The sequence below is a fragment of the Acinetobacter sp. 1566109 genome (assembly GCF_000582255.1).
GTDB classification, from domain to species: Bacteria; Pseudomonadota; Gammaproteobacteria; order Pseudomonadales; family Moraxellaceae; genus Acinetobacter; species Acinetobacter nosocomialis.
The window spans coordinates 1-54,588 of sequence record NZ_JEYB01000023.1; the positions used below are offsets into that span (position 1 = coordinate 1).

Genomic DNA, 54,588 nt, shown 5'->3' on the forward strand with positions numbered 1-54,588 from the left:
CAATTTTGGGATACTGGTGATTCCATTGATCACAGAAGATGTCTAGGGACTTTAAAGCATTTTCCTCTGTACTTGCCTGATAAATCGCTTTCAGACCCGACGTAACAGCCTTGTAGTCTTTCCAGCTTACAAATCTCAGGCTATTGCGTACAACATGCACAATACACAGTTGAATATCAGTATGAGGGTAAACAGAGGCTATCGCGTCAGGAAAGCCTTTTAATCCATCTACACAGGCAACAAGAATGTCCTGTACTCCTCGATTTTTTAGCTCTGTCATGACTGACAGCCAGAATTTGGCACCTTCTGTCTGAGCAATCCACATACCCAGTAATTCTTTTTGCCCATCCATATTGATGCCTAAAGCAAGGTATACGGACTTGTTAATCACATTGGAGTGCTGACGGACTTTGACAACAATACAGTCAAGATAGACAACAGGATAAAGGCTATCTAAGGCTCTATTTTGCCACTCAGTCACTTGCTCAATCACAGCATCGGTAACTTTGCTGATGAGAGATGCTGACACATCGGCATCGTACATTTCTTTGAAGAAGGCTACAATTTCCCTATTAGTCATTCCTTTTGCATACAGTGAGAGGATTTGGTCATCCATACTGGTGATGCGTGTTTGGTGCTTTTTGATAATTTGTGGCTCAAATGAACCTTCTCGATCACGGGGAATATCTAAAGCCAGTTGTCCATCTTGAGTTGTAATGGTTTTAGAACTAAACCCATTACGGCTATTTGAGCCTTTCTTGGGCTGATGCTTTTCATAACCGAGATGGTCTGAAAGTTCAGTATTGAGTGCAGTTTCAATCATGAATTTTTTAAAGACTGCTGTCATTTGGTTTAAGTCTTCTGGTGTTTTTAGACCTTTAGCCAATTCGGCAGCCATACTTTTGATTGTTGCTTCATCCATGTGAAGTACCTTTTGTAATTATCCTCTGAAGGATAAATGAAAATTAAGTACTTACACAAAATTTAGAACAGTCCCGCGATTGTCGATGCAGCCAACCAATATTTAAATGTACAAGCCTATGTTTATGAAGGTGTTGATCATGCCTTTGCACGACCAAAAAGCAACCATTACCACAAACCTTCAGCACGCTTTGCTCACGAGCGTACAGTAACAGCTCTACATGAAACGATTGGGCCGAAATATGACCTGGTCGCACTATGGGAAGAGCATATTCGTCATGAGTTCGATACGCGTGACGTGCCTGCAACCATGGCAACGATGGTCGCGGAGCCTTATGTCAACCATATCCCAACCTTGACTGGTGGTGTAGGTCAAAGCCAGCTTGCTCGTTTTTATCAATATCACTTTGTTCATCAAAACCCAAAAGATATGAAGATCACTTCGATCTCTCGTACGGTTGGCTCAACGCAAGTGGTAGACGAGTTCATTATGAGCTTTACCCACGATGCTGAAATTGACTGGTTATTACCGGGTGTAAAACCGACTGGTAAATATGTCGAAATTCCAATGTTAGGTGTAATTCAGTTCAGAGGTTCAAAGCTGTGCCATGAGCATATTTACTGGGACCAAGCGTCGGTACTCGTTCAAATTGGTTTATTAGACCCAACAGGTTTACCCGTTGCAGGTGTTGAGACCGCGCGAAAACTTCTTGATGAAGATCTTCCTTCCAATACTTTGATGCCATCTTGGTCAAATAGTGAAGGCAAGCCAGTTAGTTAAGGAGTATTTGCAATGAATATAAATTTAAAAGGAAAAGTCGCTGTGGTGAGCGGCGGTGCAACACTGATTGGTAAAGCTGTTGTACAAGCCTTAGTCAGTGCAGGTGCTCATGTCGCTATCTTAGATATTGATACCAAAGGCAAGGCAATTGCAGAAAGCTTTAACCATGACGTGATGTTTATTCAAACCGATTTAACCAGTGATGCCGCTATTCAACAAGCTGTGGCAGATATTCGTCAACATTTAGGTGAAGTGAGTTACTTGGTGAATTTGGCATGTACCTACTTAGATGATGGTTTTAAATCTTCACGTCAGGACTGGTTACAAGCACTCGATCTTAATTTGGTCTCTACCGTTGAGCTGAGCCGTGCTTTATACAATGACTTAAAAAAGCAGCAAGGTTCAATTGTCAATTTTACTTCAATCTCTGCCAAAGTAGCACAAACAGGACGCTGGTTATATCCAGTTTCTAAAGCCGCGATACGTCAACTCACACAAAGCATGGCAATGGATTTTGCTGTCGACGGTATTCGTGTCAATTCAATTTCTCCGGGTTGGACATGGTCACGAGTCATTGCAGAAGTCAGCGGCAATAACCGTGAAAAAGCCGATAGCGTTGCAGCCGATTATCACTTGCTAGGCCGATTGGGTCATCCAGAAGAAGTCGCCAATGTTGTTTTGTTTTTATTGTCACCCGCTGCGAGCTTTGTGACCGGAGCAGATTACGCAGTCGACGGTGGCTATTCAGTAATGGGCCCTGAAGGATCACAGCCCGCTATTCCGCGTTTAGCCGAATAGCACAGCGTTTTAAAAGCACATTTAGAAAATTATGGAGAAGATTATGCGCCGTATTGCAATTGTTGGAGCAGGACAGTCTGGTTTACAGCTTGGTTTGGGGTTATTAGATACAGGTTACGACGTAACCATGATCACCAACCGAACTGCCGATGAAATCCGCCAAGGTAAAGTTATGTCAAGCCAGTGTATGTTTCATACCGCTTTACAAACTGAACGTGACTTGGGACTAAATTTCTGGGAAGAACAATGTCCAGCCGTAGAAGGTATTGGGCTAGCTTTAGTTAATCCTGAAAATGGTGGTAAAGCATTTGAATGGAGCGCTCGTCTTGAGCGCTACGCTCAATCGGTCGATCAACGCGTCAAAATGCCATATTGGATGGAAGAATTTGAACGCCGTGGCGGTCGATTGGTGATTCAGGATGTTGGTATAGAAGAGTTAGAACAACTCGCAAACGACTACGAGCTTGTATTACTCGCGGCTGGTAAAGGTGAAGTTGTTAAACAGTTTGAACGTGATGATGTACGTAGTGTTTTTGATAAACCGCAGCGCGCTTTGGCTTTGACATATGTCAAAAATATGAAGCCAATTTCACCTTATTCACGTGTGACTTTTAACATTATTCCTGAAGTTGGCGAATACTTTTCATTTCCCGCACTTACCATTAATGGTCCTTGCGACATTATGGTGTTTGAAGGTATTCCAAATGGACCAATGGACTGCTGGCAAGATGTCAAAACACCTGAACAACACCTGCAATGCAGTCTGGATTTACTCAAGAAATTTGTGCCTTGGGAATATGAACGCTGCGTAAATGTTGAATTAACTGATGCTGGCGGTTATTTGGCAGGGCGCTTCCCGCCGACCGTACGCAAACCCGTTTTAACCTTACCGTCTGGCAAGAAGATTTTTGGTATGGCAGATGCCTTGGTGGTGAATGACCCGATTACTGGTCAAGGCTCAAACAACGCTGCTAAGTGTAGCAAAATCTATTTCGATGCCATTTTAGCCAATGATAATCAAAGCTTTAGTGAACAATGGATGGTTCAAACTTTTGAACGTTATTGGTCTTATGCAGAAAAAGTCGTGGCTTGGACCAATAGCCTATTAGTACCACCGCAGCCACATGTTATTGAGCTATTAGCAGCCGCAAGCCAGAACCAAAGCATTGCTTCAATTATGGCCAATAACTTTGATGACCCGCGCTCTTTTGCTCCGTGGTGGTTTGACGCAAATCAAGCTCAAGCATTCTTAGCTTCAAAAACCACAGCAAAAGTGGCCTAAGGTCAAAATATCAAAGGAAGATTAAAAATGGACACAATTGAAACTTTAGCTTTACAAGCGATTAATGCTGAAAACCCAAGAGAAATTCGTAATTTGCTTGGTCAGTTTGCAACTGGCGTTACCGTGATTACAACTCGTGGCAAAGATGGCCGGAAAATAGGAATGACCGCCAATTCATTTTCATCTTTGTCTTTAGATCCGCCATTAATTTTGTGGAGCCTTTCAAAAACGGCGCCAAGTTTGCCTGATTTTGTAGAAGCTGAATATTTTGCAATTCACATGTTGGCACAAGAGCATCATCAGCTTTCAGGACATTTTGCTCGGGGTGCTGAAGATAAATTTGCAGGTATTGCCCATCAGCAATGCGATGCAGGCGTTCCAATTTTGTCCGATGCACTCGCAACCTTGGTTTGCCGAAATGTAAATCAGTATGAGGGCGGAGATCACCTGATTTTTATTGGTCAAATTGAACAATACCAACAACGCCAAGGTGAACCATTGGTATTCCATGCAGGAAAGTATCGGATTGCCGCTGAGCATCCAGAATTAGCACATTAATTCACCACAATCACGATCAATCCGGTCGTGATTTTTTTATAGGAAATAAAAAGATGAAAAGCACTTTAATTAAACATGGCTTTTTAGCAGGGGCATTGTTGGGTGTGCCTTTGGTTGCACATGCCTATGATTTACCGACCGTAAACTTAGGTATGACCAGCTTTCTCGATGGTGGATTACCCGCAGGGCCCGGTTGGTATGCTCAAACCTATTTTCAAAATTACGATAGTAATAAACTGGTCGATGTTAATGGACAAAAACTCGGTTTACCTAAAACAGATTTAAATTATCAAGTATTGGTTGAGCAGATTAGTTATTTATCGAATGTCCGAGTAAAAGATAAAGCCAGTCTAGGCATGAATTTTCTGATTCCTTTTGTCAGTAAAATGGACATGGATGATGGCTTGAATAATGCGGCAATTAAAGCCCAAAGTGGCTTTGGGGACATTATGATTGGGCCTTTCATTCAGTTCGATCCAGTCATGGGCGCACAAGGACCGAAGTTTATACATCGTTTTGAGTTTCAGGTGAATTTACCTACTGGCGAATACGACCAGCAAAAAGATATTAACCCAGGTAATAACGCCGTTTCATTTGACCCGTATTGGGCTGCCACATATTGGTTTAATCCAAAATGGACAGCTTCAACACGTATCCATTATCTCTATAACTTTAAGAATAATGACCCAAGCTATGCGTTTGCTGGAGCAAATGATATACAGGCAGGGCAAGCAATTCATGCAAACTTTGCAACGGACTATGCTATTACCGAACAGTTCCGTTTAGGGCTCAATGGCTATTGGCTAAAACAAGTTACAGATACCGAAGTCGATGGTGAAAAAGTCAAAGGTCGACGTGAACAAGTTTGGGCAATTGGTCCCGGTGCGATGTATAGTTTTTCTAAAAATGATCACTTGGTTGCAAATGCATATTTTGAGCAAGATGCTGAAAACCGCCCAGAAGGTACGCGACTACAAGTTCGTTATGTTCATCATTTCTAAGTCATAAAAAAAGCCTTTTATATCAAAAAATATAAAAGGCTTTTATCTATTTGTTTTAAGAAAAAATTGAAGTAATTAAGCCTGAGCCTTCATTTTGACCAGATCGGCGAGTAGACGAAGGTAACTCACCATAACGGCGTTTGTACTCTTGTGAAAAACGGCCTAAATGGGTAAATCCCCATTTAAATGCAACGTCAGTGACAGATAGATTTTCATTGTGCATGAGCTCTAAATGGGCTTGTTCAAAACGTAATTCTTTTAAATAAGACATTGGGGTTGTCCCCAAATAATTTTTAAAACCAGTAAATAGGGTTCTTACGCTCACGCCTGCATGTTCAGCTAAAATCTCGACATTGAGCGGCTCATGCAAATGTTCTTTAATATAGGCTTCTGTACGCTTCACGAAATAAGGAGATACCGTTTTTTCTTTATAATGATCAAGCTTATGTAATGCATTGTTGGGTTGACCATAAATCAGTGCATTAAATAGATTTGACTCAAATTGTTTAAAGGCTAATGGATGATGGAGCGGGTGCTGATCACATGCTAAAGCATCCATTAAGGTTCTAACGAGCTGTAAAAAATAGGCTCCACCTTGGGTAGAAAAATCTAATTTAGGGTCAAAAACGAGTAAGTTATTCTCTGAATCCGCAATGTGTTGACGGCAATGGTAAGTAAAATCATCCTTTGACACTTTTAGAATAAGCTGGGGTGAGTTCGCATGCCAGCGCATACGTAAAGATTGCTGAGGTGAAATAAGAGAGGCAACTTGATAATAAGAAATAAACTTTTGCGAACCAAACTCGATTTCTGCATAGCCTTGAGTTGGAATCTGAATTAAGTAAAAGTTATCCAGATGATCTGGTTCAATAATGACATCCGCGCCATATTCCAAGCGGCTAATAGACAAGGCGCCTGTTTTAACATGGTGCATAGTTGCACTGAAATCTCGCTTCTGATGAGAGATTTTAAGATCATGCGGTTTAAAAATTTGGCCTACATTGCGGCAGGTTTCGCTTAAATCGTGGTGATCGAACACCAAATTATGATTGGTAAAGATAGACTCATTTTGAAAATGACGTCCATTGAGTTCGTGGGAGTTGGCTTGGTTCATATTTATCCCTTTTGGCTCACTCCTGTATTTACCTATGTTGCAAAAGTTTTAAACTTTCACTGTGCAATAAGTAAATACGGCACTTAAAAATTAAGTTAAGCGTAAAATACAATGAGATATAAGCAAGATATAGACCAATCTAACCGCTAGTTATTGTGATTTTCTCAAACTTTTACGTCGGATTTTGTCCATCAATTTAATACATTCGAGAAATAGAATAGGGGGATATAAAAGGTGCTATAACTTAATCTCATCATGATCTTATTCCTTAAGATCTATCAAAATTTATAACAAATCCGTGCGAACTGGTCAATTTATTTTGTCGGAATTCATTATTTTATATTATTGATATATAAAAGCTTTTAATTTAAATGCAAAAATTCAATATACCCCTTATAAGAGTATATTGAATCATTTCAGGTTTAGTAGTTTTTAAGCTATTTATACTTTTAACGTGAGGTATTGCTCTGTAAAAATTTCTCGCTGTAGATACGGTAGTTTTGCAGAGCTTGCTCATCTAACCAATTTTTAACGGCTTCAATCATTGGCGGTGGGCCACATAAATACATATCAAAAGCTTGCTCGGCCAGTTGATCTTTATTTAAGTGCTCATGGATATAGCCTGCTTTACCTTGCCAAGTTTCCGTTGCCTTAGTCACAATCGGGTGATAGCTAAAGTTTGGTAACTGTTCAGCATAAGCATGTAAACGCTGTTGTTCACACAAGTCGGTTTCACTATTTACGCCGTAGTACAACTGAACTGTAGGTGAATTAGGCTGCTCAACCAAGTTATCAAGCATTCCCAAGAAAGCTGATAAACCAGTTCCACCCGCCACAAAAACCAGTGGTCGCTCTACTTCACGTAAATAGAAACTACCAAGCGGTGCTTCAATAAGTAAGCTTTGTCCGACCTGACAACGGTCACGCAGGTAATTACTCATCACACCGTCTGGTAAGAGACGAATTAAAAATTGTAATTGATTGGTCGCATTTGGTCTATTTGCAAAAGAATAAGAACGCCAGTCTTCAGTATCTGGTATTTGCAAACGAGCGTATTGACCTGGCAAAAACTGAAGTTGTTCAGCATGACTGCTCGCATCAAGATGTAAAATTGCTGTTGTTTCTGAAACCAGCTCAACCGCAGTCACTTGGGTTTCAATTTTTAAGGTATCACCAGCATTGCAAATAGCAGAATCATGATCGAAATAAAAAGCTGCATCGGATTTCACTCTTGTTTGGCAAGCTAACATTTTTCGCTCGGCCAAATCACGTTCACTTAATGCATCTTCATCGACATATTCTTGCTCATAAATGCCGGTTTCACACTGTCCCTGACAGGTACCACAAACACCTTCGCGGCAGTCTAACGGCAAGTTAATTCCTTGACGAACTGCTGCATCAAGCAGCAATTCATCTTTATTTACCGAAATGAAAAAGGTTTTGCCATCGGCAAAGTTAAGTGCAACTGAATGTCCCATTTTCATTCCCCTTAAACGTGATAGAAGTCTAAAACGGAATCAATTTTGTCATTCAGCAAAATGCTGTGCTGACGACGAATACGGAAACCATCTGCGGTTTGACGTAAAAGATAAGTGGCATGTCCGTAAAAACAACCTTCTAAACCTTGACGGTTATAAAGCGTTTGCCATGCAACTTTTGCTTCGATAAAACCATCTTCCAGTGTTTTAACTCGGATGTTGTTTATGCTGTGCAAAGTACGTGGTAACGGTGTTGCAGACGCTGCTTTACCTGTACGAATACGAAATACACGGTCTTCAAGGCCTGTACGGTCCGCATAATAAATATAAGATAAGCCCTGATTTGGATCTTGAACATAGTTATGGTCATCAATCCACTGTGGAATATGATATTCACTATCTTCATCGTAAAGCTCTAAGTAGGCATCCCAGTCATAAGCATCACAAAGCTCTGCCTTTTTGTACAAAAACTGAGATACAGCAAAATGTAGTTCTTGTGACATGGTTACACCTCATCCATTACGGCATTGTTTTCAAAAGTAATATCCTGCATTTTCAGCGCTTTTTTATTTAAGCCGTCGAGCATGAGACGTTGCCAGTGTCCATGCTGGTTTACATAGAGTCCTTCATGGGTAAATTCACGGCCAGTAATAACGGGTTGAATGCCTAAATCTTGGGAGTTTTTGGTCGCGCCATATTCCCACGACTGACAACCACGTGAAATATCGCTCCAACGTTCAAGTCGTGCCTGAAAACCTTTTTGCTGTTCACGGAATTCAACTAAATCGTCTGGTGTACCAAGGCCTGATACGTTAAAGAAATCTTCAAACTGGCGAATACGATTACGGCGTGCTTCAGTAGATTCACCTTTAACACCAATACATTGGCTAATGACTTCAGTTTTATTCCATGCCACAGGGCGAACAATACGAAGCTGTGAGCTAATTTGATCCATAAAAAATAGGCTAGGGTACAAGTTCAAATTTCTTAAACGATGCATTGCCCATTCAGCATATTTTTCGCCATATTTTTCAACCATATATGGCATAACCGTGCTGTAACCCGGACGAACTGTTGGATTTGGCATGTCACTAAATAAAACACTATGGCCATTTTTAAAACTAAACCAGCCATCGTCAGTTTCTGAGTCACCTGCACCTAACTTACTGTAGTCAAGTGTGTCGAGTTCGGCACCTTTTGATGCATTGACTTGCTGACGGTGTTGAACTGTAGAGACATAGTTATAGTGAACAGTGCTGACATGGTAGCCATCTAAGCCATTTTCATTTTGTAACTTCCAGTTACCTGCAAAGGTATAAGATGACTTACCTTGTAATACTTCGAGTTCACCTGTTGGCGACTGGTTAACCATTAAATCAAGGAACAGTTTTGCATCGCCTAAAAAGTCTTCTAGGGAATCTGTTGCTTGAGTATCAAGACTTACAAATACAAATCCACGATAGCTGGCAATACGGCCTTGTTTTAAACCACGGCTTGATTTATCAAAATCTTCACAATATTCGCTAGGCGCTTTGACTTTAACCAAACGGCCATCTGACTTATAGCACCATGCGTGGAACGGACAGGTAAATGTAGATTGATTGCCTTTAGCAACACGTGTTAAGGTCGCACCGCGGTGTTCACAAGCATTCACCATGGCATGTAGTTCGCCTTTACCATCACGGCTTACAATAATCGGTTGGCGGCCAATTTGAACGGTTAGGAAATCATGATTGTTTGGAATTTCACTTTCGTGACATGCGTAAATCCAAACCTTTTCAAAAATAAATTCCATTTCCAAGTCAAATAGTTCTGGCTCGGTAAACATGTCGCGTGCAATACGGAACACGCCATCGTTAGGACGGAAGTCGATACATCCATCTATAAAATCATTCCATTGTTTTAAATTAGATGAGGTCATTTACTCAATCCTCCAATCAATCAGCTTTTAACTGATTGAACCGCGATTAAGCATTGCTCTCTATCCGTTTTTTCCAGATCTTTATCCACTTTGTGCAGTTTTGATTTTTTAATTGAACTCTTTTGAAGAAAGAGTAGAGATTTAAATTTGTATGTGTTTTAAGCTATTAAAGTTTCCTATAATGTTAAGCAGCATAAAAATGAAACTTTGTGAACTAAGTCTATGAAAGAAAAAAACTTAAAATTACAAATTAGAATTCTTTTAGAGCAAAATATTGCATTTGGTCCGGGTAAGGCGGATTTACTTGAAGCAATTGCGAGAACTGGTTCAATCTCACAAGCTGCAAAATCTATGAATATGAGCTATCGCCGTGCATGGCAGTTAGTCGACACCATGAATCAATGCTTTGAAACAGCTTTAGTGGAAACACAAACGGGTGGAACACATGGTGGTGGGGCAGCCGTCACAGCTTTGGGCCACAAAGTCTTAGAACATTACCGCCAAATGGAAATCAATGCTCGACAAGCCTTAGAACATGATTATCAAATTATGAGTAGCTATTTAAAGAAATAAGATTAGGAATGCTTTATAAATCAAAGAATTTAAGCGCGAATCAGTTTTATCTACTAATAGTTTTCAATTGCTCAGAAAAAATATCCATCTTTATAAATAATTTCTACTTTTCATCGTCTATGCTTATCGCTATATTCTTGGGTATATATCGCTGCAAAAAACGACAAAAAAGGTAAAACATAATGGTAAGTAATACAAAGATAAAAAAATTAGCTTTAGCTTGTTCAATCCTCAGCATAGGAGGGATCTTTAATATTTCAGCCAAGGCTGAATCAGTTACCGTTTATGCAGCAGCGAGCTTAACGAATGCGATTAACGATTTAGAAAAAATTTACGAAAAACAGAATAAAGTAGAAATTAAGACTTCATATGCAGGCTCATCGACCTTAGCTAAGCAAATTGAAGCAGGTGCGCCCGCAGATATTTTTATTTCAGCAGATACACAGTGGATGGATTATCTACAAAACAAAAAACAAGTTGCAGCAAATGACCGTATAAATTTATTAGGTAACCGTTTGGTTTTAATTACACCTAAAGGAAGACCATTAAATATAAAATTAGATAAAACCACTGATCCCAATAAAGTCTTTACTGGAAAGATTTGTACAGGAGATACCAAAAGTGTGCCTGTAGGCAAATACGCTAAACAAGCTTTTATCAATTTAGGTTGGTGGAACCGTATTGAGCCTAAGTTAGTTGAAACAGAAGATGTTCGAGCGGCATTAAATTTTGTTGCGCGTGGTGAATGTCAGGTTGGGATTGTCTATGCAACCGATGCAGCGATTAGCAAAGATGTGAGTGTAGCTGGCGTATTTCCAGAAAATACGCATTCGCCAATTACTTACCCTATAGGGATAGTTAAAAAGACTCCAAATTCAACAAAGTTCTATCAATTTTTACAAAGCAACCAAGCCAAAGCTGTCTTTAAAAAATATGGCTTTAGTATGCTCACCCCAGATAAACCATGATGTTTTCTTTAACTCCAGAAGAACTCAGCGTTCTGCAACTTTCTTGTAAGGTTGCAGCAAGTTGTCTTGTGGTCAGTATTATTCCTGCAATTTGTGTGGGATGGTTTTTGGCGCGTAAAGAGTTTTGGGGTAAGTCATTCATTGAAACATTGGTGTTTTTACCTTTAGTACTTCCGCCAGTGGTTCCTGGTTATTTGCTTTTACAAGTTTTTGGAAGTCGCGGCGTTGTTGGGCAATATTTAGCTCCACTCGGAATTCATTTTGCATTTAACTGGAAAGGCGCCGTTCTTGCTTCCGCAGTAATGGGTTTTCCGCTGTTGGTACAATCGATTCGACTAGCAATTGAGCTGGTCGATCAGCGTTTAGAAATGGCAGCAAAGACATTAGGTGCCTCATCTTTAGGGGCATTTTTCCATGTCACATTGCCACTTGCCAGCAGTGGTATTTTAATTGGTGCCATTTTGTGTTTTTGCCGGAGTCTAGGTGAGTTTGGAGCCACTATTACTTTTGTTGGTAATATTTCAAATGAAACACGTACTTTGCCTTTGGCCATGTATAGCTTAATGCAACAACCCGATACCGAGGCCGCTATTCAACGACTTATTGTTTTATCGTTAAGCGTGGCTTTTTTAGCGCTATGGTTTGCGCAGTGGTTTCATCGTTATCAAAAGAAGCGCTTAGGGCGGTAAGATTATGTTGATTGATTGCCGTTTCCAGCTACACATGGGTCAATTTCATATTGAGCCTAGTTTCCAGTCCGATGCTTCTGTTATTGGGCTATTTGGTGCCTCTGGGTCAGGTAAAACGTCCATTTTACATGCCATTGCAGGGCTGAACACTCCGCGTAGTGGGCTCATTAAAATACAGGATCAAACGTGGTTTGATTCAAATCAAAACATTAATTTGAGTACGCAAAAGCGACATGTTGGATTGGTCTTTCAAGATGCTCAGCTTTTTCCGCATAAAACGGTAAAGCAAAATTTATTATTTGGTCTTAAGCATCTTTCCCAACAAGAACGTCACTTTGAAGCAGATTATATTATTGAATTATTAAAGTTAGACCACTTATTACAACGTATGCCTATCAAACTCTCAGGAGGGGAAAAACAGCGTGTGGCACTGGGTCGAGCATTGTTATATTCACCTAAGCTGTTACTACTTGATGAACCTTTATCCGCACTAGATGCGAATCATAAAGCTGAAATTATTCCTTTTTTTCAGAAGGTAAAAGAGGAAATAAAAATTCCGATGATTTATGTGAGTCATGATATTCAAGAAATTAAACAACTGACCGAAACAATGTGGATTTTATAATTTTTCATATTTCACACATTATTTCAGTCATTGATTTACAGTGTTAACTAGCCCATAAACTACCTGTTGGAGCAGATTTTCGGCGATCTTGGGCTTGTTGATAAAAACGCCAGAAAGCGAAAGCAAAAATGACAGCTAATAAATCAACCACTAAGATTTCTCCGCCATGTACCCATAAGCCACTTTGAGGAATAAAGTAGGCTAAAAGAGATGTAAGAGGAATCGCAAATAACACAAAAACCAAGGTTAACAGCAGTTGTGGTAAAGCTTTTGCGTAGCCAATCACAAAGGTATAAATCAAAGTCAGTAGGAAAATCGCATAATAACCATACATGAAGAGGTGATTTATACTTTCAATGTTGAGTGTAGCGAAAAGCCAACGACTAGCTAACATTGTGCCTACGACAGCTAGAACACACCCTAAACATGCACCTATAGTTAAGTTCGCGAGGAACACCACATCTTTACGTTGAACAGGAACAGAATCTTCAGCACGCTTTTGTTTACGTGCACGAGTTTCAACCCAAAGAATGTTCCCTGTGTAAAACAAGAAAGCGCCACCGACACCTAACACAAAATAAATCCAACGTACGCCCGTACCCCCAAAACTTCCAAAATGTAGGCTAAACATGGCGTTGATTAACTTATTACCTCCATCAGTCTGAGTATTAATACCTTTATGGTTAAAGTGCTCAACTGCATAGGGGTTCATGCGCATAAAGTCTTGATTTGCGCCACGTAACATCTGATCGGGGCTATACAAGGCTATACGTGCATTGGCTTTTTCAGGTTTATCGAGGTTACTGAACTGGATATAGTCAACTGAATATTCAGGTGCTACTTTTTTTGTTTGAGCTAATATTTGCTGCACATCTATTTGTGTTTGTTTAGGTTGAATAAGCGCAGGGGGAGAACGCTGAAAAACTGGCTGTCCTTTGAGTGCCAGCTGACCAATCGCATCGTAAAAAAAGTCATGAAAAGCAAAGACAATAACGCTAATGCTAATAATGATGTGAAAAGGTAAGCTCGTAATTCCAATCACGTTATGCGCATCTAACCAAAAACGCTTTTTATTTTTACCAGGACGGATGACAAAATAATCCTTTACCAAAGTTGGTAAAAGAATAATCACTCCTGAAAGTAAAGCAAGAAAATATAAAATCGAAACCACGCCCATCACGTAAAGTCCTAATCCGTGATGACCTGCCATGCCGGGTATGCCTGCTGTTTCATGCAACTGTTCGATTAGCCAACCTGCTTTAGATAAGTTTTCCTGAGCAACGATTAACTGACCTTTATCGTCTAAGCTTGCCATCCACGTAGACTGAGCAGCATTAAAGCCATCTCCACGTTCATGCTCACTCCACGTAATAGGCGCGTAGTGAAATTCATTAGACGATAAATTTAGTGTGAAGTTCTTTTGTGCAGCAGGATAGGTAGCCTGAACTTTTTGAATAAGCTCATTATATTGGTTGGGTGAAACTTTAGGTAAAACTTGCTGCGTTGGCGTAGCCCACTTACTAATGTGGTGCTGAAACATGCTAAGCCCACCAGCAAAGAAACAGATAAAAAGCAAAATCCCTGCACATACACCCACCCAAGTATGCATGCTTTTTGCTAATTTCATAATGTCTGAACGTACTTTCATGTTTAACCCCGCAATACGAAAATACAGCTATACGCTAGGGCATTCGCAATGGATAAATAGATCAGTGCTTTTTGTCCGGTCGTAAAAAAATAACTGGCAAACATAATAGGCATCCAAACCCAAGGCACACTCCACATTCCCAATTGCACCAATAAATCCATGGCAACATAAGGACGCCCTAATAGAACTACTAAATTGCCAATCGCGATAGAAAGACTTAGTCCTAAAACCCCGCCAGCAAAAGTTTTACTCCACCAGTCTGGCTGGATAGGAGACTGAATTTTAGCTTTCATGAAACCAATTTCCGTTTAAAAAGCGCTATAAAGGGAAGAAACGACCATGCAAAAATGATGAGCATGAACCAGCAGAAAGCAGCAACAACTTTTGGTAAGCTCGCAAAGAGTGCAATCAATCCAACACTCAACAGTACTAGACCCAGATACTTAAATAGAGCTGGAAGATGGTGAGACAACAGATTTTGATTGCTATGACTACAATAGATACTGACCGCTCCTAACAGGGTCAAAAAAAGTCCTATAAGTTTCATAATCGATGTTTATAAGTAAATTAAAGTCAAAATTTACCCAACAGTATAAGTAAATAATAATTATTATCAAATGATAAGTATAATTATTTATTAAATTGCGACTCGTAAGTTAAAATAAGAGAGAACATATTAAAAGTATTTATTTTGAAGCCAAATACAGTGAGTCATTATCTATATATTCCTGAACAACTCAGCAAATCAATTTATGAAATTTCGAGCTCTATTTTTCTCACATCGGGGCTATTCTGTTATGGGGTAGACTTATCAAAAACACAGCATTTGCATATAGATAAACATTTAGAGCATCCCCTAAAAATTGCTCAAGCGCGTATCGAGCGTAAAAATGAGTACTTATGTGGGAGGGTCTTAGCACAGGCTGTTTTAAATCATCATTTCGGTTTGAATCAGCCAATAACTTCTATACATGAACATTTGCCCATTTGGCCATCTCATGTTTTGGGTAGTATTAGCCATTCACAAAATAAGTTAATTGTTGGGCTATCAAATAACGCGATTTATTTGGGAATTGATGTTGAGCACTGGGTGACCTCAGAATTTGCTAAAGAGAGCGCACATCTTGTTTTAACGCCATCTGAGTTTGATTTATGGAAAAATAAAGCGGCTGAGTTTTTTGATTTTGCTCACTATGTGAGCTTAATTTTTTCTATAAAAGAAAGTCTATATAAAGCGATTTATCCCACTGCAAAGCAGTATATCGATTTCTTAGAAGCATCTATAGTCGATATTAATTTTGAAAATCAAACATTAACGCTAACTTTCTTGCCAGAAATTCAACATCGCTATCAACTCTTAGAACAATATCAAGGTGGTTGGACTGTAGAACAAGACTATATTATGACTTGGGTTTTTCAAGCACATCATTCTGCTTAAAACAAAAGAAGGCAACGAATTGCCTTCTTTTTATTTAGGGTCTAATTTTCTTGTAATTTAGGATCTTGGAATCCTGTTTCACGCATATCTTGAGAGTTGAATAGGAACATAAATCCTACTGCAAAGCTTAGTATGCCAAAGAAGAGGATACTTCCTGATATTGGTAAAAAACGAGTTAAAAGACCTAAAGTTGTAGTGGCAATGGAGTCACCTAATGCATCTTGTGCGAGCCAAATTGCGTTTATACGCCCTAGATATTCATCAGGTGTATGTCCTTGTACAATGCTGTATTGAAGCAAATTGGCAATCGACATCAAATATCCGAAAACACATAAAATTGGTAAAGTCACGATGAGCCACGGTGAAAGTCCAATCATAATCATGCAACTAAAAACACCTAAGCACGTATAGAGCATGACTAAGCCAGGTCGAAGTAACCTTGTTGTCCATCCACTTACTAAGGCACCTAAAGTCGAGCCTAAAGGCACAGCTGAATACATAAGTCCGAGTTCAAATGCGCCGCCGTGAAAAATTTCATCTGCCATTTGCGGAAAAATAATGCGAATAGCACTGCTAAAACTAAGCAATGTGCCAATTAAAATCGTGCTACCGACTACTTTATTTTTAAAAACAAATTTAAACCCTTGAGCTAATTGGCGAAGAGGACTTTCGCCATTTGATGCATGTTGTGGTTTAAGCGCAGGTAGTCCCATCAATAAAAATACAGTAAGTAAAGTACCCACCGTTGAGACCCAATACACAGTTGCAACACCGCTAGCAGCAATTAAAATACCGCCGATTGCTGGTGAAATAACGGTTGCAAGACGTACGGATACCATACTGATCGCACGGGCTTGTACGATATTTTCGCGCCCTACAATCACAGGCATGATCGCCATCATTGCTGTTACACCCAGTGCACCAAAGAAACCATCCCATGCCGATAAAAAATAAATGGCATAGAGCGAAGGGTGCTCAAACATGGCGTTGATGGCGAGACCTGCAAAGCCTAAACCACACACACCACGTGCCAATAAAATCAGCCATTTCCGATCTTTGCGATCTGACAGCAAACCACCAAGTAACAAGCCAATAAACATGGCAATGCCTTCAAAAGCCATTGCGACAGCAACATTTAACGAACTACCCGTAATGTCGTAGACCTGTTTTGGAATAGCTACGACCAGCATACCAATCGTTAACAATGACAATGTGCGGGCAATAAATACATGTCGGAAATGAGCATTACGTTTTAAAAGACTAAAATCGGTCAATATAGATTTAAAGCTCATGGCATACGCTCCTCTAAACCGCGTGCCTGACAAATCATGCTGTTTAACATTGGTCCAAGTATTTGAAGTTGTTCGGGTGACAACACAGTGGTATGGTCTGCTTCGCTTAGTCGAACAATATTGAGTTTTTTAACTAAGGGTGACCATTGTTGTTCTGGTTGGATATAGGGTAGCAAGTCTTTTTCAGCGACAACTAAATGTAGTTCACCATTAAACTGCGGCATCTTATAAGGTTTTAATAAACGTACGGCATCGCGATAGTTTGCGAAAATATCCTCTTGTAAACGGCGGGTTTCTTCACTTAATGCCGTATCTGCATCGGCTAGAATATCATTGAAGAATTGAAGCTGTTCTTGTTCGGCTTCTGCATTCATTTCCTCTACCGACAAATCTAACCACTGATGAATTTCAGCAGGGTAAGTGTCTAATAAGCCGAGATAATCAACTTTTTCACCTTGTTCAGTGAGCTTCGCTGCAACTGCATAAGCCACAGTGCCGCCAAGTGAATAACCTAGTAATGTATAAGGTCCAGTTGGTTGTTGCTTGCGAATAATCTCAAGTTGTTTTTCAACCAGTTCGTCCATGTCATTGCTATTTGCCAATAGGCCATCTGGTCGAGGAGACTGCAAACCGATAATAGGCAAATCAGAATGCAGATAACGATTCAGAACCGTATATTGCCATGCTGAACCAGAACCTGGGTAGAAACAGAACAATGGATGCCCAGAACCAGAACGGATGGGTAAAATTGGTTGCATGCCAGTTTGTTCAACTTCTGCCAAACGTTCTTGTGTAAGAAGTAAAGCCGCTAAACGTTGAATTGTGACATGACTCATCAATTGGCCAATTGGAATGGTCCGCTTAAATACTTTTCGGATTTCAATTGCAAGCTTCATCACCAAAATGGAATGTCCACCAATCGCAAAGAAATCTTCGTTAACACCAATATTTTGATCTGTATTTAAAACTTGCTGGAAAATACGTGTCAGTTCATGTTCAAAAGCAGTGGTGGCGTACTGTTTTTCTGTATTTGAAGGAGTAAGGTGTGGTTGCGGCAGTGCTTTACGGTCCAGCTTACCATTATGACTTAATGGAAATTGCTCGACCAACATATAGTGTGTCGGCACCATATATGTAGGAAGCTGTTTCGCCAATTGTTTCTTTAACTGGTCGACGTCTACAGGTGCTGTTGTTTGCAAGTAAGCCACCAATTGAACATCAGCTTTATTTTGCTCAGAAGAGATAGGATGTACAACCACATCAAGACCACTGAGTAAGCGTAATTGCTGTTCAATTTCACCCAATTCAATACGTTGCCCACGTATCTTTAACTGGTCATCAGCACGGCCCACATATTGAATACTGCCGTCTGCATGCCATCGGGCAATATCACCAGTGCGGTACATGCGTTGACCTGCTGCGAATGGGTTTGCCACAAAACGCGTTGCTGTTAAGTCTGCTCGATGCAAATAACCCATGGCCAATTGATGACCTGCTAAATAAAGCTCACCGTCCACTCCAACAGGAACAGGACGTAAGTATTGATCAAAAATATAAAGCTGGGTATTCCAGACTGGATATCCAATTGCAACGCTACTTTCTTGCGAATGTAGTCCCAGTGTTGCATCCATATAACTCACATCTACCGCAGCTTCTGTTGGGCCATATAAGTTATGCAATTCACAGTTAAAGTGCTCAGTAAATGATTTTGCTAAAGCCGTTGGTAATGCCTCACCACTACAAAACACTCGGCGGATTGGCAAACTTTGACGCTGAGCAGATGACAAAATTTCGGTAGCAGCATTTTCAAAAACAGCCAACATTGAAGGTACAAAATGTAATGTCGTTACCTGATATTTTTGAATGAGGCTTAATAATGCCAATGGATCACGGTGTGCATCTACAGGTGCCATAACCAATCGTGCACCAACTAAATATGACCAGAAAAATTCCCATACAGAGACATCAAAAGTGCATGGCGTTTTTTGCAAAATCGTATCGTTGGCTGACAGTGGATATTCTGATTGCATCCATAAAATACGGTTCACAATGGCGTGGTGAGAAACCATGACACCTTTGGGTTGGCCTGTTGTACCAGATGTATAGATTAAATATGCCGGATGTTGTGGGGTAATAACTGTCGTTTTATAACTACTTAAATCAACCTTTGTTTCATCAAACAATTCATTAAAAGCACAGCTAGCTATTGATGGATGGGCAATAGCAGCTAGATCTTTTTGTTCGCCAATCACAAGTTTAGATTTGGCATCCTGCAACATAAATTTGATGCGCTCAGACGGATGTTGTAAATCAATAGGTAAATAAGCTGCACCTGCTTCAATCACCGCTAAAATAGCAATACTGAGTTTGATTGATCTTGGCAGGGCAACGGCAACTATGTCTCCAGCCTGCACGCCCATTTTTTGCAATTGCTGAGCTAAAGCACAAACTTGAAAACGTACGTCACTAAAACTAAGCTGATGATATTCATCACATAACGCTGTTTTGTCGGGAGTATTTCGAGCTTGTTCTCTGAGTAATTGCTGTAAGGTTGTTGGAGGAACTTCATGTTGAGTTTGATTAACTTTCTGGATTAAATCACGCTCCCCAGCAAGTTGTAAGCAATAGTGACCTAGACAAGTCTCCGGTTCATTTAATGCGATTTCAATTAATTGAACCATTCGCTCAAGGAAATGCTCAGGCTGATCAATTACACCACGCTGTTCGAGCAACAGCTCAATTTGATGATCAGGGATGACCAGTAACGCAAGTGGATAGTGACTATAACCGCGATTTGTGAGCTTTGAAATTGCAGCATTACCAAGTTTTTGCTGTAAATATTGGCTATCTGGGTAGTTTTCTACAACTAGCAAACTATCAAAAAGATTGCCTTGAGCTATTAACTGTTGAATACCGTGTAGGCCTAAACCATCATGTTCTAAATGTTCAACATGCAATTGCTGTAAATGAGGTAATTGCTCCCAAAGTGATTGCTGCATGTTGAGCTTCACACGCACTGGAATCGTATTTAAAAACAATCCGATTTGCTGTTCTAAACCATTAATAGGTGCTGAACGCCCAGAAACAGGTGTACCAAATACAATATCTTCACGATGAGCATAAATATTTAAGGTTATTGCCCAAATCATTTGCATGAAAACATTGAGCGTGATGCCTTGCTGGCGTAATTTGTGCTGAAGTTTTGCACCCAACTCAGCACTTAAACGATATGAAGTTTCCTGTACAGTTTTCTGTGGTTGATTAAATAAAATAAGTGGCTGCAAATCAGCTAAATCACGTTGCCATATCACTTTTGATATTTCATGGTCACGTGCAGATAAGGCTTTAATGACCTTTTCATAACTATGTTCAAGTGCAGGCAATGGCTGGTTAACTTGCTGATAGGCCTTAATAAAATCTTGTAAAAATAGTGGAGTTGACCAGCCATCTGTTAACAGATGATGCACCATAATCAATAGTTCTGACTGTTCAGGAGCGTGTTGAATTAAGGTTGCCCGAATCAGGCCATAAGGTTGGTCAAGGTGAATCGGCTGCTGTAAGACTTCTTGAATGCTTTGCTCAAGCAGATCGGGAGTGACTGAACAAAACTGAACTGGCCAAGCTTGAGTAGGGTGCAATGAATAAATAAAAACAGGTTCTTCAGCTAATTCGCTATCAAAATGTCCACCTAGTTGAGGATGACGTTTTAATACAGTAATTAATGCTTGTTGCAAACGTACCGGATCAATGTCTCCATTTAAGCTAAGACGAGTAAAAGCATTATAATTCGATTTTTTTTCAACTTGAGACAAGAACAGCATGCCTTTTTGCAAAGGAAGCAATGGTAAAATGGTGCTGTTTTTACCATATTTTTCTTGAACCTTTTGTTCTAGGTCAGCTGAAAATAACGGTTTTGAAACTGCCGCTTGTTGCTCATCTAAACGGGTGAGTTGCGGTGCTATAGCGGCGACTGTTTTAAATTGGAATACATCACTTGGTCGTAAGTCGTATCCACATTGGCGCAATTGAGTACAAAGCATAATCGCAGAAATACTATCGCCACCTGTCATAAAGAAGTCATCATCAATTCCAATAGCATCAAGCTTAAGAACAGATGCAGTAATTTGACATAGAAGTTGCTGTTCAGGTGTTTCGGGTATTCGGCTATGGATACGAATTTGAGGACGTGGTAGCGCCTTTTTATCGACTTTGCCGCTTACATTTCGTGGAAATTCGGACATAACCGTTAGGACAGAAGGCACCATGTACTCAGGTAAGTTTTGACGTAACTGACTTAGATATTGCTGACTTAATTGCTCACTGGTTTTTTCATCAAGTTCAATGTTTTTGACTACACAATAACCGAGTAAACGATGACTATTATTAATCGGTTCTGCAATCACGACAGCACTTTCAACATTGGCTAAAATCGAAAGCGCATTTTCAACTTCACCAATCTCCACACGATAACCACGAATTTTAATCTGGTCATCACAGCGTCCCATAAATTCAAGTTTACCCACGTTATTCCAGCGAACTAAATCACCTGTACGGTACATACGCTGTCCATGTTCAAATGGATTTGCTACAAAGCGGGCAGCACTTAAGTCCGCGCGACCTAAATAACCATTGGCAATACCAAAGCCAGAAATATAAAGCTCACCAATCACGCCAGTAGGGCATCGTTGTAAATGACGATCGAGTACATAGGCTTGTGTATTACCAATAGGGTTACCAATAACAGGGCGAGCTGTCTGTTTTAATTCTGCTCGGAAAGTATCAACCGTATATTCCGTTGGGCCATATAAGTTATGAGCAAAAAGTTCAGGCTGAGCATTAAGTTGTTGCCATAAAGCTAACGGTGCAGCTTCACCACCAATTAAAATAAGCGTTGGCTGATGCTGGTTTTCAGCAAATAAGCCATTCGTCATCATTTGCGCACAAAAAGATGGCGGTAAATCAAGTGTATCGATTTGTCGTTGCTGAATCTCTTGCACTAAACCAAATGCATCACGCCGCATATTTTCATCAAAAATATGTAGCTCTTGGCCCCATAACATCCAGAAAACTTGCAACCAAGATGAGTCAAATGAGAAAGAGTGTGTATGCGCTGCACGTAGTGGACGGTTAGGGAAACGCTGATTTACAGCTTCTAATACAGGCCAGTAAATGGTTGGTTTATGTGACAAAATAAGGTTAAGTAAAGAACCATGTGTATTCATTACACCTTTAGGACGGCCCGTACTTCCCGAGGTAAAAATTACATAGGCGACGTCTTGGAAATTAAATTTACGATTTTCGGCAGGAATATCACTCGCATCTTGCTTTCGGATTTGTATTTGAACATCTTCATGATCAAGATATAACTGCGGAATATTTTGCGGTAGCTTTTGTGCAAGTTCTTGAGTAGTTAATACAAATAATGGGTTGGCATCTTCACACATCATTTGCATACGATCGATTGGATAATCTAAATCTAGAGGCAAGAAACTCGCACCAGAGTTTAGTACAGATAACATCACCACAACTGAGTCAATCGAACGAGGAATAGCCCCAGCAATAACCTTTTGCTTTTTAGCACCATTTTCTTGTAAAAAACGAGTCAATTGATTCACGCGTACTGCAAGCTCAGCAAAACTAAGATGCTCAAGATTTGGACGTTCGCCACTCACGATTGCCGTACGTTCGGGATACTTTTTAACTTGTTCATAAAAAATATCTAGAACATTATTATATTGTTCAGGATGACTAATACGCGGACCAATACCACTTTGAGTCAGGGCAGCAAGTTCCTGCTGTGGGGTAATATTAAAACTATTCCATTGTTGTTCTGGTCGAATCAGCACTTGTTCAAGCAATAGAGTTAAACGTTGCCCATGCATAAAGAGCTCATCTTGTGTATAGCGCTCTGCATCTGCACGCAGTTCTATAATGAGTTCTTGATCTTGAACAATAAAAGAAAACTCAAAATCATCAATTGGACCTGTAGAAATGTGGTGTGTTTTAACTTTTTCACCATCCAACACCAGATCTTGGTCAAAAGCTTTATAGTTTAAAATAGGGCCATACATTCGTTCATGAATGTCGATACTATTTAAAACTCTTAAAATTTGTTCAGCATCATATTTTTGATGTGGACGTATCTGTTGCAATTGTGCCTGCACATGCAGCGCTAAGCTCGCCCAACTGTCTTTTTCACTCACACTGAACTTTACCGGTAAGACATTTACCGCGGGTAAAGTGGAGCGAATTGCTTTTGAACCTAAACGGCGCATAAATGGAATACCAACAACCAATTCTGCTTTATCGGTCATTTTGTAAATATATTGTAATGACAATGACATCATCATGTCATTCAAACCAACTTTGAGATTTGAAGCAATCTGTTGTATCAGGGCTAAAATTCCTGAAGAAAAACGAAGATGATGTTTAACAAATTGTGCAGTAGTTTTTGATGCTAAATGATGCGTACTTAAAGTGACAGGACTTGGTAAATCTTGGCAATATGTCTTCCAGAAATTTTGATCTTGCTTAAATTGATGACTATTTTCATAAGCTTGACGTTCTTGAATAACCTGTTGAACATCAATAAAAGGCGAAGGGTTAAGAGCTTTTCCTGCTTGCAATTGCTGGTACAAATCAACAATACGTTTTGTCAGGTTAATCATACTAAAACCATCCAGCATGATGTGATGATAACGCTGATACCAATACACTTTATTATGAGTAATAAATAACACCTGACGATATAAGTGATTATCGGTTTCTTTGAGTGATTTTGCGCATAACCGATCGGTTGGCATCCAATCCCATAAGCGTTGCTGAGCTTTTTTAGGTGTTAAATGACAAAAATCAAACTCCTCTATTTGTATTTGGACCTGATGATTAAGCTCAATAAAAGGTTTTGACGGGTCAGATGAATATGAAGCAATAACCGTATCAGCCTCATTTAAACCGATTTGAATGGCTTGTTTAAATAATGAAAGATCAACTGATTTAGGCAGTTCAAGACAGTGTGCAATGGTATATAGATCGTTAATAGAACTTAAATGATCGGCTAGAAATATCCCCAATTGTGTAGAAGCCAGCTCAAAACGTGTTGGACCAGAAATATCTTGGGTAAACTCATTATGTAATGCTTGATTCATAGCTGCTCTCCATTACGCTTGCTGAAAAGGATTAATGGTTAACCAATGCTTTTCTACATAAGCAATGCATGAAGACCGTGTGTCAGGACCATACTGCACATCCCATCCAGACGGAATGGGATGCTGCGCAGGCCATAAACTAAATTCACCTTGCTGATTTTTTAGAACTTGAAAAGACAAACTTTCGTTATCAAATGGATTGATATAATTTTCCTGTAAGTTACTCATAGTATTGTTATCCTTGATGAAACAAATGGTTATAGTGAAAGAAAAACTTGCAATGCTTTAAATAAGTCTGGGCGCCAGTTCACAGGATCATGGCCTCCTGCAAAACAGTGGAAACTCACATCATTAAATGCTTGCAATTGTTGGTAAAGTTGAAGTGCATCTTCTTGCATATCGGTTTCATAGATGCCTGCACTGATATAAATCTGTGCTTTTTGAGATAAAGCATTTGGAGATTTTTTAACGAATTCTAAAAGGTTACCTATGTGTTCTTTGGCTAAAGCACTTTTTGAAAAATCCGACCACCAATAAGATCCGGATTGCAAAATTAGCCGCTGAAAAATATTTGGATAAAGCATAGCGCTATAAAGTGCACATAACCCGCCTAGGCTTTGCCCACTCAATGTAATGTTTTGATGTGAAATAAAGGTGTATTTTTGAATAAGTTGTTCAATTAACTCATTTAAAAGTGCCTGACAAAACAGATCATGACATCCGTAATCTCGCTGACGTTGTTGGCTATTTAAACTATGAACAAAAACATAAACTGCTGGTCGAATCTTATATGAAATAGTTAGATGTTGAATTTCAGGAAGAAGAGAAAGCTCTCGACTCCAGATTTGGCCATCAAGAAAAATAATTAATGGCAGATTTTCTTCTGCTAATTCACCACTAATAAAAATATCAACCAAGTAATCTTGTTGGCATAAGCGACTTGACCATTTAAATGTCTTAGTAATTGGGCAATCGTCTATTAAAGATTTTGTGTTTTTGAGTTGAATCTGATTGATATAACGCGCTAAATGTCCTGTATAAACTGCTTGGTGGCTTAAAGGATCAATTTGAGCGTTTTCCTTTAGTTGTGTTTGCCACCACTGACGTCGAGTAGTAGTACAGGTTGTGTTTGGAGCTTCATCTTTCGTGACAACTAGAACGTAACTCCCAGACCAGTCTAGAGGAAGTTCTATTTCAAAAAAGTACACATCCGTTCCAGCTATATGGCTAAAACGATTCCACTTTTCATAGATAGAAGGGCTCTGTGAATAGATATCGATGTAAACACCAATACTTTCTTTAGACTCAGCACTACGCCAAACAAAGGTACATAGCGCTTTATTTTTTTGTAGGTTAACGAGTGGGCTACCTACTTTTTTAATGGTATTCCACCAGACTTCACTCCCAACATTGAGTTGTTGAAATAGGGGATGTAAAGGATGAGAAAATGGCTTCATTTTGAGTCCATCTCGACAAGAAAGCGCGGTCAAATTATCAAAATGATTCTCATTAGTAAATGAAAACAATTATCATTATAATCAATAAAGAAATGCTTATTTTTATAATATTAATTAAAAACAATAACTTAATTTAAAATTATGGTTAATAAATAGCTGGATTTAGATTGTAATCATATGTTTGATATTTATTGCACTTGATAATAATGATAATTATTTGCAATTATGTTGCGCAATTTAATATCGCTTCAAACAGGAGTTAAATATGAGCTCTACCATCGTGGTCACAGGTGCTGCAAGAGGTATTGGAGCTGCTATTGCAAAAAAATTATTGCAGCAAGGGCATCAAGTGATTGGTATTGATCAACAGGAAAACCCAGAACAATGGGAAATCATTCAAAAGCTAGAAAACCGTGAAATATCACGTTGGCAAGGAATTTCACAAGACATTACACAGCAACAAACTACTCAAAATTTGATTGCAGAGCTTTTGGAAAAGCACAACATTACAGGCTTAGTAAATGCAGCGGGCATATTAATTATGCGTTCTATGCTTGAAGCAAAACCGGAAGATTGGCAAACACTTTTTGCGGTGAATGTCATGGCACCCATCGCAATTAGTCAACAACTTGCCAAGCACTTTTGTGAAAAAAAACAGGGAAGTATTGTCACTATTAGCTCAAATAGTGCACGTATGCCACGTATGCAGCTCGGCATGTATGCAACGAGTAAAGCGGCACTGAGCCATTACTGCCGTAATCTTGCACTTGAAATCGCACCTCATCAAGTCAGACTCAATATCGTTTCGCCAGGTTCTACTTTAACGCAAATGCAACAACAGCTTTGGACAGACAATTCGCCTCCACCTGCTGTTATTGATGGCGACTTAAACCAGTACCGCACTGGCATTCCACTTAGAAAACTTGCCCAGCCTGAAGATATCGCTAATACCGTTAGCTTTTTACTTTCAGACCAAGCAGCACAAATTACTATGCAAGAAATTGTGGTCGATGGGGGAGCCACATTAGGCGTTTAAATATTAATTCATCACAACAAAAGAATTTTATAAGGAGTTGCGAGATGTCGGTACAGCATCCGTATTTTATCCAACGAGAAAATTTTACTGAAAGCAGAATTACACTCGCAAAAGAAGTTTTAAATTGCACTGATAACGCTGGTTTTATATTTACGACTCCTGAATACATCATATCGAGTCATCAAAAACTTAAAGATATTGAGGTTACAAAAGACACTCAGCTAAAAGAGTGGCTAAACGAAGCCCGTCTACAATTACAACAAGCAATTGCAGATGGTTATAGCGATGCCAAGGTTATGGGTGGGTTGCCATTTAGTTCATCGGCAGATGTCAATTTAATGCTAATGCAAGATGCCAAGGTTTACCAGAAAGCTTTATTTTCACAAACTGATATTAATCTTGATGACTTAATCTTAAAGCAGGCCGATTATTTACCTTCAGGTGAACACTATCAACAGCAGGTTGAATATTTAGTACAACAAATGCGGGCACAAAAGCTAGATAAAGCAGTACTTGCTCGTATTTTACAACTCGAATTTGAAGAGAATCTTCCAGTCTCGGATGTATTTTATAACTTGGCCAAACATAATCCTGAAGGATATAACTATGCAGTCGCAAGACACCCTCAAAGCGAAGGTTGGTTTGTTGGTGCAAGTCCTGAACTATTAATTGCAAAGCAAAATAATAAAATCTGGAGTAAACCTGTTGCAGGCACATTAGCACGCGATGATGACCCAATTGTTGACCAAAATAATGCAAGAGCTTTACTAACTTCACAAAAAGATCAGCATGAGCATGCTCTTGTCATCGAAATGATTGCCGATGAACTTACACCTTTCTGCAAGCAACTACATGTGCCCAAACAACCTTCACTTATTCGCACCAAACGTCTTTGGCACTTGGCCTCACACATTACGGGCGAGCTTAAGCAAGCCGATACTCATGTTTTTGACTTAATTGAACGTCTACATCCAACACCTGCAATTTGTGGTGAGCCAAGCTCCGTAGCAAAAAATTTGATTCAGCAACTTGAACCATTTAATCGTGAACTATTCGCCGGAACCATGGGTTGGGCCGACGCCGAAGGTAATGGTGAATGGTCTGTGACCGTGCGCTGTGCTCGTATTTATCAAAATATTGCCCGTTTATTTGCCGGTGCAGGAATTGTGGAAGCCTCACGTCCACAAGCTGAACATGCTGAAACTGCTGCAAAGTTCCGTACTGTACTTGATGGCTTGCACATTTCACCAGACCAATTACCACGATAAGGAATATACAGATGACAACAATAAAGTATTTAGAGGGCGCTGTGCCATATCCAGAAGAATTTGCCATGGCTTACCGTAAAAAAGGCTATTGGATTGGGCAAAATCTGAGTGACTTTTTACGGGAAAGTGCTCAAAAGTATGCGAAAAATATTGCAATTTATGATGGTGATAAAGCTGTTAGCTATGAAAAATTTGACAACTTAGTTGACTGTTGTGCAAGCCATTTATATCACTATGGCTTACGTGCGGGTGATAAAGCCGTCGTACAAATGCCAAACCACTATCAGTTCTATGTTCTATTTTTCGCACTGATTCGATTAGGTGCTTTACCTATCATGTCATTGCCTGCCCATCGATATGCTGAACTCAGTAGCTTTTTTAAACAAATGCAAGCAAAAGCTTATTTCTGTGCAGATTTTGGTGCACAAAAATTTGACTACCGAGAGCTTGCCGGAAAGCTTCAGCAAACAGCAGCTTGCTTAGAGTATGTATTTGTACTTGGAGATGCTGGTAATTTTGTCGCTATCGAAAATCTATTAAAAGAAACAGAAATTCTAGCGGAAGCAATCTCGCCAACTACAGCAGATCAAGTGGCTTTTTTACAGCTTTCGGGGGGCAGCACAGGTGTTCCAAAACTGATTCCACGTACTCATGATGATTATCTCTACAGTGTGCGTGAGAGTGCCAAAATCTGCCAACTTAATCAGTCATCACGCTTACTCATGGTTTTACCTGCGGCACATAACTTTTCAATGAGCTCGGCTGGTTCTTTAGGCATTTTTTATGCTGGTGGCGCGGTGGTTTTAGGTACAGATCCAAGCCCTGAAACTGCATTTCCACTTATTAAAAAACATGGTGTGACAGATGCTTGTTTAGTTCCTGCCTTGGTTCGACCGTGGATGGATAAAGCAGCCAAAGATCAAGATTCAATATTATCAACTCTACGTTGCTTGCAAGTCGGTGGAGCACGCTTACCCGATGCCTTTGCCTTACGTTTAATTGATGAGTTTAAGGTTAACTTGCAACAAGTCTTTGGAATGGCTGAAGGGCTTGTGAACTACACCCGTTTTGGCATGTCAAAAGAACAAATTATTCATACCCAAGGTTTAAAAATCTCGCCAGATGACGAAATTTTAGTACTAGATGATCATGACCAACCCGTAGAAGCTGGACAGGTAGGGCATTTGCTCACTCGTGGCCCCTATACCATTCGCGGCTATTACCAAGCACCGGAGCATAATGCTCGTTCTTTTACACCAGACGGTTTTTATCGCACAGGCGATTTAGTCCGTATTCGTGAAGATGGCTGCATTGTTGTGGAAGGGCGTTCAAAAGAACAAATTAATCGTGCTGGTGAAAAAATTGCGACTGAAGAAGTGGAACAAGCATTATTAACTCATCCACAAATCCGCTTGGCAGCGCTGGTTGCTATGCCCGATGAAGTTATGGGTGAAAAAAGTTGTGCTTTCGTGGCATGGCAATCACAACCCGATGATCCAAGTCCAATTCGCCTTGCGATGTCAGTTCGACAACATCTGAAAGACTATGGGCTTGCTACCTACAAAATTCCTGATCGCGTCGAATTTATCGAGCAGTTTCCATATACAGCTTTTGGAAAAATCGACAAAAAAAGATTACGTCAACAACTTGAAACTAAAACCAATGTTCTTGCCTAAAGATAAAAAAGGAAAATTTAATGAGTATTCCCAAAATTGCTAGCTACAGTATGCCTCAAGCCCATGAGTTTACGCCCAATAAAACCCATTGGCAGTTACATACCAATCGCGCCGTGTTACTGGTCCATGACATGCAGCAGTATTTTTTAGATTTTTATGACCAAACTCAAGCACCTATTCCCGAGCTCATTAGAAATACCAAAGAACTGATTGAAACCGCACGTAAATTTAATATTCCAGTGGTTTATACTGCACAGCCCGGTAATCAGACACCTGAACATCGCCAACTATTGACCGATTTTTGGGGAACCGGGTTAAAAGATGATCCGTATATTACTCAGATTTTGCCGGAAATCTCGCCTCAGAAAAATGATACTGTTTTAACAAAATGGCGTTATAGCGCATTTAAGTTTTCCCCACTTGAACAACTCATGCGTGAGTCGGGCCGTGATCAACTTATTATTTGTGGTGTTTATGCCCATATTGGCTGTCTCATGAGTGCCGCAGAAGCATTTATGCTAAACATACAACCATTTTTATGTGGAGATGCACTCGCTGACTTTAGTCGCGAAGAGCACGATATGGCATTAAAATATGCGAGTACACGTTGTGCTCAAGTGATGACAACTCAACAAGTGACTCGTGCTTGGGAACTCGAACAAGCAGCCTCGCCCTTAACCCCAGAAGGAATTGTTCTCGCGGTAAGTGAACAATTACAAATTCCAGCTTCAGACATTCAGTTAAATGATGATTTACTCATGCTTGGGCTTGATTCAGTTCGTTTAATGACTTTAGTGGGTAAATGGCAGGCTTATGGTGCTCAGGTAAGCTTTGAAGATTTGGCAGAACAACCTACATTAGAAGTATGGATTGAGAAACTAGTCGCTTAAATTCAAATGATAAAAAAAGCAGATCATTGATCTGCTTTTTTTTATTTTATAAAGATGAATGGTCTTTTCTATATCTAAATACACGATCAAGCGACCATTTTAAAACCGGTAAACTATGTACCAAAACAAAGAAAAAGACCGTAAATACAGGCACCAGTAAAGTTCCTATAACTACACTGCCAAATACACTCATACCAATTTCATGGCGACTCACGGCACCAGCACCTGTGGCAACGACAAGGGGAATAACACCTGCACCAAAAGCTAAAGACGTCATTAAAATTGGACGTAAGCGTAAAGCTAAAGCCTCACACGCAGCAGTAACATAGCCTTTACCTTGTTTTATGGCTTTAGTTGCGAACTCCACAATTAAAATCGCGTTTTTACAAGACAAACCAATACCCGTTAGTAACGCGATTTGGAAATATACATCGTTTGGTAAGTTAAAGATTTGAGCAAATACAATAGTTCCCGTAATGCCTAGCGGAAGCCCAAGCAAAATAATAAGAGGCACTTTCCAGCTTTCATATAAAGCAGCTAAACATAAGAAAATAAATAAAATAGAGATAATGTATAAAAATAAGGCTTGCTGACTCGATTGCTGCTCTTGTAACGAGAGGCCACTCCATGCGACATCTACACCAGATTGTTTGCTCACCATATCACTTAACTGTTGCATTGCCTGACCTGAGCTAAAGCCAGAACTAACATTTGCTTCAAGTTGTATTGCAGCAAGTCCCATAAATCTTGTTAATGTTTCTGGGCCACCAGTCCACTCACTTTGACCAAAATGCGCAAGAGAAAGCATTCCACCTGTATTATTACGGACATGCCAATAAGCTAAATCTTCAGGTTTAGAGCGAAATTCAGCATCACCTTGCATAATGATTCGTTTAATTTTGCCTCTTTCAACAAAATCTCCCACATAGTTTCCACCCCAAGCAGTCGATAAAGTTGAACGAATCGATTGTTGATCAATCCCTAATATCTTGGCTTTATTCTGGTCGAGTTGAATAAAAACTTCAGCCTTATTTTCATCTACAAGCGGACTTAAATTTTCAAATGCAGGGTAATTGTGAGATTCTTTTTCTAAAGCTTTATATTGTTTAATGAGTTCATCGCGTCCTTGACCATTTACATCTCTGAGCCAAAGTTCTAAGGCATCAGATTGGCCCAAACCAGAGACACTTGCAGGCATACCCACCATGACTTTAGCCGGTAAGTTTTTTTGCAAGTAATTTTGTGCACGCTCACGTATAGCACTTGCAGTATTGGCTTCGCCTTTACGTTCATTCCAATGTTTTAATGAAACAAAGGCCATACCTAAGTTTGGACCGCTACCTGAAAAATTTTGTCCATTCACTACAAGTACGGTATTGATATTTTTGGCTTCATGCTCAAAGAAATAGTTATTAACCAGTTTACCTACTTCTTGTGTTTGGCTCATAGAAGCACTGTTATGCAAACTATAAGGCACAGCCAACAAACCTTGATCTTCATTTGGAATAAAGCTCGTCGGTAAACTACGATAAATCACAATTAAAACAGCGACTAAAGCTAACACCACAAGACATGAAAGTGCTTTAAATTTGATTAAACTTGTTGCTAAAAAACTAAAACCAACTTTAACTTTTTCAAGCAAAGTCTCAAGTTTTTGTCCCCATTTAGGTTTTTGAGTTTGTTTTTTTAATAAGACTGCACACAAAGCCGGCGTAATAAACATGGCTACCAACAAAGATAACAACATCGCAGCCGCTAGGGTGATTGAAAACTGGCGATAAATCATACCCGTTGAACCACTAAAAAAAGCCATCGGGATAAATACGGCGGTTAGTACTAAGGTAATACCAATCAATGCACCGCTAATTTCCTGCATCGATGCTAAACATGCATCCCGAACACTTAATTGTTGTTCATGTATAAGCCGTTCAACATTTTCAACCACGACAATCGCGTCATCAACCAATAATCCGATTGCTAGAACCAGTGCAAACAGGGTAAGGGTGTTAATGCTCATTCCAGACAAATACAACACAACAAAGGTGCCACAAATCACAATCGGTACAGTAATGGTGGGAATAAGAGTTGCACGCCAATTTTGTAAAAAGAGATACATCACCATAACGACCAATACCACAGCCTCAAGCAAAGTAATGATGACTTGCTTAATAGACTCTTCAATAAACGGCGTATTGTCACGTGGATAAACAATTTTATATCCAGCGGGTAGATGCTGCTTAAGCTGTTCGATTTTTGCTTTAATCAAAGCAGAGGTTTTAATTGCGTTCGCATCGGGGCTGAGTGAAATACCTAAACCAGCAGAAGGATAGCCATTTAAGGTATTAATACTTTCATAGTTTTCGGCGCCTAATTCAACTCTCGCCACATCTTTTAAATAAACCAGACTGCCATCTACATTAGCTTTAACGACAACCGATTTAAAATCATCGACTGTTTTTAATCGAGAACCAGCAGTAACTTTGGCATAAATATTCTGATCAGAAGCAGAAGGCATGGCACCAATTGAGCCAGCAGCAATTTGAGTATTGTAATCTTCAAGTGCCTGTTCAATATCACTCGGCATAAGTTGATAATTTCTAAGCTGATTTGGATTTAACCAAATACGCATTGCATAACTTGAACCAAACACATCCACTTCACCAATTCCTTGCAATTGTGAGAGGGGTTGTTCAAAGTGATTGACCATATAGTCCGATAATTCGATATTGCTGGCCTTTCCTGTTTCATCGTATAGACCCACAATTAACAGCATATCACCTGTGGTTTTCCAAATATTTACCCCTTGTCGTTGGACCTGTTCAGGTAGACGGTTTAATGCACTGTTAATGCGATTTTGTACTTGTAATTGTGCCTTATCGATATCTGTACCAATTTTAAAATGAATATCAATACTGGCCGTTCCTGAAGATTCACTATTTGATGTGAAATAAAGTAAGTTATCTAGCCCTTTAATTTGTTGTTCTAAAATCTGAGTTACGCTTTCTTCAACAGTTTCAGCAGATGCACCTCGGTAATTAGCAATCACTGTGACACTTGGAGGAGCTAAGTTTGGATAACGCTCAACCGGCATTGCACGAATAGAAAAAAAACCAAAAATAAGAATAGTGATGGCAATGACAGATACAAAAATAGGGTGATAAATAAAAAATCGAGAGAGCATTGTTATGTCTACTTTAAGCTTGTTTTCAATAGGTTTTTAGGCACACCAAATTGCAATATTAACTTTTTTAAACCGAATAAACAATAATGATTATCATTATATAAATAATAATTACTTTTATCTTGAACAATAAAAGTCATGGGGCTATCATGCTCGGCACATCATAAATGATAACAATTATCATATGGTAATCGTTATAAAATATAAGGACCGAGAAATGACGTTAACAAAAAAGGCGCTGGTGGTCGCCCTCTCAACACTGCTTCCATTTGCAGTCCAAGCAAATACCGATATTGACCAACAGGACACAAATGAACCTGTTCAAAAACTTAAAACTATTGTGGTTTCGGCTGCTTTAAAAGAACAAGATGTAGATAAAGCACCTGCATCGATTAGTGTAATCACAAGTGAAGATATTGAACGTAGCGCGGCACTCAGCCTTGCCGATGTTTTACAAAAACAAGCTGGGGTTTATAACTATAACAGTGGTCAAGATAAAATCGTTATACGGGGAATGCTGAATACCTCAGGGAACTACACCTTAATTCTTTTAAACGGTAAACGTATGTCATCTAATGGCGCCATGTGGCGAGGCAATGACTTTGACTGGAGTGCGATTCCTTTAAATAGTATTGAGCGTGTTGAGGTGATTCGTGGGCCAATGTCATCTCTCTATGGTGCAGATGCGATGGGCGGTGTCATTAACATCATTACAAAAAAAGCAGAAGATGGACAATTACACGGTTCTATTTTTGGTCAATATAACCGAGCAGACCGTGGTGATGGTAAAAACCAGTACCGTTACGGGTTTAACCTATACGGTGGTTTAACCGATAATTTAAGTTTCACTCTGGCAGGTGATGCTTATAACCGCGATGCATGGTATAGAAAGGGCCAGCCAGATCCAGATGGTGCATATTTTGTAGAAAAAGACACCAAAAACGTAAATGGTACTTTAAGCTGGAATATTAATGACCAGCAAACCTTAGATCTAGATTTGGGCTATAACAACGATAAACGCCCGCTAACTCAAGATGCAGCTACCTCCATTCAAGAATCAGAAATGAAACGTACCAATGTGGGTATTGCTCACCGTGGTAAATGGGCTTGGGGTAAAACAGAAGCTTATATCGGTAAAGAAACCGCCAAAATTTATGACTATGATAGTGAATACGATGCACCTCAAAGCCGTAATTATAAACAAGAAAATTTAATTGGCCGTGCTTTTGCCAACTTTGACTGGCTCATGAATAATACGACCAGTGGTTTTGATTATAAAGATCAGAAAATTACAGATGCCGTAAGTTATATCGGCACTGGAAAGAATCAGCAAAAGAGCTACGGTATATTTGTTCAAAACGATACCCATATTAATGACGCACTTACCTTAACATTAGGTGGTCGTTACGACGACTTTGATGACTTTGATGGTAAAACCACAGGTAAAGCCTATTTAGCATATCAACTCGCTGAAGGAGTCATACTTAAAGGTGGCGTGGGACAGGCATATAAAGTACCAGCACCTGCTCAGCTAGATATTAACTACTCAATGATTTCATGTGGAGGTAGTTGCCATATTCGAGGTAATCCAAACCTAGCACCCGAAGAAAGTACAAACTATGAAACATCCTTAATTGTGACCCGTCCAAACTGGAATGCTGGCGTTACAGTTTTCCAAAACGATGTGAAGAACTTGATTGAAGCAATTACCTTGAGTGATGGTGACCCGCGTTTAGTAGGTGATTTTAGAAAAATCTGGACCAATGTGAGCCGCGCAGAACTCAAAGGTGTTGAGCTTACAGGTGGATATGATTTCACTGACAATTTAGGGGTTAAAGCAAACGCAACTTATCTCGACGCAAAAAATAAAACCACAGGTAAAGACTTAACCGAACGACCAGAATGGCTTGCCAATGGCTCTATTTCCTGGGCACCAGTTCAAGACTTTCGTGTAAATGCAGGTGTGAGTTATGTAGGCAAACAAATGTACTCTGCAACTAAAGAGTTGCCAGCTTATACCACCTATGACGTGACATTTACTTCTCCTATTACGCCACGTTTAACACTGGACTACGGTGTAAAAAACCTGACCGATGTTGATTTGGAAGATAAAAACAAAACCTTTAATACCAAACTTTATGGCCGCAATTACTTCTTAAAAGCGACTTATAGTTTCTAAGCTAAATCTAGTCTCAAAGCTTATTCATAGGGGAATAGGCTTTGAGTTTTTTAGTAAAACACCCATGATTTCAAGTAAATATAGACAAAATAATTTTTAAAAATTCCTATATTTCTAAACATTCAGGTTAATTAACATGACGACAATATCAAAATCATTATTAAATGGACTACCGATAAAAAAATCGAGAATACAGGTTTTTGAAATTTTAAATCAGAACCCACACGGCTTAAGTGCAGATAGTATTTATGCACAAATTAAAAATGAACATAAAATAACGCTAGGGACCATTTACCGAATTTTATCTGAGTTTGAAAATCGAAAACTTGTTAAAAGAGTGTTCTTGGGAAAAAGTAAAAGTATTTATAAACTCAGAAAAGATAAAATGAGCTGTAACCTGATTTCTCTAAAAACTGCTGAAACTTCAAGCTTTGAGCATGAAAAAGTGAATGAACTATTATACGAAGTTATGGATATTATTTTTGCAAATACTGGAGCAGACATTAGCAGTGTAGAACTTAACCTATATACTGAATAAAAATTTCTTTTAAATTTTCATATAAAAATAAAGGACAGCTTCGTACTGTCCTTTATACGTCATTAAATGAAATTATTTGATGACTTTAATTCGAGTTGTAGACGGAATAATGAGTGGTGAATTTTTAGCAACATAGCTTTCAAAGGCATCAATATCTTGACCACCACCAACGCGGTTCTGGCCATCTTTTAACACAGTGAAGTTGTCACCACCATCTGCTAAGAAACTATTTACCGTTACACGGTACACCTTCGTATCAACTAATGGAGAGCCTGCCACCATAATATTGCTTGCTCGTGGTGAAACGGTTGTGTTTGCTGAATATTGATAACTTAACTCTTTAGACGGCTGTAAAATTTTAGGAGAACTTGCATTTCCACCAGACCATTGTTGCTCAAGCACATCTCGAATTTGTTTACCGGTTAAACTCAGTGTCACAATAGAGTTACCAAAAGGCTGAACCGCAAAAATATCACCAAAAGTAATTTGGTTATTGTTATTAATTAAGAGGTCGGCACGTACACCACCTGGGTTCATGAGTGTAAAGTCTGAACCTTGGTCGCTTGCTTTAAGAGCAGAGGCTTGTTGTGCGTCGGCAATCATATCACCTAACGGACTTTCACCACTTTCGACTTGAGTACGGCTCACAACGGCAGTAGAAGTTCCAACTACGCGTCCAGAAATGGTTGTTACCGCCTGACGGTATTTATCTAAAATCGCTTCAATACTTGGTGTCTTACTAAATTTTTGATAAAGATCTGTAAGGTTTATGGTCGTTGTGCCTGAAGTATAGGCCTCACTTTGAATCGGAATTTGTTTAGCATCTTTTTTAATGATATCGCCAGTTTTACCGTCTAGCTCAATCTTAATATCGGTAATAAGTGTGCCGTATTGGCCAGCTGAAGTAAGTAAGAATGGCTTAGCTGGGTTTTTAGTTGCATAGTCACAAATATAAGATTGATGCGTATGCCCTGAAACAACAATATCAACTGCCGGATTTAAGCGATCTAAAATACCTAAAATAGGTCCACTTAAGCCATCACAAGTTTTTTCATTAAGTTTAGTACTTGGTGCAGCACCTTCGTGAACAACCACAACAATTGCCTGAATTCCTTGTTTTTGTAGTTCAGGAATTAGCGCATTGACCGTATCCGCTTCATCGCGAAATTCAACATCTTTAATGCCGGCTGCAGAAACAATACTTGGAGTCGCTTTAAGCGTTAAACCAATAAATGCTACTGGAATTCCGCCATACATTTTGACTTTATAAGCTGGAAAAATAGTTTTACTTGCATCGTTTTTCATTGCGACGTTAGCTGCAAGGAAATTAAATTTCGCCCCACTAAAGTTTTTATTAATTTGGCAGGGTGCTGTACTTGTATATTGTTGACATCCACCATTTTGCAAACGGCGTAACTCATCTGTACCTCGGTCAAACTCATGGTTACCGACTGCATTAAAGTCAATTTGAATATCATTCATGACGTCAATGGTTGGCTCATCTAAAAATAATGAAGAAGTGAGTGGGGAAGCACTAATTAAATCACCCGCTGAAACAACAGCATTATTTGGATTTTGAGCTCTAAGTTTTTTAATTGCGTCTGCAAGGTAACTCACACCACCAACTGGAATACGAACTGTTTGAGAGGCGTCATTAGGGTTAGCGGCATCAACGTAGCGTTTAGGTGGCTCTAGATTTCCGTGAAAGTCATTAAAAGCTAAAATATCGACAATCTGGTTACTTCGGGGCGCAGATGTATTTGAATCACTGTCATTGTTATCATTACAACCGGCTAATAAAGCCATCGCCAGACATAAAGATGTTGTCTTAAATAATATATTTAAAGTTGTCATTTTTTATCAATTGGTGAATTAAGATGCATAAAAAATACGCATACTGTGTGAATATTTGATGAAAACTAAATCTTAATCAAAATCAGATGATCTTTAAAAAATTAATGCTAAGATAATATTAGAGATAAGCTAATAAAAGGAAATATTTAAGACACATAAATAGATCTTAATTTTTAAGTTTTTCATAAAAAATTCATGAATTTGCAATAAAACAGTTACAAAATGTTCAGTGAATAAAATCGGTTATATATTTTTAAATTAATCTTTTTTATTCATGTTCACTTTTTATCCATTATAAGAGTCAAGAATGACATCATTACCTACATTATCTAGCTCAAACCAGCATAATTTAGAGACATATATCAATAGAGAACTCTCTTTATTAGAGTTTCATAAGCGTGTGCTCGCTCAGGCCAAAGATATTGAACACCCATTACTTGAACGTTTAAATTTTTTAATTATTTTTTCACGTAATCTGGATGAATTTTTTGAAATTCGTGTGGCAAGTTTAATCCAGAAAATTAGCCTAATGACACAAGCGACTGGACCAGAAGGTCTGCCATTACCAGAAGTATTAAAGCAAATTTCGAAAAATGCTCATGAAGCCGTTGAAGAGCAATATAAGATTTTAAATTATACCTTGTTGCCACAGTTGCAAGGCTATGGCGTTCACTTTATTCAGCACGGCGATATATTAGAAAAACATAAAGAATGGATTAAAGAGTACTTTTTTAAAGAAGTACAACCTGTAGTTACACCAATTAGTCTTGATCCTGCACATCCATTTCCACGGTTAGTTAATAAAAGTCTTAACTTCATTGTGACTTTGGAAGGCAAAGATGCTTTCGGACGTCAGATTGATTTAGCTATTGTGCCGGCACCGCGTTCTTTACCAAGACTTGTTAAAATTCCGGAGCATATTTCCGGTGGTGCAGAACATTACATTCTGCTCTCTGCCATTATTCACCAGCATATTTCGGATTTATTTCCGGGCATGAAAGCGACAGGCTGTCATCAATTTCGTGTGACCCGAAATGCTGATTTAACCGTTTCTGAAGATGTAGAAGACTTGGCGGCAGCTTTAAAAGGTGAATTATCTTCACGCCGTTTTGGTCAAGCAGTTCGTTTGGAAGTAGCAAAAAAATGTCCTGAAGAAATTGCGAACTATTTATTAGAGCAATTTGATTTAGATGCAGAACATCTTTATTACGTCGATGGTCCTGTCAATTTAGCCCGTTTTATTTCCAACTTTGATTTGCCAGAGTTGCGCTATAAACCGTATCAACAGGTTTTACCAAAACTTCTCTATAGCAAAAAGCCAATTTTTGATGTGTTAAAAGCAGGGGATGTTTTACTTCATCATCCATTTGACTCTTTTGCACCCGTCATTAAGTTTCTTCGGGAAGCTGCTCAAGACCCAAATGTCTTGGCAATTAAACAAACCTTATACCGTAGTGGTGCCAACTCGGAAATCGTTCAACTTCTTGCAGAAGCGGCGCGTAACGGTAAAGAGGTTACTGCTGTTATTGAGTTAAGAGCACGTTTTGACGAAGAGTCCAATATTGAAGTAGCTAACGTATTGCAAGAAGCAGGCGCAGTTGTCGTTTATGGCATTGTTGGCTATAAAACTCACGCTAAAATGATTTTAGTTGTTCGCCGTGAACAAGACAAAATGAAAAGATATGTCCACTTAGGTACAGGCAATTATCATGCGGTGAATGCCAAAATTTATACCGATTTTGGCCTGCTTACCAGTGATGCTGAAATTTGTGAAGATGTACATAAGATTTTCCAAGAACTGACTGGTATGGGCAAAATGGCGAAGCTTAAAAAACTTTTTCATGCACCTTTTACCTTGCACTCTCAGTTGCTAGAGCTTATTGAACAAGAAATTAAAAATAGCCTTGCTGGCAAAAAAGCACACATCATCATTAAAGTGAATGCACTTACTGAACCACAGCTCATCAGTGCGCTTTATAAAGCTTCTCAAGCGGGTGTACAAATTGATTTAATTATTCGTTCAATTTGCTGTTTAAGACCACAAGTTGCAGGGTTATCCGATAATATTCGGGTACGTTCAATCGTTGGGCGTTATTTAGAACATACACGGGTTTACTATTTTTATAATGATGGCGATACAAAAGTATTTTGCGCTAGTGCAGACTGGATGGAACGAAATTTGTTCTCTCGTATCGAAACGTGTTTTCCAATCGAAAGTAAAAAATTAAAGAAACAAGTTATTGAAGATGGCCTAAACAATTACCTAAAAGATAATCGTCAAGCGTGGGAACTACAAGCTGATGGAACTTGGGTGCAATGCCAGCCTAAACCAGAGCAAGATCTTTATATTGCACAGCAATACTTAATGAACTTAGCCGTGTAAAAGTCCAGTCATAGCAGAATATTTGTCTGTTATGACCTTTTAATCGCCTTTGATTGATAAGGAGTTATTAAAATTTGGACAAAAAACACAATTATCGAACAATATCTTGTATCAACCTTATCTACAAACGTGGCATTTTTAATTAGAATAAATTTTTAATTGCTTTATAAGATTTAATCAAGTGATTCATTTCGCAAGATTAATCCTGACTGGAGAAAAATTTATGCAATGGACAAAACCAGCTTTCACTGATTTACGTATTGGTTTTGAAGTAACAATGTACTTTGAAGCACGTTAATTATTTCTATTCAAATCTGACATAAGCCCTAGTTTTGTTCTAGGGCTTATGTCTTTCTAATAAGATATTAATTTTATGTATATTTATATTTTAGGTTCAGCGGCTGGAGGCGGCTTTCCTCAGTGGAACTGTAATTGTCCTAATTGTCATGGTATTCGTACAGGTAAAATTAATGCCAAAGTACGAACTCAATCTTCAATTGCGGTTTCAGAAAACGGCGTAGACTGGATTTTATTAAACGCATCACCAGATATCCGTCAGCAATTATTTGACTTTAAAGCAGCTCAACCTGCACGTAAATTACGTGACACGGGCATTACCAACGTTATTTTGATGGATAGCCAGCTTGACCATACCACTGGACTGTTAACTTTACGTGAAGGCTGCCCAATGAATGTGTGGTGTACAGAAATGGTCTATCAAGACCTGACCACAGGTTTTCCAGTCTTTAATATGTTGAAGCACTGGAATGGTGGTCTTCAATACAATGAAATTAATCCTAAACAAGCTTTTAAAATTGATGGTTTCGAAAATTTAGAATTTTTACCTTTAATTATTCAAAGCGCGGCACCGCCATATTCACCACATCGCCATGACCCGCATGAGGGCGACAATATTGCCTTAATCATCAAAGATCGTAAAACACAAAAACAGTTGTTTTATGCACCAGGGCTTGGAAAGATTGATGATCAAATCATGCAGATTATGCAAAATTCTGACTGCGTCATGATTGATGGCACACTCTGGACCGATGATGAAATGCAGCAAACGGGTGTAGGTAAAAAAACTGGCCGTGAAATGGGGCATTTATATATTAGTGGGGAAGGCGGTTCGTTGTCTTATTTGAACCAACTCAATACACCCAAAAAAGTGCTGATTCATATTAACAATACAAATCCGATTTTAAATGAAGACTCTGCTCAATTTGCTGAACTAAAGGCAAATAATGTAGAAGTTGCCTATGACGGCATGCAGATCGAACTATAAGGTGCGCTATGACACAAACACCTGAAGCTTTAACAACCGAACAATTTAAACAGGCTATTATTGATAAAGGTCAGTATTATCATATCTATCATCCATTTCATGTGATGATGTATGAAGGAAAAGCCACTCAACAACAAATTCAGGCTTGGGTTGCAAACCGCTATTATTATCAAATCAACATTCCACTCAAAGATGCCGCGATCATGGCAAATTGCCCAGACCAGCGCGTGCGTCAGGAATGGATTCAACGCATGATTGATCAGGATGGCGAATATCCTGACGGTGGTGGCCGAGAGGCATGGCTACGTTTAGCAGAAGCTGTTGGTTTGAGCCGTGAACAAGTTATTTCCGAAGAATTGGTTTTACCAGGTGTACGCTTTGCCGTAGATGCCTATGTAAATTTCGCACGCCGTGCATCATGGCGCGAAGCAGCAAGCAGCTCTTTAACCGAACTATTCGCACCTCAAATTCATCAGTCACGACTTGAGTCATGGCCACAGCATTACCCTTGGATTGATGACAAGGGCTATGAATATTTCCGCTCTCGTTTAAGTCAAGCACGCCGTGATGTTGCACATGGTTTAACTATCACACTTGATTCATTTACCACACATGAGCAACAACAAAGAATGCTGGAAATATTACAGTTTAAACTGGATATTTTGTGGAGCATTTTAGATGCTTTAACACTGGCATACGTACACAATGAAGCACCGTATCACAGTGTGACCAGAGAACGGGTATGGCACAAAGGACTATTTAAATGAATAAAGAGCAATTTGATGTAAATCTTGTGCCGACATGGCGACAAGGTTACCGCTTTCAATTTGAACCCGCTCAAAATGGCTTTGTGATTTTATATCCTGAAGGCATGATCAAGTTAAATGAAAGTGCAGGGGCCATTGGACAGTATATTGATGGAAAAAATAACGTTTCTGCCATTATTGCCCAACTCAAGCAACAATTTGGCAATATAGCCGAAATTGACAACGATGTTATTGATTACATGTTAGTTGCCCAGCAACAGCACTGGATTGATTTTATATGACCAATGGTGTTGGTTTACCCCTATGGCTACTAGCGGAGCTAACGTATCGTTGTCCGCTACAATGTCCATATTGTTCAAACCCTTTAGACTACGCACAGCACAAAAATGAATTGACCACCCAAGAGTGGTTTGACGTTTTCGATCAAGCGAGGCAAATGGGTGCTGTACAACTCGGTTTTTCCGGTGGTGAACCTTTAGTACGTCAAGATCTGGAACAGCTTGTGGCACATGCGCACCAACTTGGGTTCTACACCAACCTGATTACTTCTGGTATGGGACTTACCGAACAGCGTATTTCCCATTTAAAACAAGCTGGCCTAGACCATATTCAAATTAGCTTTCAGGCAAGTGACCCAGTCGTTAATGACGCTTTAGCAGGTTCGAAACATGCTTTTGAACAAAAGTATGAAATGTGCCGACTTGTTAAGAAATATGATTATCCGATGGTTCTTAATTTTGTGATTCATCGGCATAACATTGACCAGATTGATAAAATTATTGAGCTTTGCCTAGAACTTAATGCAGATACAGTCGAACTAGCAATTTGTCAGTTTTATGGTTGGGCATTTTTAAACCGTCAGGGTTTATTACCGACACAAGAACAACTCATACGTGCCGAACGTATTACCACTGAATATCGGGAAAAGTTAAATGCGCAAAATCATCCTTGCAAACTTATTTTTGTAGTGCCTGATTATTACGAAGAAAGGCCAAAAGCCTGTATGAATGGCTGGGGTAAAATTTTCTTTACAGTTGCTCCAGATGGTATGGCACTGCCTTGTCATGCAGCAAGACAATTACCGATTTCTTTCCCAAATGTTCGTGAACAAAGCCTATCAAAAATCTGGTATGAGTCTACCGGTTTTAACCACTTCCGTGGTGATGCATGGATGCCAGAAGGATGTCGTAGTTGTCCAGATAAAGACCGCGACTTTGGTGGCTGTCGTTGTCAAGCTTATATGCTAACAGGTGACGCAAGTAACGCAGACCCTGTTTGTGGTAAATCGCCGTATCATCAACTCATTGAACAGGCACGTGCCGAGAGCGAAATTAATTCCTCTCTGGAAAAATTGGTGTTCCGTAATAGCCGAAATTCAAAGCAATTTACGGTTCAACAAAACATTCCTGTTCAAAATATTGTAGATGATTAGCTGTGAGAAAACCGATATGAATCATGGCACATTTCCTGTTTTTGATGGCCATAACGATGTATTAACCCGTTTGTGGTTAAGTGATCATAGCAATCCTGCTCAGGCTTTTATTCAGGAACGTTTAGCAGGGCATCTCGATTTAAAACGCTGTCAAGAAGCGGGTTTTGTCGGTGGGATGTTTGCTATTTTCTTGCCGCCTTTTCATTATGTTAAGCAGCATCATCCCAACAAACTATTTGACCAAAACGCGTCTGACTTTACCCAACAGCAAATTGAGCAAATTTGTCTGGCACAACTCGATTTAGCAAAACAACTTGCCGAGTATTCTAACGATATTCAAATTTGCACAACTGTTCAGCATATTCAGCACTGTTTAGCAAAACAAAAGTTAGCCATTGTATTGCATATGGAAGGCGCCGAAGCACTACAATTCAATCCAGATTTACTTGATGTCTTTTATGATGCAGGGCTTCGTAGCATCGGGCCGCTTTGGAATAGACCCAGTCGCTTTGGACATGGTTTAAATGCTAAGTTTCCCCATTCACCCGATACGGGAGCCGGCCTTACACACGAGGGGAAAGCATTTATAAAACGCTGTGCTGATAAAAAAATGGTGATTGATGTTTCCCATATGAATGAACGAGCTTTTTGGGATACCGCTAACATTCTTCAACAGCCCATAGTCGCAACCCATTCGAATGTACATGCCTTATGTCCACAAGCCAGAAATCTAACAGATGACCAACTTAGGGCGATCAGGGACTCTAAAGGCATAGTCGGGGTAAATTTTGACGTTGCATTTTTACGTAAAGACGGGCAGCGCGATGCCAACACATCTATTGATGTACTTTTAGAGCATCTTGAATATTTAATAGATCAAATGGGAGAAGATTATGTCGGTTTTGGTTCCGACTTTGATGGAGCACTTATTAGCGATGAAATTGAAGATGTAAGGGGACTACACTTACTTATTGAAGCAATGCAAAAGCGACATTATTCCAATGAAAGTATAGAAAAAATTTGTTTTTCTAACTGGTTAACCGTACTCAATCGCATTCTAGATAAATAATTTATTGCTAAACATATTGAAAATAGCGAATTATTTTGCATTTTTTATTGGCCGAAATGACTAAAAAAAGTACAAATGGTTTAATTGTCAACCATTCGGTAAATTAATTAGAATCAATATTACTGAATGTAAGAACATTTGGTATTTCAGGTCTTTAGTGGTTTTCACATGCGCCCATTTCTTTTTGAGAAGTAGAAATGGGCGTTTTTTATTGCCTATTTTAAAAATGAGAATTTCATCACAAGAATGACCAATTAATTGCAAATGGTCCCTTTCCCATCTTGACTAAAAGTTCAGCATTAAATACATTGGAACTGTATTTAAAGATAAATAAGATTGCTTAAAGCAATTAATAATACTGCTTAATCCTGAAATACAGTAAAAAGCCTATTCCATTTTTAGAATAGGCTTTTTGCTTTGTATCAAAATTTATTTTTGAAACTACTATACTCTTCAATTAACATAAAAATTAAATACCTTACAAAAGCGACTCAAATCAAAGCCCTTAAATAACAAATAATGTGCTATTAATTTAAGTTGATTTCTCAAAAGTTTCTCCGTCAACTGAAGAGGTGCAAAATGTTAAAATCAATTTTAGTACTAGGAACAGGTATTGCCATTGGCATGTGCGTATACAAGAAGAAGCAAAAAAATAGTAAGAGCTTTAGTGCCGATAGCGATACTGACTCATTGATTAGTAAAGATAATAATAAAAACAAAGATGATAGTTCTCTAGATAATGCTGTACAAGTTTAAAAGTAAATAAAGGGGTTCATACGTGGACCCTTTAAATATTATTTTCTATAAATTAGATTTATTTAAAATAATAAGCTTTTTGACAAGTTCATCTAATATTAACTTTTATTTTAAATAATTATTTCACTATTCATTTAATTATTAAATAAATATGTTTAAAACAAAAAAAACACTTCAAATGCTAAATTTTACATGTTGTAGCAAAACTCCCTTTATTATCTTTAACGTTAAGAATAAAAAATGGAGACTAAAATGTCTAAACGTCATATTTTAAAAGAAGTTAATGCAAAAAGTATGTGTGGTATGGAAATTGTGGTAGAGCAAATTTTTGAAAATGCGTTGGAAAAAAATTTAGCTTCAACCGAAGTAGAGCAAAACTGGTTACCACTTTCGAAGATTGTCATTTCAGACAAAGTTATCAATTTAGATCAAGACAATACCTTTGCCCATCCAAGAACAGGTAAAGTCTTTAAAATTTTAAACTCTTAAACACTTTGGTTTTTAACATGCATATAAACGAAATGATTGAGGCGAAACAACAAAAGGTTTCGCCTCAATGCATTTAATTAAGCGAATTTGCATTTCTTGACTCGTGATTAACCTGAAAATGCGTTAAGTTACTTATAATTTTTGAACTAAATACTGATTTTTTATGATAATTGAGATAGAAACCCATCCACTACAACCATTTTTACCTGAAAATGCCCGTTTATTAATGCTAGGGAGTTTCCCACCTCCTCGTAATAAATGGAAGATGGACTTTTACTATCCAAACTTTCAAAATGACATGTGGAGAATTTTTGGCTTAATCTTTTTCCAAGACAAGACCTATTTTTTAAGCGAAAATCAGAAAACATTTAATGAAGAACGTATCCGAAACTTCTTAACTGAAACAGGTATTGCCATTTTCGATACGGCTTATCAAATTAAACGCCTCAAGGGTAATGCTTCCGACAAATTTCTGGAAATCGTCACACCCACAGACTTGGCGGCTTTGCTTCAAAAAATCCCTTTATGCCAAACTATTATGACTACAGGTGACAAAGCAACTGATACCTTAATTTCAGTTTTACCTGAGAACACTGAAAAACCTTTAATTGGAACATCGACAACAACTTATTTTGCCGACCGCGATATTCATTTATATCGGTTACCGTCATCTTCTAGAGCATATCCACTAGCTCTTGAGAAGAAAGCAGAAGCCTATCAAAAATTCTTTAATGAAATAGGTTTCTTGTAATATTCAAACTTACATCATCCACTCAATAGGCAGGTAAGAAACGGCTTTAATCATTGTTCGTTGAAAACGGCTGGTTCCCGGGTCTTTATCGTATTTAATGACTTGCCCATTCGACTGGTAATCTAGCCAAGTAATTTCACCTTGGCTATTTAGTTTTAACTGATAGGCCACTTGAGGTAAATGTTGATCTAACATAACGGAAATCTGAGTTTGTAATTGGCTAGATTCAATGACTAAACCTACTTCGGTATTTAAATAAGTAGAGCGGGGGTCAAAATTAAAAGAACCAATAAATACTTTGCCATCTACATCAAAAAATTTCGCATGCAAACTTGATTTATTTTTACCCTTTGCCGGTATAACGCTACCCGTTACGATTTCGTACCAAGTTCTACGTCGCCGTTCTAAAACAGGTTTAAACTCATAAAGCTCAATACCATTTTTAAGCATTTCTACACGGTATTGACTATAAAAAGCATGTACGATCGCAACATCATTCGCAGCAAAAGAGTTAGTTAAAGCACGAACTTTAATTCCTTCAACTCGCAGTTGTTTCAAATAATACGTACCTTGTTGAGTGGGTACAAAATAAGCAGAAGCTAATTCTAAGTGCTGCTTGGGTTTACCCATAATAGACATGACTTGCCCATACAGCATTTCATGTTCAGCTGCGGTACCTAAAATTTTCTTGGGAGAGTCTGCTACAAAGTGGGCTTTAGACCATTGAATAGGGTTGTGCTCTAAAAGCTCTTTTAGATAAGACTGAGCATCATAAAGTTTATCTTCAGTCAGGCTATGGTTCTCATGGTGTAATTGTTCGTAATGCTCTCTTAGAGCTTTTAAATGATGCTCAGCACAAGTACCAATCACTTTAGTCGCGTCTACACTTAAGGTACTTTCCCAAAAGTCAGCAAATACAGCTTGGGCATGCCGTACAGCATCTCCATAAAACAAAATATCTAAATCTGTAAATTGAAATTTACTGCTTGCTTCAAAATATTCACTACTGATATTTCTACCACCGGTTACTGCAATTGAAGCATCTGCAATAATAAGCTTGTTATGCATACGGTGATTCACTTTTTTGAAGCGAAAAATATAGTCGAATATTCTTAAATATCTAAATTTATAAGGATTAAATAGCCTGATTTCAAAATTGGAGTGCTGTAAAAGGCTTCTTAATATGCCATCAAGTTTTATACCGTTTTGATCATCAATCAACAACCTGACTTTTATGCCTCGATCTGCCGCCTTCAGTAATTCATGCAAGATCAGATTACCCACAAAATCATTAGTCCAAATGTAATATTGTAGATCTATGGTTTCTTTGGCATTTCTAATTAAATAAATACGTGAAGCGATACTCATAAATGCATCATCGAGGGCTACAAAAGCGGTAAGACCCTGACGTGTTTTTTCTTCTGCTGTCTCATCATTCAACCAATTATTTGTCTTTATCACTATATCTTTCTCATTAGGATCGTATGTATCTGTATAAGAAGGTAAATCAGTAAAACCCCAAGCACTTAAGGCCATAGTACTATACTGTTCATATAGCTGATTGATCATGTAAGCATTTAATTTGCATCCAAGTTAGATCTATCAGAGCATTCTTATATTCAATTTATATGTCAAAAACCTCAATAACTGTATGATTTTGTTGTACTCTAAAAAACTATAAAATTAAAATATAATGAAAACAATGTATTAGTAGATATTAAAATTTTACTAGCGACGTGTTAAATAATCATTTTGATTGTGTGAGCTGTATTTTACTGCAAGAAATTATTTCGATAATTTATGAATTTCACTTATAAAACTGTGACATATTACTCCTTATTTTTATAAGTTGTGTTTTAGCATGCGTTCTAATTTCACAAGTTCACATTACTTACAATGAGATCACTAACTACTACATTAAAACACATGATTTCTATCATACTTCCTTAAAAAGCTGCATAAGCAACCTACCAAACAATGGAAGGTAGAAGGAAGGAGATAGGAAATGCCACAATATTTAATGATTGCTGAAAAGGTATATAAAAAAATTGAAGAAAATAATCTTTTTTCTGATACTCCGACTGAACATTTGAATAACTTGATAGGCGTAATCCGTAAAGAGATTAAAGGTACAAAATTTAAGCTTAAATATAACTTTATTGACTTTGAAGAATGTTTAACAAAGCCACTGGATGAATGCGCCGTTAAGATGGATATTAGCCTAATGCCAAGCCATAAAAATAAAGACGAATATATTTTATGGTTAGCGGGATTTATAGAAAGAATGACGACAGGTGGTGAGACTCATCTTCCTCCTATTTCAAAATTTATTCCACCAGACTTTAAATTTAACTGTGAATTTGATAGTGGTCATACTCAGCCAGTAGAAGTACAGAGACATGATGAGGGGGAACTTATCATTAATTACTTTAAATCAGAGGCCTTCATGAAAATTATAAACGAAGAAAAATAATTTAAAGAATAGAAGTGTTTCCACCACACTTCTATATCGCTGTCAAAATTCAGCGACCGCCTTCTGGGGCGGTTTTTTTGATCTTAACAATCTATGTTGATATGGATCTATTCACATAAGTTTTCACTGTGAACACAACTTGCTTGTTCGCTATAAAAACAGATACAGAAATCAATGTTAGTTTTTAATTATCTTCACTCATGAAGGAGATATAGAAATTTTAAAATACATTCTTTTTCCATTGAACCCGAGCTTTTCTCGTATTTTTCAAATAAAGATAGGGTAAAAGGCTCTCTTGTAGACAGTTTAGTCTAGATGTATTCTGAACCTATAAAGAACTTTCATATGTGTTGGTTTTTTAAAAGGAGGTGTCTATGCTCCATAATTTTAGACAGTTTTTCTGCATGCATATCTGGGAATATGATTTTGATATTTCTCATAATGAAGTAAGAGAATGTAGAAAATGTGGGAAAATTCATAAAGTGAAGAGTTCCCATAAAATGACTTAAGATTAAAGAAAGAGATTTTAAGCATATTAAAAAAATAAGCCCAATAATTTAAAAGTATTGGGCTTATTTATGAATAATAAAAAACCTATTAATTTACTCAGAATATAATTCAAATTAGATCACATTTTTAAATTATAAAAGGTTTCAATTTACATAAATTTATATTAAATTTAAAAAATAAATAACACTTCAATAAAAACTAAAAACTTAAATTTATAACTTTAATCTTATACTCATATTTTATAAGAAATTAATAAGGAGATAGAAATGCCAAAATATTTACTATTAGCAGAAAAAATTTCAAAAAATATAAAAAAAGAACATACCAATAATCATCTAAAAAACCTAAATAATTTAATTATGGAAATCAAAAAAGCAATTAATGGTACAGAATTAAAGTTTTTATATAATTTTTTTGATTTCGGAGGCACATTTCTTAATCTTCAGGATGAGTTACCTTTCAAGTTAGATATTAGCTTGATTCCCATCTATAAAAGTGAAGAAGACTTTATTTTTTGGTTAGCAGATTTCATTGATCGAATCACTATCGACACAAGTAAAGGAGATTATTCAATAAAAAAGAAGTTAGCCATCCTACACTCTATTGTTGAGAAAATTGATCTATAGGCTTTAGCTTAGTATAGCCATTTTTTTAAAGGTCCATTGATATAGAACTACCTTGTTTATCGGTAGTTCTTTTATATGTAAAGTATGATGAACTCACTTTTAAGGCTCTTGCCGAGGAGCAGAGTTAATATCATGTCTCACTTTACTTATATTTTCATAAATAATTTTACGTAATCTGTTTATTGCACCTAAAGGTTTGTGCTCAGGTAAAGTATGCCACGGCGTAAAGGAGAGATTTTCACAAAATTGATTCTGTTCCGGTGTATCAAAGCTTTGTTTTGGAATACGAATAGTTGCAACCTGATAAAAAGGTGCTTCTGCTTCTTTCCATTCTGTCATTGCATCTTCAACTTGCATTTGGGTTGAAGTTCTTGGCTGTATAAGAAACTCCATACAAGCGTCTTGTTTTTGCAGCGTATCTTTTAGTGCAGCTCTTAAAAAATTATGGTTTGGATGGTCAGGTAGAGATGTAGACACCGTAGAACAATTTCTTACGGAGTACTTAACAGCTTGACGGTCATTATCTAATCCTAATTGATAGGGCACCATAGACCAGTAACGTACATATAATGGATTAGAAATTTTAGAATTACGCGCTCCTAAAGCATTGATTGTTCCTTTAAGCCCTAAAGCAAACGGAATATGAAGCTTTCTGAGAGTACTTTTGCTGTTAACATCCTGCATAAAAGAAAGATATCTTTGCCCATCATTTACGAAAAAGACAGGATGATTGATCATAATAAAATCTTGAGTTGTCGCTTCTTTTTCACTTTCTAAAATTTTCGGACCCGGTACGCCTAAGACTTTTATGGCTATGCCGCGAGCATCTTTTTCAATGTCTGCTTGAGATGCATCGTTAGATGCATTCGAAAATCGAATCCAGGCTTGATAGCTCTTATCAGGAACAAATATACCTTTTGCAAGTTGAGTTGGAATATTTTTAAGTACATGGAACTCGGCACGCACACATCCATGTGCTTTAGGATGTGCATCTCTTAAGGCTTTACCAGGTGCATACTCTTTACGTATTGATTCTTCAATAACGGTAGAGATTTCTTGAGCCAGTTTTTTTTCATTTGGTTGGAGCTTTTCATTTAAATATTCATCAGGGATTGGATAATTAGTTGTATAGGTAGGAGTAGAAATAGCAGAAGCTTTAGTATTTTTATAAAATATTGGATCACTACAGCCACTTAATAATGAAAGAACTGGAATAAAAATAACGAGTAGTCTAAAGTGGCTTAAATGAGAAAAGTTTGGCATTCATTGCTCCTTATTGCAAAGTCCACTTTAGAATTAAAATAATATATTAGCTTTACATTATTTTAATGATTCCAACCATTATCTACTGTTAATAGATTAGACTAAATTGTTACTTATCTGAACAATATAAATAAAATTATTATTTAATATAAAGCTTCTTAAAACCATTAAGAGCAATATGACATGATAAATAATTCAGAAAATGTACAAAATAATTCGACTGTTTCACCTCAACCCATTACTCAAAATATACTTATTGATCGGTTCAACCCAGCTTATTGGAGAATAGATGGTCCACAAACCATGTCTTTTGCGATTACCAATTATGGCAACGGTTTTGAGGCGTCTTTCCGCTCACGCATGACTACAGACTTGGCTGGTATTAGTTGGGACTCTTACGACTCTAAAGACCATAAATTTTTAGCTTATGAAACTAAAGATAGCTATTCAGGTGTGGTATGGGACTTTGATATTGAACTATCACCATCTATGCCAGTTCTAAATAATGAGTCGCTAACTCCAACTTTAACGGTTTATTATAACGACAATGGAGTAGATAAAATTGCGTATATTGTCTTGTTCAACTATGCAAATACTCCATCTTCAAGATCTGCCCATATTCATATCAACTGGGATACAGTCAAAGCAGGTTTCTCCGCTACAGATAGTTTTCCAGTTACCAATATTCAGCAAATCACATTTTCGGCTTTTACAAGTAGTTATAACCCACACTCATCATTGCCCTTAAGTCAGGCTGAAGATGGTTATATTCGCATTACTAATTCAGTCGTGACAGGTGCAAATGCAAAATTAAATCTAAGCCGAGTGGTTGTACCACAGCATAACTATGGCTTATGTACCAGCTATGACGATCATTACGACCTGAACCCGCAGCGTATAGTAGATAACATGGCTGCTTTGGGTTATCACGGTTTCATTAATCATTACTGTGGTATGTCACATTATCCTGAAATAATCTGGAGAAGTGATATTAATAGATTCCAGATTCCAGACACCTTAGTGACTGGACAAGATGTTGTTAACCCATGTACCCGTAAATGGCATGAGAAATATGCCCAAGCTCTGCATAATGCAAATATGCAACCCGTTTTTGGGGTAAGTTTTGAAATGTACTCGCTAGGCGCAAATGAATTTTGGGCACAGCGAGACTGGAATAGTAATTTGGGTAAAACAGGCTACCAGCCACCAAGTTATTTCTTCAGTTTAAGTGATCAAAATGCTTTGGCATATTTACATAAAGTTTTTATTGAGTTTGCAGATACCATGGTGACAGGTGGGTGTGATGTCAACATGCAAATTGGTGAGCCTTGGTGGTGGTATAACACAGATACGAACTTACCATGTGTCTATGACTATCCAACCAAGTTAGCTTTTAATGCAGATACAGGTTTATATGCACCAGACTTAGGAACAATTTATGAGGCGATGAATAAAACAGGAACGCCGTATGATGAATTTAAAACATGGTTAAGAAATAAGTTAGGGCAGACCTGCCAAGATATTAGAACAGCAATTAAAGCAAAATATGCAAATGCCCAAGTGTGCCCATTAATCTTTTTCCCATCTATTCGCTCACCAATACAAACCCTAGCAACTTATATTAATTATCCAAGTGAGCATTATTCATACCCTCATTTTGATTACATTATGACTGAAGCCTATGATTGGCTTTTAGAAGCGAAATTAGATTTAGCCCATCAAGCTGTTTCACAAATACCAACTCAAGATTTAGGCTATCCTGCCAGTAAAGTTGCTTATTTATCAGGGTTTGTACCAGATGCATCTATTGCTTATATCTATGGATTCGACAAAAACAAACCATATCGAACACCTATCTGGCAACGTATTTTTGGAGATATGCAAAATAATGTATCTCTAGGGCTTATGAAGCAATTTATCTGGGCATATCCACAAGTTATGTTTGACTCGATTACAATCGATACTACTCAAGCTCCAAATGGCTTCTTTGTTAAAAATACGCTTTATACACCTATTAGTGATAACACGCCATACCCACCGGATATTTACCTATAAGTAAAAATAAGCTGGTTACAAGATAATGATTTGATAAGAAACCTCTTCAAGTAAGGGGTTTTCTCGTTTTTTAAATGTAGGCTTGCTTAGACGTATGTGACTGGCTATGCTGTAATGGATTGCTATGAAAGCCAATTTTAATTTAAGCAAAATTAAGCTCTTGTATTAGCATTACATTATCTATTTTGCTCGACTATAAATACCGAATGATATAAAGGAAACCCAAAGATGAAATCTCGTGCAGCTGTCGCCTTTGCTCCAGGAAAACCTTTAGAAATTGTTGAAATTGATGTTGCACCACCCAAAGCGGGAGAGGTTTTAATCAAGATTACCCATACTGGAGTATGTCATACCGATGCATTTACCTTATCTGGTGATGATCCGGAAGGTGTTTTCCCGGCAATCTTAGGTCATG

At 38.3% G+C, this 54,588-nt stretch carries 44 protein-coding genes and 2 pseudogenes; 31 read left to right on the forward strand and 15 right to left on the reverse strand.

Annotated elements, in window-relative coordinates:
* Positions 1–922: IS256-like element ISAba26 family transposase (locus J582_RS15235; RefSeq protein ID WP_050674841.1), on the reverse strand; the 922-nt coding region annotated here is incomplete at its 3' end.
* A 78-nt stretch (positions 923–1,000) separates the two neighbouring features.
* Here J582_RS15235 and J582_RS0104765 point away from each other — a divergent pair.
* The 5 genes and pseudogenes from J582_RS0104765 to J582_RS15255 form a co-directional block, all read left to right on the forward strand.
* A pseudogene (locus J582_RS0104765) lies at positions 1,001–1,702 on the forward strand (dienelactone hydrolase family protein); the annotation flags it as partial.
* A 12-nt stretch (positions 1,703–1,714) separates the two neighbouring features.
* Complete coding sequence (locus tag J582_RS15240) at positions 1,715–2,500, forward strand: SDR family oxidoreductase (protein WP_032048189.1); 786 nt, start codon at positions 1,715–1,717, stop codon at positions 2,498–2,500.
* 43 nt (positions 2,501–2,543) lie between these two features.
* The gene (locus J582_RS15245) at positions 2,544–3,782 is read left to right on the forward strand and encodes a styrene monooxygenase/indole monooxygenase family protein (RefSeq protein ID WP_032048190.1); all 1,239 of its coding nucleotides are present in this window, start codon (positions 2,544–2,546) and stop codon (positions 3,780–3,782) included.
* Between the two features lie 27 nt (positions 3,783–3,809).
* Positions 3,810–4,340, forward strand: a complete 531-nt coding sequence (locus J582_RS15250; protein WP_032048191.1) for a flavin reductase family protein — start codon at positions 3,810–3,812, stop codon at positions 4,338–4,340.
* Positions 4,341–4,393: 53 nt separating this feature from the next.
* Positions 4,394–5,341 carry a SphA family protein gene (locus tag J582_RS15255; RefSeq protein ID WP_032048192.1) on the forward strand — a complete coding sequence of 316 codons (948 nt, stop codon included), beginning with the start codon at positions 4,394–4,396 and terminating at the stop codon, positions 5,339–5,341.
* A 55-nt stretch (positions 5,342–5,396) separates the two neighbouring features.
* On the opposite strand, the gene J582_RS15260 is transcribed toward J582_RS15255, so the two are convergent.
* The 4 genes from J582_RS15260 to antA form a co-directional block, all read right to left on the reverse strand.
* Entirely contained in the window at positions 5,397–6,455 is a 1,059-nt protein-coding gene (locus J582_RS15260; RefSeq protein ID WP_032048193.1) for an AraC family transcriptional regulator, read from the reverse strand.
* 449 nt (positions 6,456–6,904) lie between these two features.
* Positions 6,905–7,939 (reverse strand): anthranilate 1,2-dioxygenase electron transfer component AntC, encoded by a 1,035-nt coding sequence (gene antC, locus J582_RS15265; protein WP_080961330.1) that lies wholly within the window; start codon positions 7,937–7,939, stop codon positions 6,905–6,907.
* A gap of 5 nt (positions 7,940–7,944) precedes the next feature.
* Positions 7,945–8,436, reverse strand: coding sequence for an anthranilate 1,2-dioxygenase small subunit (antB, locus tag J582_RS15270; RefSeq protein WP_032048195.1), 492 nt, complete (start codon positions 8,434–8,436; stop codon positions 7,945–7,947).
* 2 nt (positions 8,437–8,438) lie between these two features.
* Positions 8,439–9,854: an anthranilate 1,2-dioxygenase large subunit gene (gene antA, locus J582_RS15275; RefSeq protein WP_000204402.1), complete on the reverse strand. Its 1,416-nt coding sequence runs from the start codon at positions 9,852–9,854 to the stop codon at positions 8,439–8,441.
* Between the two features lie 222 nt (positions 9,855–10,076).
* Between antA and J582_RS15280 the strand changes: the two genes are divergently transcribed.
* The 4 genes from J582_RS15280 (at position 10,077) to J582_RS15295 (ending at position 12,709) form a co-directional block, all read left to right on the forward strand.
* Complete coding sequence (locus J582_RS15280) at positions 10,077–10,427, forward strand: winged helix-turn-helix domain-containing protein (RefSeq protein ID WP_032048196.1); 351 nt, start codon at positions 10,077–10,079, stop codon at positions 10,425–10,427.
* A gap of 182 nt (positions 10,428–10,609) precedes the next feature.
* Positions 10,610–11,395: a molybdate ABC transporter substrate-binding protein gene (modA, locus tag J582_RS15285; RefSeq protein ID WP_032048197.1), complete on the forward strand. Its 786-nt coding sequence runs from the start codon at positions 10,610–10,612 to the stop codon at positions 11,393–11,395.
* Positions 11,392–12,084, forward strand: coding sequence for a molybdate ABC transporter permease subunit (modB, locus tag J582_RS15290; protein WP_032048198.1), 693 nt, complete (start codon positions 11,392–11,394; stop codon positions 12,082–12,084). Before modA ends, modB begins: the two co-directional genes overlap by 4 nt.
* Before the next feature lie 4 nt (positions 12,085–12,088).
* Positions 12,089–12,709 carry an ATP-binding cassette domain-containing protein gene (locus tag J582_RS15295; RefSeq protein ID WP_032048199.1) on the forward strand — a complete coding sequence of 207 codons (621 nt, stop codon included), beginning with the start codon at positions 12,089–12,091 and terminating at the stop codon, positions 12,707–12,709.
* 43 nt (positions 12,710–12,752) lie between these two features.
* On the opposite strand, the gene J582_RS15300 is transcribed toward J582_RS15295, so the two are convergent.
* Together J582_RS15300 and J582_RS15305 are read right to left on the reverse strand one after the other, a co-directional pair.
* Positions 12,753–14,357, reverse strand: coding sequence for a PepSY-associated TM helix domain-containing protein (locus J582_RS15300; RefSeq protein WP_032048200.1), 1,605 nt, complete (start codon positions 14,355–14,357; stop codon positions 12,753–12,755).
* Positions 14,358–14,359: 2 nt separating this feature from the next.
* On the reverse strand, positions 14,360–14,650 hold the full coding sequence (locus J582_RS15305; RefSeq protein WP_002049913.1) for a hypothetical protein: 291 nt from the start codon (positions 14,648–14,650) through the stop codon (positions 14,360–14,362).
* A 413-nt stretch (positions 14,651–15,063) separates the two neighbouring features.
* On the opposite strand from J582_RS15305, the gene J582_RS15310 reads away from it, so the two are divergent.
* Positions 15,064–15,795: a 4'-phosphopantetheinyl transferase family protein gene (locus J582_RS15310; RefSeq protein WP_022574567.1), complete on the forward strand. Its 732-nt coding sequence runs from the start codon at positions 15,064–15,066 to the stop codon at positions 15,793–15,795.
* Positions 15,796–15,836: 41 nt separating this feature from the next.
* Here the strand turns inward: J582_RS15310 and entS are convergent, their stop codons facing one another.
* From entS to fes, 4 genes are read right to left on the reverse strand one after another with little or no spacing between them, the layout of a single operon-like run.
* Entirely contained in the window at positions 15,837–17,087 is a 1,251-nt protein-coding gene (gene entS, locus J582_RS15315) for an enterobactin transporter EntS (RefSeq protein ID WP_022574566.1), read from the reverse strand.
* A complete protein-coding gene (locus J582_RS15320; protein WP_032048201.1) occupies positions 17,084–24,235 on the reverse strand; it encodes a non-ribosomal peptide synthetase in 7,152 nt (2,383 codons plus the stop codon). Before J582_RS15320 ends, entS begins: the two co-directional genes overlap by 4 nt.
* Positions 24,236–24,247: 12 nt before the next feature.
* Positions 24,248–24,463: an MbtH family protein gene (locus J582_RS15325; RefSeq protein WP_016805231.1), complete on the reverse strand. Its 216-nt coding sequence runs from the start codon at positions 24,461–24,463 to the stop codon at positions 24,248–24,250.
* Between the two features lie 29 nt (positions 24,464–24,492).
* The gene (fes, locus tag J582_RS15330; RefSeq protein ID WP_032048202.1) at positions 24,493–25,692 is read right to left on the reverse strand and encodes an enterochelin esterase; all 1,200 of its coding nucleotides are present in this window, start codon (positions 25,690–25,692) and stop codon (positions 24,493–24,495) included.
* A 265-nt stretch (positions 25,693–25,957) separates the two neighbouring features.
* Here fes and J582_RS15335 point away from each other — a divergent pair, with 265 nt between their 5' ends.
* From J582_RS15335 to J582_RS27275, 5 genes and pseudogenes are all read left to right on the forward strand, one after another.
* Positions 25,958–26,728, forward strand: coding sequence for an SDR family oxidoreductase (locus J582_RS15335; RefSeq protein WP_032048203.1), 771 nt, complete (start codon positions 25,958–25,960; stop codon positions 26,726–26,728).
* Between the two features lie 44 nt (positions 26,729–26,772).
* Positions 26,773–27,996 (forward strand): isochorismate synthase, encoded by a 1,224-nt coding sequence (locus J582_RS15340; RefSeq protein WP_032048204.1) that lies wholly within the window; start codon positions 26,773–26,775, stop codon positions 27,994–27,996.
* Between the two features lie 11 nt (positions 27,997–28,007).
* Positions 28,008–29,672: a (2,3-dihydroxybenzoyl)adenylate synthase gene (locus J582_RS15345; protein ID WP_032048205.1), complete on the forward strand. Its 1,665-nt coding sequence runs from the start codon at positions 28,008–28,010 to the stop codon at positions 29,670–29,672.
* A gap of 20 nt (positions 29,673–29,692) precedes the next feature.
* Positions 29,693–30,343: pseudogene (locus tag J582_RS15350) on the forward strand (isochorismatase family protein); the annotation flags it as partial.
* Between the two features lie 18 nt (positions 30,344–30,361).
* A complete protein-coding gene (locus J582_RS27275; RefSeq protein WP_371508613.1) occupies positions 30,362–30,562 on the forward strand; it encodes a phosphopantetheine-binding protein in 201 nt (66 codons plus the stop codon).
* A gap of 46 nt (positions 30,563–30,608) precedes the next feature.
* On the opposite strand, the gene J582_RS15355 is transcribed toward J582_RS27275, so the two are convergent.
* A complete protein-coding gene (locus J582_RS15355; protein ID WP_032048206.1) occupies positions 30,609–33,743 on the reverse strand; it encodes a multidrug efflux RND transporter permease subunit in 3,135 nt (1,044 codons plus the stop codon).
* 217 nt (positions 33,744–33,960) lie between these two features.
* Between J582_RS15355 and J582_RS15360 the strand changes: the two genes are divergently transcribed.
* A complete protein-coding gene (locus J582_RS15360) occupies positions 33,961–35,922 on the forward strand; it encodes a TonB-dependent receptor plug domain-containing protein (RefSeq protein ID WP_032048207.1) in 1,962 nt (653 codons plus the stop codon).
* 136 nt (positions 35,923–36,058) lie between these two features.
* Positions 36,059–36,460, forward strand: a complete 402-nt coding sequence (locus J582_RS15365) for a transcriptional repressor (RefSeq protein ID WP_032048208.1) — start codon at positions 36,059–36,061, stop codon at positions 36,458–36,460.
* Positions 36,461–36,532: 72 nt separating this feature from the next.
* Here the strand turns inward: J582_RS15365 and J582_RS15370 are convergent, their stop codons facing one another.
* Positions 36,533–38,314: a bifunctional metallophosphatase/5'-nucleotidase gene (locus J582_RS15370; protein WP_032048209.1), complete on the reverse strand. Its 1,782-nt coding sequence runs from the start codon at positions 38,312–38,314 to the stop codon at positions 36,533–36,535.
* 307 nt (positions 38,315–38,621) lie between these two features.
* Between J582_RS15370 and ppk1 the strand changes: the two genes are divergently transcribed.
* The 10 genes from ppk1 (at position 38,622) to J582_RS15415 (ending at position 47,246) form a co-directional block, all read left to right on the forward strand.
* Positions 38,622–40,697, forward strand: a complete 2,076-nt coding sequence (gene ppk1, locus J582_RS15375) for a polyphosphate kinase 1 (protein WP_032048210.1) — start codon at positions 38,622–38,624, stop codon at positions 40,695–40,697.
* A gap of 223 nt (positions 40,698–40,920) precedes the next feature.
* Positions 40,921–40,995 (forward strand): pyrroloquinoline quinone precursor peptide PqqA, encoded by a 75-nt coding sequence (gene pqqA / locus J582_RS0104775; RefSeq protein WP_001982218.1) that lies wholly within the window; start codon positions 40,921–40,923, stop codon positions 40,993–40,995.
* Between the two features lie 75 nt (positions 40,996–41,070).
* Positions 41,071–41,982, forward strand: coding sequence for a pyrroloquinoline quinone biosynthesis protein PqqB (gene pqqB / locus J582_RS15380; RefSeq protein ID WP_032048211.1), 912 nt, complete (start codon positions 41,071–41,073; stop codon positions 41,980–41,982).
* An 8-nt stretch (positions 41,983–41,990) separates the two neighbouring features.
* Positions 41,991–42,749, forward strand: a complete 759-nt coding sequence (gene pqqC, locus J582_RS15385; protein WP_032048212.1) for a pyrroloquinoline-quinone synthase PqqC — start codon at positions 41,991–41,993, stop codon at positions 42,747–42,749.
* The gene (gene pqqD, locus J582_RS15390) at positions 42,746–43,030 is read left to right on the forward strand and encodes a pyrroloquinoline quinone biosynthesis peptide chaperone PqqD (protein ID WP_032048213.1); all 285 of its coding nucleotides are present in this window, start codon (positions 42,746–42,748) and stop codon (positions 43,028–43,030) included. Before pqqC ends, pqqD begins: the two co-directional genes overlap by 4 nt.
* Complete coding sequence (pqqE, locus tag J582_RS15395; protein ID WP_032048214.1) at positions 43,027–44,181, forward strand: pyrroloquinoline quinone biosynthesis protein PqqE; 1,155 nt, start codon at positions 43,027–43,029, stop codon at positions 44,179–44,181. The genes pqqD and pqqE overlap by 4 nt, the downstream gene beginning before the upstream one ends.
* 16 nt (positions 44,182–44,197) lie before the next feature.
* Positions 44,198–45,250 (forward strand): dipeptidase, encoded by a 1,053-nt coding sequence (locus J582_RS15400; protein ID WP_032048215.1) that lies wholly within the window; start codon positions 44,198–44,200, stop codon positions 45,248–45,250.
* A gap of 579 nt (positions 45,251–45,829) precedes the next feature.
* The gene (locus J582_RS26040; RefSeq protein ID WP_004708777.1) at positions 45,830–46,006 is read left to right on the forward strand and encodes a hypothetical protein; all 177 of its coding nucleotides are present in this window, start codon (positions 45,830–45,832) and stop codon (positions 46,004–46,006) included.
* Between the two features lie 252 nt (positions 46,007–46,258).
* Positions 46,259–46,495, forward strand: a complete 237-nt coding sequence (locus J582_RS15410; RefSeq protein WP_000044007.1) for a hypothetical protein — start codon at positions 46,259–46,261, stop codon at positions 46,493–46,495.
* A gap of 163 nt (positions 46,496–46,658) precedes the next feature.
* On the forward strand, positions 46,659–47,246 hold the full coding sequence (locus tag J582_RS15415; protein WP_002050129.1) for a uracil-DNA glycosylase family protein: 588 nt from the start codon (positions 46,659–46,661) through the stop codon (positions 47,244–47,246).
* 9 nt (positions 47,247–47,255) lie between these two features.
* On the opposite strand, the gene J582_RS15420 is transcribed toward J582_RS15415, so the two are convergent.
* The gene (locus J582_RS15420) at positions 47,256–48,815 is read right to left on the reverse strand and encodes a phospholipase D family protein (RefSeq protein WP_032048216.1); all 1,560 of its coding nucleotides are present in this window, start codon (positions 48,813–48,815) and stop codon (positions 47,256–47,258) included.
* A gap of 436 nt (positions 48,816–49,251) precedes the next feature.
* Between J582_RS15420 and J582_RS15425 the strand changes: the two genes are divergently transcribed.
* Positions 49,252–49,719, forward strand: a complete 468-nt coding sequence (locus J582_RS15425) for a hypothetical protein (RefSeq protein ID WP_032048217.1) — start codon at positions 49,252–49,254, stop codon at positions 49,717–49,719.
* Positions 49,720–50,495: 776 nt separating this feature from the next.
* Positions 50,496–50,855, forward strand: coding sequence for a hypothetical protein (locus tag J582_RS15430; protein ID WP_002049945.1), 360 nt, complete (start codon positions 50,496–50,498; stop codon positions 50,853–50,855).
* Positions 50,856–50,954: 99 nt separating this feature from the next.
* On the opposite strand, the gene J582_RS15435 is transcribed toward J582_RS15430, so the two are convergent.
* Positions 50,955–52,118 (reverse strand): catalase family protein, encoded by a 1,164-nt coding sequence (locus J582_RS15435; protein WP_032048218.1) that lies wholly within the window; start codon positions 52,116–52,118, stop codon positions 50,955–50,957.
* 183 nt (positions 52,119–52,301) lie between these two features.
* Between J582_RS15435 and J582_RS15440 the strand changes: the two genes are divergently transcribed.
* Both J582_RS15440 and J582_RS15445 read left to right on the forward strand, forming a co-directional pair.
* Positions 52,302–54,173, forward strand: coding sequence for a hypothetical protein (locus tag J582_RS15440; protein ID WP_032048219.1), 1,872 nt, complete (start codon positions 52,302–52,304; stop codon positions 54,171–54,173).
* A gap of 228 nt (positions 54,174–54,401) precedes the next feature.
* On the forward strand, positions 54,402–54,588 hold a 187-nt coding region (locus J582_RS15445), incomplete at its 3' end, for an alcohol dehydrogenase catalytic domain-containing protein (protein ID WP_032048220.1).

Excerpts from the sequence above, each read along its gene's own strand:
- J582_RS15240 (WP_032048189.1), top strand. The coding sequence starts at position 1,715 with ATGAATATAAATTTAAAAGGAAAAGTCGCTGTGGTGAGCGGCGGTGCA.
- J582_RS15245 (WP_032048190.1), top strand. The coding sequence starts at position 2,544 with ATGCGCCGTATTGCAATTGTTGGAGCAGGACAGTCTGGTTTACAGCTT.
- J582_RS15250 (WP_032048191.1), top strand. The coding sequence starts at position 3,810 with ATGGACACAATTGAAACTTTAGCTTTACAAGCGATTAATGCTGAAAAC.
- J582_RS15255 (WP_032048192.1), top strand. The coding sequence starts at position 4,394 with ATGAAAAGCACTTTAATTAAACATGGCTTTTTAGCAGGGGCATTGTTG.
- J582_RS15260 (WP_032048193.1), bottom strand. The coding sequence starts at position 6,455 with ATGAACCAAGCCAACTCCCACGAACTCAATGGACGTCATTTTCAAAAT.
- antC (WP_080961330.1), bottom strand. The coding sequence starts at position 7,939 with ATGAAAATGGGACATTCAGTTGCACTTAACTTTGCCGATGGCAAAACC.
- antB (WP_032048195.1), bottom strand. The coding sequence starts at position 8,436 with ATGTCACAAGAACTACATTTTGCTGTATCTCAGTTTTTGTACAAAAAG.
- antA (WP_000204402.1), bottom strand. The coding sequence starts at position 9,854 with ATGACCTCATCTAATTTAAAACAATGGAATGATTTTATAGATGGATGT.
- J582_RS15280 (WP_032048196.1), top strand. The coding sequence starts at position 10,077 with ATGAAAGAAAAAAACTTAAAATTACAAATTAGAATTCTTTTAGAGCAA.
- modA (WP_032048197.1), top strand. The coding sequence starts at position 10,610 with ATGGTAAGTAATACAAAGATAAAAAAATTAGCTTTAGCTTGTTCAATC.
- modB (WP_032048198.1), top strand. The coding sequence starts at position 11,392 with ATGATGTTTTCTTTAACTCCAGAAGAACTCAGCGTTCTGCAACTTTCT.
- J582_RS15295 (WP_032048199.1), top strand. The coding sequence starts at position 12,089 with ATGTTGATTGATTGCCGTTTCCAGCTACACATGGGTCAATTTCATATT.
- J582_RS15300 (WP_032048200.1), bottom strand. The coding sequence starts at position 14,357 with ATGAAAGTACGTTCAGACATTATGAAATTAGCAAAAAGCATGCATACT.
- J582_RS15305 (WP_002049913.1), bottom strand. The coding sequence starts at position 14,650 with ATGAAAGCTAAAATTCAGTCTCCTATCCAGCCAGACTGGTGGAGTAAA.
- entS (WP_022574566.1), bottom strand. The coding sequence starts at position 17,087 with ATGAGCTTTAAATCTATATTGACCGATTTTAGTCTTTTAAAACGTAAT.
- J582_RS15320 (WP_032048201.1), bottom strand. The coding sequence starts at position 24,235 with ATGAATCAAGCATTACATAATGAGTTTACCCAAGATATTTCTGGTCCA.
- J582_RS15325 (WP_016805231.1), bottom strand. The coding sequence starts at position 24,463 with ATGAGTAACTTACAGGAAAATTATATCAATCCATTTGATAACGAAAGT.
- fes (WP_032048202.1), bottom strand. The coding sequence starts at position 25,692 with ATGAAGCCATTTTCTCATCCTTTACATCCCCTATTTCAACAACTCAAT.
- J582_RS15335 (WP_032048203.1), top strand. The coding sequence starts at position 25,958 with ATGAGCTCTACCATCGTGGTCACAGGTGCTGCAAGAGGTATTGGAGCT.
- J582_RS15340 (WP_032048204.1), top strand. The coding sequence starts at position 26,773 with ATGTCGGTACAGCATCCGTATTTTATCCAACGAGAAAATTTTACTGAA.
- J582_RS15345 (WP_032048205.1), top strand. The coding sequence starts at position 28,008 with ATGACAACAATAAAGTATTTAGAGGGCGCTGTGCCATATCCAGAAGAA.
- J582_RS15355 (WP_032048206.1), bottom strand. The coding sequence starts at position 33,743 with ATGCTCTCTCGATTTTTTATTTATCACCCTATTTTTGTATCTGTCATT.
- J582_RS15360 (WP_032048207.1), top strand. The coding sequence starts at position 33,961 with ATGACGTTAACAAAAAAGGCGCTGGTGGTCGCCCTCTCAACACTGCTT.
- J582_RS15365 (WP_032048208.1), top strand. The coding sequence starts at position 36,059 with ATGACGACAATATCAAAATCATTATTAAATGGACTACCGATAAAAAAA.
- J582_RS15370 (WP_032048209.1), bottom strand. The coding sequence starts at position 38,314 with ATGACAACTTTAAATATATTATTTAAGACAACATCTTTATGTCTGGCG.
- ppk1 (WP_032048210.1), top strand. The coding sequence starts at position 38,622 with ATGACATCATTACCTACATTATCTAGCTCAAACCAGCATAATTTAGAG.
- pqqB (WP_032048211.1), top strand. The coding sequence starts at position 41,071 with ATGTATATTTATATTTTAGGTTCAGCGGCTGGAGGCGGCTTTCCTCAG.
- pqqC (WP_032048212.1), top strand. The coding sequence starts at position 41,991 with ATGACACAAACACCTGAAGCTTTAACAACCGAACAATTTAAACAGGCT.
- pqqD (WP_032048213.1), top strand. The coding sequence starts at position 42,746 with ATGAATAAAGAGCAATTTGATGTAAATCTTGTGCCGACATGGCGACAA.
- pqqE (WP_032048214.1), top strand. The coding sequence starts at position 43,027 with ATGACCAATGGTGTTGGTTTACCCCTATGGCTACTAGCGGAGCTAACG.
- J582_RS15400 (WP_032048215.1), top strand. The coding sequence starts at position 44,198 with ATGAATCATGGCACATTTCCTGTTTTTGATGGCCATAACGATGTATTA.
- J582_RS26040 (WP_004708777.1), top strand. The coding sequence starts at position 45,830 with ATGTTAAAATCAATTTTAGTACTAGGAACAGGTATTGCCATTGGCATG.
- J582_RS15410 (WP_000044007.1), top strand. The coding sequence starts at position 46,259 with ATGTCTAAACGTCATATTTTAAAAGAAGTTAATGCAAAAAGTATGTGT.
- J582_RS15415 (WP_002050129.1), top strand. The coding sequence starts at position 46,659 with ATGATAATTGAGATAGAAACCCATCCACTACAACCATTTTTACCTGAA.
- J582_RS15420 (WP_032048216.1), bottom strand. The coding sequence starts at position 48,815 with ATGATCAATCAGCTATATGAACAGTATAGTACTATGGCCTTAAGTGCT.
- J582_RS15425 (WP_032048217.1), top strand. The coding sequence starts at position 49,252 with ATGCCACAATATTTAATGATTGCTGAAAAGGTATATAAAAAAATTGAA.
- J582_RS15430 (WP_002049945.1), top strand. The coding sequence starts at position 50,496 with ATGCCAAAATATTTACTATTAGCAGAAAAAATTTCAAAAAATATAAAA.
- J582_RS15435 (WP_032048218.1), bottom strand. The coding sequence starts at position 52,118 with ATGCCAAACTTTTCTCATTTAAGCCACTTTAGACTACTCGTTATTTTT.
- J582_RS15440 (WP_032048219.1), top strand. The coding sequence starts at position 52,302 with ATGATAAATAATTCAGAAAATGTACAAAATAATTCGACTGTTTCACCT.